This is a genomic window from Nesterenkonia ebinurensis (assembly GCF_008711175.1).
GTDB classification, from domain to species: domain Bacteria; phylum Actinomycetota; class Actinomycetes; order Actinomycetales; family Micrococcaceae; genus Nesterenkonia; species Nesterenkonia ebinurensis.
Genome location: NZ_VWNF01000011.1, coordinates 287506 through 341511, shown reverse-complemented (window position 1 = coordinate 341511; position 54006 = coordinate 287506). Strand labels below are relative to the sequence as shown.

The following is a 54006-nucleotide window of genomic DNA, read 5'->3' as shown; positions in this document are numbered from 1 at the left end:
ACGGAAGCGAATTCGGGAAAGACCCCGCGCCGATGCTCCACGGAGGTCAGGCCTCCGGTGACCCCTCCGTAGGAGAGGAAGGAGACCGGTCGCAGCGCCCATTCACCGTAGAACCAGTCGATTGCAGTTTTCAGCGAGGCTGGGTAGCTGCGGTTGTAGACCGGGGTGACCAGGACAAAGGCATCTGCCTTGGCCAGACGCTTCCCGAGCCTCGCAACCTCGGCCGGCAGCGCGGCCTCGGGATCGTTCCCGGCCAGCTCCATGGGGAGCTGGTACTCGGCCAGATCGATGAGATCGACTTCGAAAGCTCCGTGACGTTCTGCCTCGGCGGCAAACCATCTGGCCGCCGTCGGGCCGAACCGTTCGGGGCGGATGCTGCCGATGATGATGGCCAGGGTGGGTTTCCTAGTGGTGGACATGATCTGTTCCTCCGATCAGTATGATGAATCTGACGCTGCCCAGTGTGGAACCGGATTGCTCCGGGAAGGCTCCGGGAACCCTCCGTCCTGCTGCAGCTGAAACCCACCCTCAGGGTTGAACAAATGGTGAAGTCAAGGGGGTGCTCAGGTGGAGGTGCGCAGCGCTGCGATGTAGCCCTGTTTCCGCTCGGCTGCACTGCCGGGAATCAGCCCATTGAGTTCTAGGCTGACCAGACCGTGGGCGAGTGCCCAGAGTCGCAACGCCTCCGGCTGTGCAGTCTCAGAATCCAGCCCAGTAGCACGTTGGACCGCATTCAGAAGCGCCCCGAAGGTGTTGTTCTCCCCTGGAGCTTCCTCATGCCGAGGTCTGCTGAACATTACTCGGTAGAAGTGCGGCTCGGCCAAGGCATACTCCCGGTAAGCCACGCCGAGGGTCAGCAAATCTCCCCAGGGATCCTCGGTCCGGGGCACTTTCTCCAGGGCTTGGGCGAAGCGCCGGAATCCTTCCTTGGCGACGGCAACCACCAGTGCCTCCTTGTCCCCGAAGAGCGAATAGACCGCCGAGGTCGTGGTGCCAGCCTCAGCGGCCAGTACGCGCAGGGACATGGACTGCTCACCCTGAGAGACGATGGTCGACGCCGCCGCCTCCAGCAGTTTCTGCCGCAAGTTCTCGTCATAGGTCCGTGGTCGGGGCATAAGGGAAGATTACCCTTGAACACTGTTACGTAACAGTGTTATATAACAGTGTCAGATTATTTGTCTTCTCCGGAGGAGCCCATGTTTGAACTCTCTGATTCCGCACAGACCACTGCCGGCGTCGTCGTACTGGCTGCTATCACCGTGACCACTGGTGGATATTTCCTGACCAAGGTTGTCCGAGGGGAGGTGCCTGCCACTGAGTTCCAGCGCTGCTTCTACCGGGCCGGGCACGCCCATGCCGGGGTGCTGATCACTTTGGGACTGGTGTGTCTGCTGCTCACTGAGACCACTGGGCTCACCGGGTTGGCAGGCTGGCTGGCCCGCACCGGAGTGCTGATCTCAGCGATCCTCATGCCTGCTGGCTTCTTCCTCTCGGCCATAGGCAGGGAGCGCACTCAGCCCAATGGGTTCATTATCCTGCTGTGGGCTGGGGTCGTTTTTCTCGTCGCAGGGCTGGGGGTGCTTGGCGTCGGTCTGCTCCGGTAGAGCGCCGAGCCTTGCGATGGACCTGGCAAGATCGGCACTGGTAGTGGCTTCCGTTGGGGAGCCAGCTCCAAATTTCGAAAGCTTCAACAGTTCCCAGATGGTGCTCCAGTAAGAGGCGCAGACTCTCATCGGTGCGATGACGGAAATATCGATCGCCAGTACCAGCCCAGTCCGCTTCCCGAGTGCTGCCCCATACGCCGATCTCTACGAGTCCGCCAGGACGAACTACGCGCTGAAGTTCCTTGAGTGCCTCACTCATGCCGTCCCCGTCGAGTAGACTGAAGACACCGTCCGAAAGGAGAAGTTCCATGCGACAGGTCACCGTGACACTCAGTGATGAGGCGGTGCACGCCCTGGAACAGGTGATCGCTGATGGACAGTTCGGCTCCCTGGACGAGGCGGTCAATCTCAGTGTTCGGGATGTCTTCGCTGACGTTGACCAGTTGGTACCTTCCGAAGAGTTTGTCCGTTTCCTGAACGAAGTGGCAATTCCGGCTGGCGAAGGCCTTGAGTCAGACCAGTCCCGTGGATTGAGTGTGGAGGAAGTGCGGAGCCGATTCGAGCCGAAGCGGCTCGAGCGAGAGCGCGAACGCCAAGTAGCGTGAGCCCGCAGGGATCCGGATCGTCACTGCTCCGGAGGCGTATGACGTACCTGTTCAGTGAGGATCTCGAGGCAGCGTCGGAGCGCGTCGTCGAACTGGGCGCTGCCGTTGAACGGCCGCGCGTGGAGCTGGACGGCACGCAGTGGTTTGAGCTCTTCGGCGACACCGCAGATGTCCAGTGGGGCCTCCGGACCAACCAGCCCAAACAATGACCATCTACATCGATCCGGCGGTGTGGCCGGCGCATGGGACGGTGTTCTCGCACCTGGTCTCAGATGCTTCGCTGGTGGAACTGCACCAGTTTGCCGCTGCGACCGGGATCAGCCGCCGGGCCTTCGACCGGGACCACTACGATGTGCCGGCCCACCGGTACGAGGACCTGGTTGCGCTGGGCGCAGTGCCGGTCAGCGGTCATGATCTGGCGCGCATTCTGGCAGCATCCGGGCTGCGGGTGAAGCTGCGGGAACGCCCGGAGAAACTGCATTCCGGACTGCTGCGAAGATGGGAGAGATTAGGGCACGAGACCGCCCAACAAACCTGGATGCCGATAGGGGAGGACCTGCTGGCGCGCTGGTCCGAGTCCCACCGGCACTATCATGGGCTGCCGCATCTGGCGTCGGTGCTCAGAATCGCCGGTGTCCTGGAGCGTTCCGGGGAGCTGCCTGATGAGCTGAGGTCTTCAGCGCTGCTGGCCGGGTGGTTCCACGACGCCGTCTACCACGGGGTCGCCGGTCAGGATGAGGAGGACTCCGCCCAGCTGGCCGAACTGCAGCTCGATGGGTTGATGCCTGACCAGGAAGTGGCGGAGGTGGCCCGGCTGGTCCGGCTCACCGCCACGCACTCACCTGAGGAAGACGACGTCGCCGGCTATGTGCTCACCGATGCGGACCTGGAAGTGCTGGGCCGTGAGCCGGAAGAGTATCAGCGGTATGTGCAGCAAGTCCGTGCGGACTATGCGCATGTTCCGGAGGAACAGTTCGCCGCAGGCCGCGCCCGGGTGCTGCGCCGCCTGCTGGAGGCGCCCAGGCTGTTCCGTACCGTCACCGGGCGCCGGCTGTGGGAAGCGCAGGCCCGGCTCAACCTTGAGAGCGAGCTGAACGAGTTGGAAGTCGCTCCCTAGCCCCGATCGTCATTCGATCACCAGTGCAGGCCGGTGGTGGAGCGCCAGGGACCCAGAGGTTGCGGCGGCAGGACCTTCTGCTCGTCCTCGGTGGTGATGATCTCGAAGCCGCGCGCCTGGTAGTTGGCCAGCGCAGTCGGCCCGTCCAGAGAACAGGTGTACACCCACACCCGGCGCACCTCGGGCAGCTCCGGGAACCTCTCTGGGACCGTCCACGCCGCCTGAATGCCGCGCTCCAGCAGGGCTCCTCCAAGCCCTTGGCCGATCGCCTCCTCCACCAGGCCGAAGTAGCGGATCTCCGTTTCAACCTTCCCCTCCACCACTCGTGGCTGGATGTGCACGAACCCCTGCGGCACACCGTCGCGGTAGGGAATGTAGAACTCGGTGCCGGGGTATGACAGCTCTTCCTCCCATACCGGCCGCGTCCAGGTGAGCCGGTCGATCCAGTACCACGGCCCGCCGACCAGGCCGTAGAGGAACCGAGCGTACTCCGGGGTGACTGAGGTGGTGCGGTCAATCCGGAAATCCCGCGGCACCGGCCGCGGCGCACCCTCCGGTGGCTGAAGCATCTGCAGGGTCGTAGTGGTCACCGTGGAGCGGTCGGTCATATACCTAGCCTATGCAGAATCCGCTCCTCCCTGGGCCAGTCGCCGCTGGATCTCCTCCTCGACGCCGTCGAGGAGGAGATCCAGGCCGAACTCGAAGGTCTCCTCATTGGTGCCGTCGAAGGTGTCCTCGGAGAGTTGCGCCAGTGTGGGGAACCTGCCTGATTCCATCGCGCGTTCCAGGGTGGGCAGCTGGTAGGTCCAGAACTCCTCATCAGTCATGTCGGACTCTGCTGCTGCCTTTTGCCACAACAGTTCCTGACGCACAGCGCCCATCACATGAGAGTCCAGCACGGTGGCCAGGTTCATCTTCTCGCGATCACTCAGCGGCAGCTCCTTCACCCCGGTCATGAACAGGTCCAGGTCCGCCACGCTGTTAGGTCCCAGCACTGGCCTGCTCCAGTTGGCCTGAAGCGTCCACGGATGGGCCAGGTACAGCTGGCGGCCCTCGTGCGCAGTGATGGCCAGAAACTCGCGCCAGCCCAGCCTTGGAGAGGTCATCCGGGTATGCGAGGGCCCCACCACGGTGTCCAGCATCAGGTTCAGCAGCTCATTCTTGGACGGCACGTACCGGTAGAGCGACATAGTGCCGACGCCGAGTTTCTCAGCTAACCGCCGCATGGACAGGGCCTCCAGTCCGTCTGCGTCCGCCAGATCGATCCCAGCGGCCACAATCTGCTCCAGGCGGAGCTTAGGCTTAGGCCCCTTCTCCGGTTCGGGCAGCCCCTCCCAGAGCAGCTGAAGGCTCTTGGCCAGCGGATTCTGATCGCTCACGGCACCTCCTAGAAACAAGCACTTGTCTAATGCGGACACTGTACGCTACTATTTTGCGTGCACCGTACGGCGTACGTTGTACTCACTTGAGAAAGGCTCTTCCATGACAAACCAATCAGCTGTCCAGGCCCGTGGCCTGGTCAAGCGGTACAAGAACAAGATTGCACTGGATGGCGTGGACCTCGATGTTCCTCGTGGCACTGTGCACGGTCTGCTCGGCCCCAATGGAGCCGGCAAGACCACCGCAGTGCGGATCCTGACCACCTTGACCGACGCCGACGGCGGGACAGCCAGCGTGGCCGGCTTCGACGTGCGCAGCCAGCCGCGGGAAGTGCGCCGCCGCATCGGTCTGACCGGACAGCAGACCGCAGTCGACGACCTGATGACCGCCCGGCAGAACCTCACCATGTTCGGCAGGCTCTTCCGGCTGGGCAAGACCGCCGCCCAGCGGCGGGCCGATGAGCTGCTGGAGATCTTCGGGCTCGCCGAGGCTGCCGGCCGCTCGCCCAAGAAGTTCTCCGGCGGCATGCGCCGCCGACTGGACCTGGCCGCCTCGATGATCCTGGCGCCCCAGGTGCTGTTCCTGGATGAGCCCACCACCGGTCTGGACCCAGCTGGCCGCAGGGAGGTCTGGGAGGCGGTGAGGGATCTGGCCGCCCAGGGAACCACCGTCCTGCTGACCACCCACTACTTGGACGAGGCCGATAAGCTCTGCGACCGAATCAGCGTGATCGACCAGGGCCGAAACTTCATCGAGGACAGCCCGGCCGGACTCAAGAGGAGGATCGGGGATGAGCGCTTGGAGGTTGTGGTCAGCCATCCTGCCGAGCTGCAGCGGCTCGAAGAGCTGGTGGTCCGCGTCCTCGGTGCAGAGCCGACCCTTGATGAGGCTGAGGTGCGGCTGAGCGTTCCGGTGTCCGACGGGGTGCCCGCACTGACCTCCGTGGCCGCCGAGATCAGAGCCCAAGACATCGACGTGGCCGATATCGGCCTGCGCCGGCCCACCCTCGACGAAGCATTCCTGCACCTGACCTCTGCCCCCGCAGAGCCTGCGATTAAGGAGACCCGATGACAACCACGCTAACACCTCAACCTGCCCGGGCGGTGGCTGCGGAGAGTGCCGGCTCACGGCTGCTGTGGGCCGCCCGTGACTGCTGGACCATTGTGCTGCAGGAATTCACCCATCTGCTCCGGCAGCCTTCGACCTTCGCCTGGCAGATCGGCTTCCCCGTGGTCATGGTGCTGATGTTCGTCTATGTCTTCGGCTCCGCCATGGACGTCGCCGGCCAGGGAGCCGGTGAGGGCTATGTGGACTTCGCGATGCCCGGCATGTTCGCCATGACCATGGCGCTGGGCTTCATGGACACCGCCTACGCTGTGACGCACAACAAGGAGAAGGGCTTCATGGACCGCTTCCGGTCCATGCCGATGGCCTCCTCCGCCCCGGTGACCGGACGAGCACTCTCCGATGTGATCCGTGCTGGTCTGGACCTGGTGATCATCGCAGCGGTCGCGCTGCTGATCGGCTGGCGCTCCGGCGGCAGTCTGGGTGCCACGCTGCTGGCCTTCGTCCTGCTGCTCTGGCTTCGGCTGGCGCTGATCTTCGTGGGGATCTTCCTGGGGCTGTGCATCAAGAACACGGAGACCGCAGGCATGCTGTTCGCCGTGGCATTCCCGCTGGGATTCATCTCCTCAGTGTTCACCCCGCCGGAGATGATGCCCGGATGGCTCGGCGCCATCGCAGCCTGGAACCCTGTCTCCTCCACGGCCACCGCGATTCGGGAGCTGTTCCAGACCCAGGGTATCGAGTACCTGGAGCCGGCCTACTGGATTGACGGCCACGCGCTGACGGCGGCTTTCATCTGGCCGGCAGTGATCATGGCGATCTTCATCCCCCTTGCCGTGCGCCAGTTCAAGAACCTGAGCCGCTAGACAGTGCACATGGAAGTGGGGTGGGGCGCCTCGGTTGGAGACGCCCCACCCCACGGTGGTTCAGCTATACGTCAGTCCAGAGCGGCGCAGGGACCGCTGTAGTCGTAGGACTCAGCAGTCGGCCCGACGGTGAGGTCCTGCTCCATCTCGGTGCCGCCGGGGGCATCGGCGGTGACCCGATTGATCACGCTGGCCCGGTAGGCGGTCTCATTCGGGTCACCGGCACGCAGTCCGGCCTCGGGCGGAAGGATGCCCTCATAGTCGACCTCCTCCAGCTCCTCAGCAGCGGCCACCACATTCTCCCGGGTGATCCCGCCCTCCATTTCGGCGGCGTGCTCCAGCACTGCCAGCATCGGGTAGCTCCAGGCCCAGCCCATCACATAGGCGAAGTTAGGGGTCACATCGCCCAGGGCCTCCTGCATAGCTTCATGGCCAGCCGACTCATAGTCCCAGGGTCCCCATGGGGAGGCATGGAAATACCTCTCCTCCAGGACCGGTGCAGCATCAGACTGCAGCAGGCCCGGATTCCAGGTGGGCGAGGAGCCCACGGCCGTGCCCTGCCAGCCTTCGGCAGCAGCTCCGGCCACAATAGTGGCGGTCTCAGTAGGTCCGGCAGTGATGACGATCAGATCCGGATCGTTCTGCACCACCTGGGAGATCGCCTCAGCCTGGTTGTCCTGTCCAGTAGGGGTGGTGATCTGGGTGAACTCCACCGCATTGGCCTCGGCAGCAGTTTCGGCACCGTATGCGGCATCCTCGCCGAAATCAGTGGGATAGCCGATGGCCATCACGGACTCGATGGGGCCGCGCTCTCCGAGAGCCCAGTCCACCCCGTTCATCGCCTCGAAGCAGTAGTTCGCACCGGATTCAACGATCAGCGGCTCGAAGTCCCAGGCAGAGTTCCAGGACGCCGGGGCGGCGATGACATTGTCATCGCGCATATCGTCCAGGATCGCCATCACCTGAGATGATCCCAGAGCCTGGGCCAGTGCCAGAACATCGCTGCGCATCTCCTGGTACCGCTGAGAAGTGGTCTGCGGGTCATACTCACCGTCGGCAATGACCAACTGCACATCGAACCCGCCTATACCGCCTTCCTCGTTGACCCGCTGCCAGAAAGCCTCCTGAGCCTCGGTGACCGGCACTGCCACTGCCGAGAAAGTATCAGTCAAGTCGGTGATGATCCCCAAGGTGATGCATCCGTTCTCCTCATTGACAGCATCGGGGCAGGGATCTGAGCTGACCCCAGGACCGGAGCCGGCGGCGTCGTCCTCTCCGTTGCCGCCTCCGCCGCCGTCATCACGGCAGCCGGTCAGCGCAAAAGCCGCGATGGCAGCCCCGGCCAGCGTTTTCGGCAGAAATCCATGTTTTCTCATGGGATTTTCCTTTCCTCTTTCTAGTACGAGAAGGGCCATCCCTTCCAGTAGTTGCGGATTCTTATCCAGATCCCGTAGAGCCCGCGCGGCTCGGCGATCAGGAAGACGATGATCAGCAGGCCGTAGAGAATGCCTTCGAGCTGGAAGACGTTGAACAGCCCGCCGCCGGTCACCGAACTGGAGACGAACGGCACCACATGAGCGATCTCGATGGCGATCCGGCCCAGGGCAGTGATGAAGATCGCACCCATGATGGCCCCGGAGATGGTAGCGACCCCGCCGATGAGGATCATCGCCAGGAACTGCACGCTCAGCAGCAGGTCGAAGCTGGTGGGCTCAATCACCCGGACCACGGTGTAGTACAGGGCCCCGCAGACCCCGGCATAGAAGGAGGAGAGCGCAAAGGCCAGCACCTTATGGGCGGTGAGGTCCACGCCGATCACAGCTGCGGCGACGTCGCGGTCACGAATGGCCGAGAAGGCCCGGCCCACCCCGGAGCGGGCGATATTGCGCGCCGCCACCCCGAAGATCACCAGGAAGACCAGGGCCACCAGGAACAGCTGCTGGTCCCGAGTCCAGTCCACGCCAGGGATTCCTCCTGAGGCGGAGAAGTTGATGCCGAACAGTTCTAAGTCGGGCGCTCGGCGGCCCACGCCCGGCCCGCCGGTCAGCGTATTGGCCTCGCGGAATATATGCAGTCCTAGGAACACCACGCCCAAGGTGACGATGGCCAGATAGAGCCCGCGCAGCCTCACCGCGATGGGGCCGATGAGCAGCCCTGCCGCGGCGGCCACCAGACCAGCTGCCGGCAGCCAGATGTACATCGGCATGCCGAGGCCCAGCAGCCTGCCCTCGGCATCGCCGCCGAGCACCGCAGCGGTATAGGCGCCCAGGCCCAGGAAGAACGCGTGGCCCAGTGAGACCTGCCCGGCGTAACCAGTGACCAGGTTCAGTCCGATCGCCCCAATGGCGGCGAAGAGCCCCAGGGTGAGCACCTGCAGCAGATCATCGGTGATCAGCAGAGGGGTCAGGAACCCGGCCACGATCAACGCCAGAGTGGACCAACGCTTGGCCGGAGTGTTCAGCAGCGCCATGTCCTGGGCGTAGGAAGTGCGCAGCAGGGCACGGCCGCGCGGTGGACGGGGCTTGCCCGCCGTGGGATAAGCCCGGGCCCCAATATTGGAGGTGTTGGGCGTGGTCATACTCGCTCCACCTCCTTGGTGCCGAAAAGGCCGTAGGGCCGAATCAGAAGCACCACAAACATCAGCGCATAGGGGGCCACCAGAGAGAAGTTGGTGCCCAGGAACGGCAGGTAGGCGGCCTGGTAGACCGCTGTGATCTGCTCAATGATGCCCACTGCCAGCCCGCCGATCACCGCCCCTTGGAGGCTGTCCAGGCCACCGATGATGATGGCCGGCAGAGCTTTGAGCGCGATGATCCAAGTGTCCTGCTCGATGCCGCCGGAGCCGGTGGCGATGAAGGTGCCGGCGATGGCTGCCAACCCACCGGCGATTGCCCAGGCCAGAGCGAACATTGCGCCGACCTTCACTCCCTGGGCAAGAGCAGTCTCCTGATCCAAGGCGGTGGCGCGCATGGCCAGCCCGGCTTTGGCATACCGGATGAACAGGGCAAGGGAGACCACCGTGATCAGGGTGACCACAATAATGGTGACCTGGCGGTGGCTCAGCGCCAAACCCAGAAATTCGTAGCGCTCGGAGCCGCCGGGGTAGCGCAGTGCACGGGAGTCAGCCCCGATGTACCGGTTGGCCAGCACCCGCAGCACCACATCCACACCGATGGTAATGATCGCCAGGGTGAAGACCGGCTTGCCGATCATCGGCCGCAGGGCCAGCCGCTCAATGAGCATGCCCAGTCCGGCACCGAGCAGGATAGCGATGAACAGAGAGGGCCAAAACGGCAGACCGAACACTGCGGAGAAGTGGTAGCTGAAGAGTCCACCGATGACCATCAGCGCCGGCTGGGCGAAGCTGATCACATGTGTGGCCTTGTAGATGATCACGAACCCCAGGGCCAGCAGTGCGTAGATGGCGCCTTGGGCGGTCCCGGAGAGGATGGCTTGGGCGAATGTGGTCACTGATGAGCCCCCTCGGGTACGCGGTCGGTGTACATGGCTTCAATCGCTGAAGCGAACTGCTGCTCCACAGCGGAGCGCTTCACCTTCTGAGTGGCGGTGAGCTCGCCCTCGTCATGGTCGAGCTCTTTGGGCAGCATCCAGAACTTCTTGATGGTCTCCACCTGGGCGAACTTCTCATTGGTCTCATCCACCACGCCCTGGATCAGCTCACGCACCTCCGGCTTCTCGGAGAGGTCACGGTAGGTGGTGAAGGCAAGTCGCCGCTGCTGCGCCCAATCGCCCACAGTGTCCTGCTCGATGCCGATCAGCGCGGTGAGGAACCTGCGCCTATCGCCGATGACCACCGCCTCCTTCACATAGGGGGAGGCCTTCAGGCTGTTCTCGATCTCCGAGGGGGAGATGTTCTTGCCACCGGCAGTGATGATGATGTCCTTGATCCGGTCGGTGATCTTCAGGTGGGTGTCCTCCACCCACTCACCCACATCCCCGGTGTGCAGCCAGCCTTCGGCGTCCAGCGTCTCGGCCGTGGCCTCGGGCCGGTTCCAGTAGCCGGCAAAGTTGCCGCGGTGCCGGGTGAGAATCTCCCCGGTGTTCTCATCGACGGTGATCTCCACACCCGGATGCGGCTCCCCAACCGTGCCCAGCAGCACTCTGCCGGGCATATTCGCCGAGCCCATCGCTGAGTTCTCCGTCATGCCGTAGACCTCGTGCATCTTCACCCCGATGCCCATGAAGAACTTCAGCAGCTCCGGGGCGATCGGGGCCGCACCTGAGGCCGCGTAGCGGGTGTGGCGCAGGCCCAGCCGTTCACGCAGCGCCCGGAAGCAGATCACCCAGCAGATGAAGTACACCAGCCGGGTCAGCACCGTGTGCTGGCCGCGATTGGCCACCAGTGTGTCGCCGATCCAGTCTGCTGCCTTCATGCAGACCCCGAACACCGCGCGCTTCAGCCGACTGGCCCCGCTCATCCGGATGTGGATTCCGGCCACGATCTTCTCCCAGATCCGCGGCACGCCGAACACAATGGTGGGCTGGACCTCGCGCAGTGCAGTCTGCACCGTCTCCACCGACTCGGCGAAGTTCACCTGGGTGCCCACTCCGGCGTTGAGCCAGGTGGTGAAGGCGCGCTCTGCCACATGGCACAGCGGCAGATAGGAGACCATAATGTCTCTGCTGGTGGCTGCCGGGCGGAAGAACGCCTCCTTTCGCGCGAACCGCTCAATGGCGAACTCCACATTGTCCAGGGTGAGCATCGCCCCCTTCGGCGGACCGGTGGTGCCGGAGGTGTAGATGAGTGTGGCCAGGTCATCCGGCTGGGCGGACTCGGCCAGCTCATCCACCGCAGAAGGGTGCGCCGCCTTGTGCTCCGCGCCCAGGACAAGGAAGTCCTGCCAGGAGATCAGCCGCTCATCGGTGTAGTGCCCGGTGATGCCGCGGGGCTCGATGTAGACGATATGGCGCAGCTGAGGCAACTGGTCACTGATCTCCAGAGCTTTGTCCAGCTGCTCCTGGTCCTCAGCGATCAGCACACTGGCACCGGAGTCGCGCAGCAGGTGCAGCACCTCAGGAGGAGGGTTGGTGGGGTAGAGGCCCACCGTGGCCGCCCGCACAGCCACCGTGCCCACATCGGCGAAGAGCCATTCGCGCCGATTCTCGCTGTGCACGGCCACCCGGTCGCCCACCTGCACCCCCAGGGAGAGCAGGGCATGGCCCACCAGTTCAGAAGTCTCCCAGTACTCGTTCCAGGTGGTCTGCTCCCAGAGCCCGAAGTTCTTATCCCGCATGGCGATCTGGGCCGGAGATCTCCGGGCGCGCTCGCGGATGCGCAGCGGCAGGGTGGTTGCCGCACCGAGGCCGGTGGTGGCGGCGTCGTCGTGGTTGCTCCCGGCGTCAGTCACTGTGCCTCCTCAGAAACTTCCTCGGCCACTTCAGCCACCGCTGCTTCGCTCATCGGGCCCAGGTAGGCCCTGATCACCTCAGGGTTGGTCTGCACCTCATCCGGTGCGCCGGTGATCAGAGGAGTGCCGAAGTCCATGGCCATCACCCGGTCGGCCAGGTCCATCACCAGCCCCATATCGTGTTCGACCAGGATCATCGGGATCTTCAGCTCGGAGCGGATGTCCAGGATGAACCGGGCCATATCCTCGGTCTCCTCCGCGTTCATCCCGGCTACCGGCTCGTCCAGCAGCAGCAGCTTCGGCTCCATTGCCAGCGCCCGGCCCAGCTCGATCCGCTTCTGGATCCCATAGGGCAGCATTCCCACCGGCAAGTCCCGGTAGCCCTCGATCTCCAAGAAATCGATGATCTCCTCGACCTTGCGCCGATTCTGCAGCTCAGCGGTCCGCGCCCGCCCCCACCAGTACAGGGCCTCCCACCAGTGATAGTTCAGATGGTGGTGACGGCCCAGCATCAGGTTGTCCACCACGGTGAGATTCTCGAAGAGCTCGATGTTCTGGAAGGTGCGTGCCATGCCTTTTTTGGCGATCCTGTGCGGCTTAGCGCCGAGGATGGACTCTCCGCCGAAGCTCACCGAGCCGTGCTGCGGACGGTAGACCCCGGAGAGCACGTTGAAGATGGAGGTCTTGCCGGCACCATTGGGGCCGATCACCGCGAACAGCTCTGCCTGCTGGATGCTGAAGCTGACTCCGTTGAGTGCCTTGACCTTGCCAAAGCTGAGTCGGACGTCTTTCAGCTCGCAGACTGCAGCGCCGCTCATGAGAGCCACCTCTTCCTGCGCTTGTAGTGCTTGAGGTTCCGGTAGGAGGTGGAGAGCTCCCCACGGCCTAAGTAGAAGTCCCGGATGTCCTCGTTTTCCATCAGGTTCGCCGCGGCGTCGTCCATGACGATCTTTCCTTGCTCCATCACATAGCCCTGGTGAGCGATCGACAGCGCCATCATCGCGTTCTGCTCAACCAGCAGTACCGTGGTGCCGCGCTCCTGGTTGACCTGGACCACCAGGTCCTTGATCTGCTGGACGATCCGTGGTGCCAGCCCCAGGCTGGGCTCATCCAGAAGAATCACATCGGGCTGAGCCACCAGCGCTCGGCCCATGGCCAGCATCTGCTGCTCGCCGCCGGAGAGGTACCCGGCAGTGCGGCGCCGCCGCTCCTTCAGCACGGGGAAGAGGTGATAGATCTCTTCAATCGACTCGTGCAGCCCGCTGCGGCGAGTATGTCCGCCGATGCGCAGGTTCTCCTCTACGGTGAACTCGGCGAAGACCCGCCTGCCCTCCAGCACCTGGCCCAGGCCGGCTGAGACGATTTTGGCTGGCGGCCAGGTGTGCACAGCCCGGCCGTTCAGTTCAATCCGACCCTTGGTGACCTCTCCGTCATGGATGTCCAAGAGCCCGGAAACGGCCCGCAGCAGGGTGGTCTTGCCCGCGCCGTTGGCGCCGAGCAGTGCGGTGATCCGGCCCTTCTCCACGGTGAGGCTGACGCCCCGGAGAACTTGGATGACATCGTTGTAGACAACTTCCACGTTCTTGACGGTCAGCACCGGACCTCCCGGCATCTCCCGTAGTCAACGGCTGATGCGCCCATGGATTCTCCCTCACGCTGAGTCACATTCGGTCAGTGATCTACCACACAGTAACATGCTTTGGGTGACTTGGATCACGTTATTTACGTGATCGTGACCTTGGTTCCAGAAGGCGGAATAAAGAGTCGATCTTCACGTGATTCGCGAAAAAACTACTGCGTAGTAACATGAAGGTATGCATGTGATCTTCCGCACCCTGCTGATACTGCTCAAGGCACGACGACGCCCCCGCACCTCCCCCTGGGAGGCGGCCGAGATCACCTTGCGGGCGCTGCCCACCGATGTGGACATCCTGATGCACATCAACAATGGGCAGTACTTCAGCCTCTTCGACCTAGGCCGCTATGACATGATGGCCCGCTCCGGGCTCTGGGAGGGCGCCAAGAAGCGCGGCTGGCACCCGGTGGTGCAGGCCGAGCAGATCACCTTTCGCAAGTCGGTCAACTTCTGGACCAAGTTCCAGATCTACACCAAGCTGATCGGTGTGGACGAGCGGTGCTTCTACATCGAGCACCGGGTGGTGGTCGATGGTGAGATCTACGTCCGTGGCTATGTGGCCGGGCGGCTCATCGGGGCGAACGGGCCGGTCACTATCCCGGAGATCTTGGAGATGGCCGCCGAGAGCGGCCACCCCGCACCGGAGGACCTCGAGGTCAGCGAGGATCTCAAGGCCTGGCGCCGCGACTTCGCCCTGCCGGCTTCCCGCAAGCCAGCCCCGCATCTGAACTTCTGATCGGCGCCCCTGTCGGCCAGCCGGACTCAGCCCTGCCGCGTCGTCGTCCTCCCACCTTCGCGCTGCCGCACGTTATCCACACCGCCGCAGGTTATAACGTGCGGCAGCGTAGATAACTTACGGCGACACGCGGGGTACTCCAGCGCGCAGGAGCTTCTTGAGCAACCGCTGAGGGTTCTGCAGGTCCTCCCAATACCAGCGCACCACTGCGCCGACGGTACTGCGGATCGCATCCTCTCGAACCTTCTCCTCGCGCAACGCGGCAGACCCGCCGCTCTGATACTTCTGCCAGCCGTCGAACTCGCCGACGATGCCGGCCTTCTCCCACCAGCAGTCGAGCCGATAAGTCGCTGCGTCAACATGGATGGTGTGCTGCAACTCCGGCACTTCGAAGCCAAGCTCAGCGATCCTGACCCGGGACAGCGATTCGCCCACTGACTCAGACCGCGGATCGGCAAAGTCCAAGGCCTTCTGCCAGGCAAAGCGCTGCGCCTTGGTTCGGGTGCACAGTTCCACTGTTGATACCAGGTCACTGCGGGTGACGTCTGTGCGCAGTGCCGCATCAAGGATCACCACGGCATCGGCGAAAGGCAGATGCGGCACGGTATCGGCCACGGCGAGGGTGAGCGGCTCCACGAAAGCTCGCTGGCCAAGCAATTCGACTTCTTGGGGCGGGATCCCCTGGGGGATGTCGGTGGGCGATACGCAGTGTGTGCCGAAGCCGCGGAGGGCAAGGGCGTTCAGATCTGTGCCTGAGAGTTCACCCTGCTGCTGCGCCGCGCGGAGAAATGCCGCTGACGTAAGCTTTCCCGTCATGGAGGGCTGGGGTGCCTTCCGGGCCTGATGGCGGTCCCTTCCCCGTATTTGTACGGCCGACGGCGTATTCAGCAGCGGAATTCGGTGAACGCTTAAGGCGGTTCCCCGACAGAAGACCGGAGCATCACGCTGGGCAGCGGTGGCCGCCGTCGCAAGCTCGAAGCGCTCGGAGGGATAAGCGCTGAACCACTCCTGGGCGGGAAAATAGACGCCCCGCCGCAGCCTGACCAGTCTTCCCCGGTTGACCTCTCTGGCAAGTGTGTTCGCAGAATGTGTTCCATCGGCCTCCGCGCAGCTGAGCAGCAGCGAGCGGGAGGCGCGTTCTGTATCAGTTGCAGTGTCCATATCACGATCGTTTCAGGAGATCGGAAAGCCTGCAGATGTTTTCCACAGGGTTCGCATTCCTGTGGAAAACGAGGCCGTGCAAGGATGGGCTGTGACCGATCACGACGCTTTTGCCGCCTACGATGTCAAGGCGCAGAGTTCCCTGTACAACGCGCTGTACGACCACCCGGCGGTGCTGGGCCTTCTGGACGATATCAGTGGTCTGCGCATATTGGACGCGGCGTGCGGAACCGGACTGTACGCGCGAGAGCTGCTCGACCGCGGGGCCTCAGTGACGGGATTCGACCTCAGTCAGAAGATGCTGGACATTGCCCACCATCGTCTCGGGCACGAGGTGGAGCTTCGCCGCCACGACCTCAACAATCCCCTTGACTGGGCAGAGGAGGGGAGCTATGACCTCGCACTCATGGCGTTGGCTATCCACTATCTACCGAACCCTGTCCCCGCGCTGGGTGAACCGGTCTGCTGAGGGTTGGGCTCACGTCCTGCCGCACGTTGTCTACAACGCCGTAGGTTATAACGTGCGGCAGTGTAGATAACGCGCGGCGCGTGAAGAGAAGAGGCAGCAGCTCCTGACTCACCGCCGGCGCCGGGTAGACAACGTGCGGCGCGGGGAGAAGGTGTCGGCGGCGGAACGGTTGGGAGGGCCGTGCCGGGCTGGGGATCAGCTGAAGTGGAGCAGCTGGGATGCGAAGCGGCGGCCGATCAGCTCATGGGCTTCAGGCCCGGGATGCAGGTCATCCGGCAGCGGGTGGATTGCGGCCTCGCCGGCCCCGTAGAGTCCCAGCCCGTCCAGATAGTGCAGGTTCGGGTCGACGGCCGTGCGCTGCGCGATGACCCGGGCCAGCTCGGCGCGCAGAAACTCCAAGGTCAGCCGTCCCTTGGCAGTATCCTCAGGCTTCCCGATGGCGCGGTAGAACCGGCGGAGTGTGCCGCCGGCTGAGGTCCGAGCAGCCGGGCGAATCCCGGTGCGGAGCCAGTCGCCGACCGGCTGATCGTAGGCCTCCACCGGTCCCGGAGTCTGCTCGTGGATGCCGCACCAGATCGGGGAGATGACCAGGATCGGGGTCTGTGAATGCCGGCCCTCCCGTATGGTGTCCAGGAAACCATGCACCGCAGGGGCGAATGTCCGCAGCGTATGCGAGTCCCCGTTGACCACATTGATCCCCAATTTCAGCGAGATGAGATCCGCCTCCAGATCGCGGATGGTGCGCGCGGCGAAGGGATCCAGCATGGCATTGCCTGCGAATCCCAGATTGGTCAGCTCCACGGACCGGCCCTGCACTGAGGCGGTGCGCGCGGCCACCGCGGGCCAAGCATGGGAGGCGCCGACGGCGTCGTAGCCGTGACTGATCGAGGACCCGTGATGCACCCAGCGCAGTGCATCCTCCGGGACGGACGCTGGAACCACCGCAACGTCGGAGCGGAGCTCAATCAGTTCCGTCGGTTCCTGAAGAGGCAGCCAAATCTCCACGGTCTTGCTCCCGGCAGGCAGTTCGGGGAGAACGACGATGCCCGGCCCTGTTTCCTGTCGACTCACCTGGCCGGTGGCGGGATCTTCTGTGGTGAGGGTTCCGCCATGGCTCTCCAGCTGGGTCAGCAGCTGGCCACCGCACCAGATGTCGTAGACCGGCGGTACCGTGACCGGAGCGCCGAGAACCTGATGCTTCTGCGGCCAGGTCACCAGTTCGAGCCGAACCGCCTCAGAGTGCAGGCGCACCCGCACTCCGGAGGGCTGGCTGAACACTGAGGGGTCCACCGGACCACCCAGCTGGGCGCGGGCGGCGGAGTTCAGCCGGTGCGGAAGCAGCCCTCTGGCGGTACGCTCCAGCTCTACGGCCCCATGGATGAATTCTCCGGAGACCGGTGTAGTGATCGTCGGATCAGAGGTCACGGGCTGAAGTCTAGTGGCGTGCCGGTTACAGTGGCCTCATGGCGCTGAGCATCAGGTCGATCCGCCGCTACCCGGTGAAGTCCATGGGTGGGGAGCCGCTGCAGAGTGCGGATTGTGACGAGCGTGGACTGGTAGGTGACCGCTGGTATGCGGTGACCGATCAGGATGGCAAGCTTGCCTCAGGCAAGAACGGCACCCGGTTCCGCCGTCATGACGCCGTTTTCGGGTACACCGCCTGTACCCTCGACGGCGCAGTGCTGGTTTCAGACACAGGGCACGTTTCCGGGGCCGGAAGCACCTGGACCGTGGGCGAACCGGAGCTTGACGACGAACTCTCGGCAGTCTTCGGCGTTCCGGTGGCGGTGAAGCCCGAGTCTGCGGTGCCACATTTCGACGGGGGAGCGGTGTCGTTGATCGGCAGCGCGACACTGGACTGGATGGCTGATCGGTGGAGCATCAATGCAGACCCGCGACGGCTGCGGGTGAACCTGGTCTTGGAGACTCAGGAGCCGTTCGTGGAGGAGGCCTGGAGCGGCCGAGAGCTCATTGCGGGAGCGGTCCGCCTGGCAGTGGAGCGTCGTATCCCGCGCTGCCGGATGATCGACCTCAACCAGGACGGTGCCGAGGCGGAGGGCACGTTGCTCAAACTGCTCGGTGAGCACAGGGAGCTGTGCGCTGCGGTCTATGCCGGCGTCGTCGTCCCGGGAAGAGCTTCCGTTGGAGATCCAGTTACCCTGGTTCCCCGCTGACACACATCGTCTTGCCGACCTGAGTTCAGGCATAGCATGCGGCCCGCCCTCATCCCAGACTGCGGCCAGGCGTCGACCAAGAAGCCCCGGGCGGACCCACGGTGGCGATCACTGATCCGTACGGCAACATCCTGAGGTTCTGCCAGCAGCGGTGAAGAGCAAAGGAGAAACTGATGGAACCCGTCGGCGTCTCACTCGTCAGGGTAGTGGAAGAGGTCCTCCAGCGGGGTGTCTAGGGTGCGTGAGATCTGGAATGCCATCTCTAGGGACGGAGAGTATTTGCCCTTCTCGATGGCGATCAGCGTCTGACGGGTCACCCCGATGCGGGCGGCGAGTTCGATCTGAGTCAGACCTGCTGAGGTGCGGAACTCTCGGACGGAGTTGGTGACGCGGGTGGGTTTGGTCACTACTGGAAACCTCGTCGATAGGCGATAAGGCGCGCGATCCCGCCGACCACGGTAAAGAGGATGAATCCGGCGAAGAGGGTATTGCCGATCCAGAACCAGTCAGCGCGGACCATGGTGAGGGTCAGGGCGCCGAGGCTTCCGGCAATGAGAAACGCCTGCCCGATGCGGTTGCCGAACCGGTCGATCTCTTGGTCGCGCAGATCGGCTCGGTGCTCGGTGTCCGGGTTGATCATCCCTGCGACGATACCAATGCCGATGCTCAGCACGATGCTGGCGACGATGCTGGCGACGATGGTCCACAGCATCGGTTGCACCCACTGAACCTCGTGTGCTGTCTGGGTGCGCAGCCGCGGAATCAGAACGACGGCATAGACGGCCGCTGCGATGATGCTGGAGATCACCTGGGCCCATGTGTTGCGTTCGGCGTACCCCATCACGTTGCCTCACTTCACAGTCTTACTGTAAAAAATTATTGACATATGGCTGGACTGAGTCTACTTTGGATGTGAAAAATATTTTACACCTCGGGAGGGGTCATGTCCTCAGATGTTCGCATTGCACGGCGGGCCGGTGCCGCATACCTGGCTCTCGCCTTGTTCGGAGTGGTGGGCTTCCTGGTCATTCGTCCTCGGCTGCACAGCGAGGACGATCCTGCGGCAACCTATATCAACCTCGTGGAGCAGGCCTGGCTCGGGAATCTCGGAATCGCCTTCGAGCTGCTGATCGTCATTGCACAGGCCGCCGCCGCCCTCGGCTTCTACGCACTGTCCCGCTCTGAACGGCCTGTTGCGGCCTATGCCGTGGCGGCTTTTGGCATGGCCAATGCGTTGACGATTCTCGGCAGCGCTGCATTCCTGATTTTGGCCTCGCAGGTAGCGGCTGACCCCGGGCTGGCTCCGGACAACGACGCCGCCGCGGCCGTCGCGCTCGCTTTCAGTGCTGCTGATGCGTTCTGGGCCGTCGGTTCAATATTCTTCGGCCTATGGCTGATGCCCATGGGATGGTTCATGGTCTCCACCCGGCGAATGCCGCCGGTGCTCGGCTGGATACTGATGGCGGGCGGCATCGGCTATGTGCTCAACGCCCTGCTTTCCGCTGCCGCTCCAGGGCTTCCCGCCCCGCTGCTCGATATGCTGACTATCCCCGCCACGATCGGCGAGTTCTGGACCATCGGCTACATGCTTACCAAGGGGATCCGAGCTCCTCGTGCCGCCTGAGACGGGTCGTGCCTCCCAGCCGTAGCCAGGTCAGGGGTCGGGCCATGTGCCGGAGTGGTTGATGACTACTGTTGCCCTGTCCCGCGGGCGGCAGTGCGAGAGGTAGATTCTCTGGCCTTCAACATACCTGTGGTTGGAGGCGTCATCCGGGTCGGGGCTGGTGCCGTCGCGCTGCGCCATGCGCCCGACGCTGACGGCGAAGGGCACATCCAGGAAGATGGAGAAGTCCCAGTATTCAACCAGTTCATCCTGGTGCAGGAACATGCCCTCGAGGATGACGACTTCTCCCGACTCGATAGCGATGGGATCGGTTTGCACCGGCGAATCTGTGGTGTGGTCAAAGTGCTGGGCAGTGATGATCCTGCTGCCTCGGTGAACGGGGTCCAGCACTTTCTCCCGGAGAGCGGGGAGCTGGTAGGTGTGGAGGAAGAACCCCTCGGGCGAATTCCTGCCGAGCCGGTATCTGACCGCCCGAGGATTCAGGAAGTCGTCTTCGTGGACAATATGGGCACTCCGGCCCTCAGCAGCATAGGCCTCAGCGAGTCGTTCGGCGAAGGTCGTCTTGCCGCTGCCGTCTACCCCATCTACGGCGACCAGCGCTGTCCGCTCCATCAGTGGGGTAGCGGTCACCAGATCCTTGAATGTGCCCACCCCAGAAGTCTGGCACAGGGGCTGGTTCAGGCTGTGCTCATGAGGCGCAGATACTCGGAGACGAGCTGGTCGGGGGTGCGGGCCTCGCCCCGTTTGCCCAGATGTCCGGTGAGCGTGAGCTCGATGGCGCCATGGGCGACCGCACGCAGCAGATCAGACTGGTGCTCCACTGGCCCGGCTGGCAGCAGCCCCTCCTGCTGGGCCGGCGCGATGAGAGTGTCGAGGACTCTTGTGGCCCGCGCGGCCGCCTGGGCAAGCTCCTCGGACTCGGTATTCCATCTCCGGTAGACCAGGCGGAAGCGTTCCGGATAGGCCAGTGCGCGTTCCACATAGTGCTGCAGCGCTTCATCGAGGGCCGGTGCGGCACCGGAGGCAAGGGTGAGCAGGCCTGAGTAGATGTTCAGTTCCTCAGCAGCCACAGCCGCCAGCAGCGCCTCTTTGTGCTGAAAGTGCTTATACGGAGCGTTGTGCGAGACCCCTGCGCGCCGTCCGACCTCCCGCAGGGTGACGGCTTCCGCGCCCCCGGCGTCGATCAGTTCCGTTGCGGCGGCAACGAGAGTTTCGCGAGTACTCGGCATCCTGTGATCCTATCCAACGGAGCGCTGCTCGATGCAGTTGACAACGTCAACCAAACAGCTTTAGGTTGACAGTGTCAACTATGCATTGCTAATTCTGGAGGATTAAATGTCGCGTCGTCGTACAGTACTCATCATCGGTTTCGCCTTAGCGCTTTCCCTCGGCGCAGGAGCGTGGTGGTTCCTCACGCCCCCACTGAGCCCGCCCAGCTATCCGGGCGAGCGGCCCGCATTGCAGCAGGAAGGGTATGTCTCCACCACGCATTCGGTGTTCATCGACGCCGCACCGGATACGGTCTACACCTGGGCCAATGATCCTTCGCTCAACCTGGAGGACTTGGTCGAGTTCGATGACGGAACTCCTGCCGTGGTCGGCACCCAGCCCCTGATGGGGAGTGAACAGATTGGTGAGCGCGCAGGGTTCCGACGTCGCGTGGAGTTCGAAGACGGTCACTACCTGGCTGAGGAGATGCTGGTAGACAGCCCAGAGCGGTTCCAGTACATGATCTGGGGCTTCACCCGACCCACCCAGCGGGTGGCTGTAGATCACGGAGTGGCTGAGTTTAGGTATCTTCCCGAAGGGGATGGCACCCGGCTCAGCTGGACCTACTCGCTGATGCCTACCACCGGCCTGCTGCGCTCGGCTACGGAGTCATTTGTGAGCGAGACCCTGGATCGGATGATGGAAACGACCCTAGAGGGTATTCGGACTGGGGCTGAGTCCGGGTGACGAGGACTTTCGTTCGCGGCGCCGGGCCTGGCTGCGTTCCTGGGCGAGGGTGTGAAGGTCGGCCGGGCCTCCGAGGTGTGAGAGTTTCTCAGGGTTGCTCATCGAGCGAACCTTGTGGATCCGCCCGTCGAGTATCTCCAGGGTCCAGGTGCAGATGATCCCGCCTGTGCGATCGCGGAGAATCGCTCCCGGCTGGCCGTTGAACTCCTGCGGCTGGAGACTGGCCCCGATGGCGAACAGCGGGGATACCCCGGACACGAGGAATCTAGCTGCCCTCTCCACGTCGTAGACTCCGCCCTGTCCGCCCCCTGCGCCGCCGCTGTCGTTGAGCGCTTCGACCTCAGCGGCCAGCAGCTCCTTGAGCTGGTCGATCTCGCCCTCTTTGATGGCGTTGAAGAAACGCTGGGCCAGTTCAGCCTGCTGCTGCGGGTCGGCGTCGAACCGGGGGAGCTCCTGCTGCATATGCCGCCGGGCCCGTGAGGCCAACTGGCGGCAGGCAGCCTCCGAGCGGTCCACAGCGGTCGCGATCTCCTGATACTCGAGCCCGAAGACCTCGCGAAGCACAAAGACCGCGCGCTCAAGGGGGCTCAGCCGCTCCAGCAGTAGCAGCGCCGCTGCCGAGACGGTATCGGCCAGCTCCAGGACCTGCTCCGGGCTATCGTCTGTGGCCGAGCGAAGCGAATCGGTCGGCAGCGGCTCCGGAAACCAGGGCCCGATGTAGGTCTCTCTGCGGACCCGGGCGGATTGCAGCACATCGATCGAAATCCGCGTGACCACCGTGGAGAGATAGGCCTTGAGCGAGTCGGGTTCTGTCGAGGACGAGGTGTAGCGCAGCCAGGTCTCCTGGACTGCGTCCTCAGCCTCCCCGACGCTTCCCAGCATCCGGTAGGCAATGGAGAACAACAGCGGTCTCAGTGCTTCGAAGTCTTCGGTCTGCGTCATTCCGGCTCCTCGCCTCATTCACTGTTCGTCTCCATGGTGATAGGGACGAGATGGGATTCAAGTCTGCGACATGGGCACCTTGGTGTCACATATTCCTGACCTGCCTCGTCCTATGTGGTGAAGTGACCCGAAAGTGGCGCCCCGGAGAGGAAGGTAGAACGAACGATGAATATTGCATTGTGGATTGTGACAGGATTCTTGGTCTTCGGCTTTGCGGCAGGTGGTCTTGCCCTGCTGCTCCTGTCTAGTGCTCAGTATCGCAAGCTCGGCAAGAATCAGCACTGGGTCGATGACTTCCCTGAGGCGGTACTGAAAGGGATTGGCGTCATCAAAATATGTGCCGCAGCCGGATTGATTCTGCCGGTGATCTTCGACACCGCCATCTGGCTGGTGCCGCTGGCTGCCATGGGGCTCATGATGTTCATGACCGGAGCCGCCGCCGTCCGTGTGGTGAGACGAGAATGGCAGTACTTCGCCGGTGATCTGCTGTTCATCGCCTTAGCCGGCTTCGTGGCCTGGGGGCGCGCATTCGGGCCAGAATCCTTGATAAGCGGGTGAGCTCGTGACGATTCCTGCCGATGGACTTAGGGCGATGGGTCCGTTCGAGATCCGGAGTTGTCGACGACAGTCGTGGCTCGATCCTGTGGCCGACAGCGGGAGAGATAGATCTTCTGGCCCTCGATATACCGGTGGTTGGAGACATCCTCCGGATCAGGGCTGGTGCCGTCGCGCTGAGCCATCCGCCCTACGCTGATGGTGAAGGGAACATCAAGGAAGACGGAGAAGTCCCAATACTCGGTCAGCTCGTCCCGGTGCAGGAACATTCCCTCGACGATGACGACATCGCCCGGTTCGATGCCGGTGGGGTCAGTATGAATGGGCGAGTCTGTGGTGTGGTCAAAGTGCTGGGCGACGATGCTCCGGCCGCCCCGGCGCAACGGGTCCAGTACCTTCTGACGGAGAGCGGGAAGGTCGTAGCTGTCGAGGAAGAATCCCGCGGGAGAATCCCTGCCGAGCCGGTACCGGACTGCCCGCGGATTCAGGAAATCGTCTTCATGGACGAGGTGGGCTCGCTGGCCCTCACCCTCGTATGCCTCAGAAAGTCTGGCGGCGAAGGAGGTCTTCCCACTGCCGTCCACCCCGTCCACAGCCACCAGCGTGGCCCGTTCCCATCGCGGCGTCGCGGCTACTAGATCCTCGAGCATGCTCACCTGAGAAGTCTTGCACACCCCTCAGTCTCAAAGGGAGAGCTGACTGAGGGGCGTGGTGGAGCGCCGAGTGCCGGACGGCAGAGCCAGCTCAGACGCGGTTGACCTCGCGGCGGGACCATCCGAGAAGCCCCAGGAGGATGCCGGCGACGCCGATCCCGGAGAGCCACAGGACAGGCACCCAGTCGATGTCCTGCACCGGGTAATCGGCCAGGTGCCCGAAGAGATTCAGCTCGGTCACGGCTTCGGGCAACTCCAACAGACCGCCGAAGCTGGTGAGCACCCCGCCGAATCCGATGATCACCCAGCCTACGGCAGTGGCGGCACGCGGCAGCCAGCCGAACAGGGCGGTCACGATGCCGATCACCGCGAGCACCGCCGGGGCCTGGAGCGCCCCGGCCAGGAACAGCTGGCCGAAGTACTGGCTGCCATCCTGCTCCAAGGTGGCAGCAGCCCCGACGCCCATACCCAGGCCCACCAGGCAGAGCATCAGCACCAGACCGACCACCAGGACCAGCAGATGCGACCCCAGCCAGCGGATCCGGCCCACCGGAGCGGACATACCGTACTCTGCCCGGCCCCGACTCTCCTCTCCGCGCAGCTGAGATATTCCGCTGACACCGGCGGCGGCGATGAACACGGCCATGAACACCGCCATATACGCCAGGTAGCCGAGCATCATGTCTTCTCCGGCGAATATCTCGGAGACCTCCGCGGGCAGGCTGTCAGCGGCATCTAGGATCGTCTGCGCGTAGCTGCCGAACATCAGCCCGGTCAGCAGCAGGGCAATGCCCCAGCCGCGCAGCCCACCCTTCAGTGTTCTGAACGCCAACCCCACCGGAGTGCCCAAGGAGGGCTTGGCTTCAGCCCGGCCCAGTCGGCTGGGCAGCAAGGAGGCTCCTACATCGCGTTTGGTGGAGAGCCAGTATCCGGCCGCGATGAACAACGCACCACTGCCGATCAGCAGCAGCAGCGGCCACCAGCGGTCGTGCACGAACGGCGCGGTCTGCTGGGACCAGCCCAAAGGCGAGGCCCAGGACAGCCCCGAGCCACCGACCTCGGCTGCGTCCCCGCCCATGCGGACCAGATAGGCCACCGCCAACAGGCCGCCGGCCAAAGCGGAGGCACCCCGCGAGGACTCACTGAGCTGGGCGGTGACCGCTGCGGCCCCGGCGAAGAAGAGACCCACTGCCAGCCCAGAGGCCGCGACCAGAGCTGAGCCGGCGGCGTCGTAGTCAGCGCTCACCCCGGCCAGCAGAATCAGTCCTGCAGCCAGCATATTGGCCCCCAGGGTAAGGATCAGCGTCGCGGTGAGGGTGGCGTGGCGGCCCACCACATTGGCGCGGACCAGCTCGGCCCGGTCGGTCTGCTCTTCGGCCCGTGTGTGCCGGATGACCGTGAAGACACTGAACAGAGCGATCAGAATATAGATGAACAGCGAGTACCCGGAAGCGTAGAAGCGCTCATAGGTAGGGGCGTCCATGCCGAAGCCGGGCCCGACCATCATCCGGCCGACTGGATCGGCGTACATGGAAGCGAGGCTGACCAGATCCTCCTCGGTCTCGGCGACCACACTGACTGCATGGGCGAAGTAGAACCCAGCTAGGGCGATGCCCAAGATCCAGGTAGTGGTGCGCATCCGGTCGCGGCGCAGCATGAACCGCAGCAGTATGCCGGTGCCGGCGAAGGTTGCCTGGCCGGCAGCAGGGCTTGGTGCTTGTCGGGCCTCAGGGGAGATCGTTGAGACAGACATTTCAGGACACCTTCTTCGCAGTACCGTTGCTGACCCCGCGTTGAGAGAGGTCCTCACCGTAGTGGCGCATCAGCAGCTGCTCCAGAGTGGGCGGATGGGCCACGATGGAACGGATGCCAAGATCGGTGAGCAGGTTCATGGCCTCTCCCACGTGGTCACCGTCCACCTCGAACACGGAACGCTCGGCCTCGGTGTGGAAATCATGGACAAAACTGCACCCGGCCAACGGCTGGGCAGAGCGCTCGGTCTCCACCTCGATCGTGGTCCGGGTCATATGCCGCAGCTCCGAGAGGGTGCCGGACTCCACAATATGGCCGGCGCGGATGATCGAGATCCGGTCGGAGAGCGCTTCGACCTGGGCCAGGATGTGGCTTGAGAGCAGCACCGAGCGGCCCTCGGACTTGGCCTGGTGGATGACCTCCTGGAAGACCGCCTCCATCAGCGGATCCAGGCCTGCGGTGGGCTCATCCAGCAGAAGCAGGTCAACATCGGCCGCCAGGGCGGAGATCAGAGCGACCTTCTGCCGATTGCCCTTGGAATAGGTGCGGGTCTTCTTCCGCGGATCCAGGTCGAAGCGTTCGATCAGCTCATCGCGGCGGGCCTTGTTGTAGGATCCGCGCAGCCGCAGGAACATATCGATGACCTCGCCGCCGGTGAGGTTGGGCCACAGCTCCACGTCCCCGGGGACATAGGCCAGCCGCTCATGCAGGGTGACTGCATCGCGCCATGGGTCGCGGCCGAACATCTGGACTGTGCCGGAGTCCGGGCGAAGCAGGCCCAGCAGCACGCGCATCGTGGTGGATTTGCCGGCCCCGTTGGGGCCCAGGAAACCATGCACCTCACCGGATGCGATGTTCAGGTTCAGATTGTCCAGTGCTCGGACCGGGCCGAACTCCTTGATCAGGTTCTCGGCATAGATGACCGGGGCGTTCTCATTCATGGCTGTTTCCAATCGTCTGTATCAAACTTGGGTCAAGAAGCTGGGATAACGGGAGCTCAAAAGGCTGGGTGTTCGAACAGTTTCTTGATGTTTTGTCGGGGATGAAGGAGGGATGGGGTCAGGAGTCTTCCTGTGCCGCGAGTCCCTCGTAGAGGCCGCGGTATGCCTCGGGTTCAAAGACACCATTGGTGTAGATATCGAAGATGGTGGTCAGATACGGGCCCCATTCCGCCGGTGGGTCCGTCATCGGGCTGCTGCCCAGCAGCCGCTTCATCTGACGGTGCAGCATCATCGAGCCGAACCCTTGGAGCAGCAGCATGACCGCTCGGCGCCGCTCATCTGGACTGGGCTTGATCAGTTCTTGGTCGATGGCCTCCGCGGTGTACTGCACAGCATCGTCCACCAGCTGGTCCATCAGTGCATCGACCTCTTCACCCCCGGCTATCAGAGCCTGCACCAGGTACCGAAGAATTGGGCGGTTCTTCGCTGAATGCAGAAGCATCTGCTCTGGAGTGAACTGCTTGCCCATCTCGATGGCACGAGCCTTGGACTCGTACACCCGCTGGGCGGCGTACTTATCGCAGATCTTCCGCAGGCCCGCCTTGGAACCGAAGTGATGGATCACCAGCGGGGCAGAGACATTGGCCCCGGCAGCGACGTCCTTGATCGTCACCCCGTTGAACCCGTGGTCGCTGTAGAGCTCGATCGCGGCGTCGATGATGCGCTGCTTGGCATCACGCTCTGGCGGCGAGGTGTTCCCGGTGCCGCCGTACTGGTAGGCCATCGTCGCCACCTTCCGTCATCCCGAATCGGTGACTGAACAGCTGTTCAGTCCTGTCGAGACAGACGCTAGCTGAACGGTTGTTCAGCTCACAAGGGCGCTGAACAGGTAGGGCGTGTCGTTCAAGGCAGGTACGACGCCGCCCCGGGCGGGTTCTGTGCCATAACCTTGCCGTGGTTGCCTGGACACCACTGACCAGCCGGGCGAGAGGCTGCTATGTGAGTGCATCTGGGACTTACACGGCTGCGAGCATCTTCTCTGGGTTGAGAATGCCCTGCGGATCCACAGCGGACTTGATTGCTCGGTGAAGCTGTTTGGTGCCCTCGTCGAGCTCCTTGGCTAACCAGTCTCGCTTCAGATACCCGACACCGTGCTCGCCGGTGATGGTTCCGCCCAGCTCCAGGCCGATCTCCATGATCTTTGCAAAGGCGCGTTCCGCCTTGGCGGTTTCCTGGGGGTCTGCGGTATCGAAGAAGACGGAGGGGTGTGTGTTGCCGTCACCTGCGTGGGCGATGACGGTGATCATCAGCCCAGACTCGTCCCGCAGTTGAGCGACCCGGTCGTAGAACTCGGCCATGGCTGTCCGGGGGAGGCAGACGTCGTCGAGCAGCTGGCCCCCGCCGTGCTCCTGGGCGTATTTCTCATAGGCAGGCTGGGCCATTCTCCGGGCTGCCACCAGAGCCTCGCTGTCTGCCGGGTCATCGCTGTAGGCCACGTCGATTGCGCCGTTGCGCTCCGCCGCCTCAGTGAACACGCTCATGATGGCTTCGGCCTGCCCGGGCACCGGATCAGCCTGCATCAGCAGCATGCTGCCGGCATTCTCATCCAGGCCGAATCCGCCGAAGGCGTTGAGCATGGCCAGCGTCTTGCCGTCCACGAACTCCAGCATTCGTGGTGTGGCGCCGGCTGCCATGTAGTCAGCCACAGTGGCCAGTCCGCTGCGCTCATCAGCGAAGATCGCAATAGCAGTCAGCGGCTCGCCCAGGGCGGGGATGAGCCGGAGAGTGGCTTCCACCAGCACCCCGAGCGTGCCCTCTGAGCCGATGAACAGACCGCGCAGGTCCAGTCCGGCCACTCCTTTGGCAGTATCTGTGCCCAGGTGAGCGAGGGTGCCGTCAGCCAACACCACAGTCATCGAGCGCACATAGTCCTTGGTGACCCCGTACTTTACGCAGCACAGGCCGCCCGCATTTGTGGCGATATTGCCCCCGATGGAGGAAATGGCCACTGAACCGGGATCCGGAGGGTAGGACAGCCCGAACTGCGCCACGTGGTTCTTCAGATCCTGGTTGATCACCCCGGGCTCTACTCGTACAGTACGTTCGGCCTGGTTGACCTCCAAGATCCGGTCCATGCTGGAGACATTGAGCAGAATGCTGCCCGGCACCGCGTTAGCCCCGCCGGAAATCCCTGTGCGGGCGCCCTGAGGAACAACTGGAATCCGATGAGCATGGGCAAAGCGCAGGGTCTCTTGAACATCGGCCACACTGCGTGCCCGGACCAGTGCGGTGGCTCCCTCAGCGGGACAGAACAGCGCCTCGTCCTTGGAGTGGGCCTCAATGACACCAGGATCGGTGCTCAGTGCACCTTCGCTCAGCTGTGCCGCCAGCTCCTGAAGATCAACGCTTGTGCCTGGTAGGCGCTCCAGCATGCCGGTCTCAGTCATCCACTCCTACTTTCTGTGTCTCTTTGGCTGCACGGACTCTGTCCTGGGCACGGCACCAGGTGGCGAAGATCGCAGCGGAGATCATCATCCACACGGAGAATACTGCGCCGGGCAGAGCCGCCAGCGGGTTCATGTACTGAGCGGCGAGTCCGGCGGCCAGGGCCGAATTCTGCATCCCGACCTCAATGGACACCGTCCGGCGCCGCACCGGGGACTGCTTGGTGGCCGCTGCGGCCCCGTAGCCCAGAGCCATGCCCAGAATATTGTGCAGGATCACCGCCGCCAGCACGATCAGCCCCGCCTCCACAATGCGGTCTGCGCTGCCGGAGACCACAAAGGCCACCACTATGGAGATCGCACTGATGGAGACCCAGGGAAGCACGGGCAGCAGCTTTTCGACCAGTCGAGGCAGCAGCAGCCGGATGACCAGCCCGCCGATCACCGGCAGCAGTACGATCTGCACGATCGACTGGGCCATGCCCAGGGCGTCCAACGGCATGTACTGCCCGGCCAGCCACAGAGTCAGCAGGGGAGTGACCAGCGGTGCCAGAAGTGTGGACACCGAGGTGAGGGTCACCGAGAGGGCAACATCGCCCCGGGCCAGATAGGTCACCACATTTGAGGTGGTGCCGCCAGGGACGCAGCCCAGCAGAATGACACCGACGGCGATCTCCGCCGGCAGCCCCAGAATCCAGACCACCGAGAGGGCGGCCAGCGGCATGATGGCGTACTGCGCCACTACGGTCAGCAGTACCGGCATCGGTTTCTTGACCACCAGCACGAAGTCGGCGGGGCGGACAGTCAGACCCATGCCGAACATGATCACGCCCAGCAGCCAGTTGGTCATGAACGCACCTTCGCTCACCGGCCCGGCCCACACATAGCCGATCACTGCGGCTACCAGGGTCACGATCGGGAAGACGACGACGGCGCGGAAATGGTTACGCGACTCCTGAGGAGTCTGACTGCCCGGCATCTCGGACTGCTGTGTGGTCATGGGCTCCTTACCTTTCATGGGATGCTGCGGCGCAGACACGGGTCGATCACTGAAAAGATCCGCAGATCCTGATGCAACCTGTGAATTGTCTCACATGAAAAGAGGCGTTTCCGGTCTCGTCATCCTCAGGTGCTTGCAGCAGCCTCAGCGGCCGCGCTGTCGCTGACCAGGCGGTCCAGGGCCTCCTGCATATGGGACTCTACCGCCTCCACCAGCTCATCGGCGTCCCCGGCGGCAATTGCCTCAGCAATCCGGCGGTGCTCGGCCACTTGGTCCTCCGGGTCCTGATAGGTGCCCTGCAGTGCGGTCAGGCACATCCGGGTTTCGGCCATCAGCGTCTGGTGCATCCGGTGCAGTCGTGGGCTGCCCGCGGAGTCCACCAGCACTTCGTGGAAGTGCAGGTCCGCATCTGAAAGCTCGGCCAGCTCACCGCGCTCGGCTGCATCCTGCATCGCATCATAGGCAGCGCGCAGCTTGGCCACCGCCTCCGGAGACCGGCCGCGGATGATCATTCGTCCGGCCGCCGCCTCCACGGCGATCCGGGCGGCGTAGAGATCGCGGATCCCGGCGTCGTCGAGCTCTTTGACGAACAATCCACGGTTGGGCTCTGCGCGCACCAGCCCCTCCTGGACCAACCGCTGGGTGGCCTCGCGCAGCGGCCCGCGGCTGACCCCGAACTGAGCGGCCAGCGCAGCCTCGGAGAGCTGCGCCCCCGGGGCGATCCGCCCGTACATGATGGCCTCACGCAACTGCCGGGTGATCAGCCCAGCAGTGGACTCCCGGTTGACGCGTTGGAACGGCTCGGCGGCTGCCATCAGATGCTCCGATCAGTGGATTGTTGACAATCGATGGTATCCGGTTCTGCTTCCGCTGTGTTCAGCTATGCGTAGCAGGCGGCCCAGGCCCGGTACCAGGGGATGCCTCACCCCGGCAATCCGCATGCCTTCCCATACGGTGACCTGGTTGGCGGTGAGCACCGGCTTGCCCAGCGCGGCCTCGAACTCATCCACCCAGCGCAGTGAGTGCATCGCGGTATCCGGCACCAGCATGGCCTCAGCCTCCGGGGCATCCACCGCGCGGATCATCGCGATGATCTCCTCCGCGTCCATCTGCCCCACAGCTTCCGCGGTGAATACTCCATGAGCTGCGAAGTTCACCACCTGGGCCCCCGCTGCGCCCAAGAACTCACGGAAGTGCCCAGCAAGCTCAACAGGGTACGACGCCGCCACCGCCACCTTGGTCACCCCGAGAGCCTCTACTGCCCGGGCAAAGGCCAGAGAAGTGGACGATGCTGGCAGGTTAGTCTCCTCGGCCAGCTTCTGGGCCTGTTGATGAGCCCCGTGCCAGCCGTAGACGAAGCTGCCCGAGGTGCACGCCCACATCACTGAGTCCACTCGGTGCTCAGCCAGCAGTCGCCCGGCACCTTCTGCGAGCCGGTTGTGCGAGCCAGTCTCCAGCAGTGCCTCTGGGGTGTGCTCATCCACCCCGATGGTGGTGATGGTGACCGGCAGACGCACAGGTGGAGCTGCTGCGGAGTTGTGCCTAAGCGAGGCTTCGAAGGCGGGATAGTCGTCCTCGGCTGCATGGCCGGGGTAGAGAATGCCGACAGTGACAGTCATGGCTCAGACTGCTTCTTGCGAGGTGAGATGTGCGGGAGTGGAAGGGGCTCCAAAGGTGCTCCGCAGGGTGGCGCCAGGGCCGGTGTACTGCCGCCCGGCTCTGCGCAGGGCGGAGCAGACAGTGGCCTGGTTGGCCGAGAGCACCGGTTTGCCCAGGTCCTGCTCCAGCTGGTCGAGAATCTCGTAGGTGGGCAGATTGGTACAAGCCACCAGCACTGCCTCGGCCTCCGGATGATCAGCCCGGCGCACCAGTTCACAGGTCTCATCCCAGGGCACCGTCCAGATCCGGCCGCTGCGGCCCAGGTTCGCGGTGTGCACCAGCTCTATGCCAGCCTCGGCGAAGAACCTGCCGAACAATGCACCGATCGCCTCGTCATAAGGAGTGGCAGCAGCAATCCTTGTCACACCCAGCCGCTGAGCGGCCTCCAGCAGCGCACCAGAGGTGGTCACTGCGAAAGGCGGCGGCAGCTCCGGCTGGGCGGGCGTGTCATACCCGCCTGCAGCGTCCACGGCGAAACGAGCTGTGGCTGCAGCCTCAGCCCCAGCCCGTGTCATGGCCTCGATGAGCCGGCGCTCACCGTGAAGTCCGCGCACAAAGCTGCCCGAGGTGCAGCCATAGATATAGCCGACAGGACCAGTGGCAGAGGTGGCCCGCACCGCATCGGTGATCAGCTCCGGCCGGGAGATCTCGCGGGCCTGTTCCACAGTCACCGCCAGCGGTTCGAAAGGTGTTCTGGTGAACAGCAGGTCCAACTGTGCGAAGCCGTACGCATCCTGGGAGAATTGGCGAAGCTCCCGGTCCAAGGCCATGTCATAGGGCACCACGGTGCCCACTGGCAGTGCCAGTGGGCCCGCTTCAGGGGTGCTGGCCGGCGTGAGCCGGCCGAAGGCAGCCGCGGCGTTTGGGACCCGCGCAGAGGCGGCAGTCTCTCTGCGAGCCATGTCGGGCAGCCAGCGGGGTCTCCCCGCCGCCGGGGGTGACTCAGCGTCCAGCTGAATGGTCAGCGGGGCCCGGTCCGGGGGCTGGTGCTCAGCAGGCGTGGGTGTCATATCGGACCCCTTTTGAGACGGCGACGAGATGCCTTGCAGGATTGTTGACAATCTGCAGATGGAGTTCCTAATGTTACACCCATGTCTGAGCCTCTCCCGGTGATTACGGTGCTGCGACCCGCCGATCCGGATACCCCGCTTCATACGCCGCCGGGACTCGAAGCCCTAGAGGGGCGCGCCGAGATCCGATTCACCACCGCCGATCAGCTGCCCCAGGACATTGCTGGGGCAGACGCGCTGTACCTCTGGGACTTCTTCTCAGGAGCCCTGCAGGCCGCCTGGCCGCACGCAGACCGGCTGAAATGGATCTACGTAGCCGCCGCCGGAGTGGACAAGCTGCTCTTTGACGAGCTCAACGAATCCGATGTGGTGGTCACCAATGCCCAGGGCATCTTCGACCGGCCGATCGCCGAATGGGTGCTTGGTGCTGTGCTTGCCGAGGCCAAGGACTTTGCTAGAAACTACCGGCTGGCGCGCACCAAGACCTGGGATCGCCGGGAGACCAAGCGCGTGGACGGCTCCCGAGCCTTGATCATCGGGCCCGGGGCCATCGGACGGGAGATCGCCCGGCTGCTGCGAGCAGTCGGGATTGAGGTGACCGGGGCAGGGCGCACTCCCAGGGCAGAGGACCCGGACTTCGGCGTCGTTGTACCCTCTGCGGAGCTGCCCGAGCACGTCGGTGAGTTCGACATCATTGTCAACGCCGCTCCGCTGACCCCGGCCACTCGGAACCTGATCGGGCCGCAGACCCTGTCAGCGGCCAAACCCGGGGCGCATTTCATCAATATTGGCCGCGGTGCCTCGGTGGACGAACCTGCACTGATCGCTGCGCTGCAGGAGGGGCCGCTGGGTTTTGCCTCCTTGGACGTGTTCGCCCAGGAGCCGCTTCCTGCCGAATCCCCACTCTGGGAGCTGGAGAATGTCATGATCGCCTCCCATATGTCTGGTGATGTGCACGGCTGGCGGGAAGCCTTGGCGGAGCTGTTCCTGGCCAATGCGGAACGCTGGCTGGCCGGAGAAGAGCTGATCAACGTGGTGGATAAGGCTGCTGGCTTCGTGCCGCGGAAGGAGAACCGATGATTCAGAAGCCCACTGACCTGGCTGAGCTGACCGCGGCCGAACTGTTGGACGGCTACGCTGCCGGGGAGTTCACCCCGGTGGAGGCCACCGAGGCTGTCCTGGACCGAATCGAGAAGCACGACGATGCCCTCAATGCCTTTGTGCTGGTAGACCGGGAGTCAGCATTGACTTCTGCTGAAGCCTCAGCCAAGCGTTGGAAGGCAGGGGAGACCTTGGGCCCGGGTGACGGGGTGCCCACCTCCATCAAGGACATCTTCCTCACCAAAGACTGGCCCACCCTGCGCGGCACCAAACTGATCGATGAGGCCGGGCCGTGGGATGCCGACGCGCCCTGTGTGGCCCGCCTGCGCGAAACCGGTGCGGTCCTGCTGGGCAAGACCGCCACCCCAGAGTTCGCCTGGAAGGGCGTGACCGACTGCATGCGCTCCGGGGTCACCTCCAATCCCTGGGACACCACCACCCACGCTGGCGGCTCCTCCGGCGGTGCGGCCGCCGCAGTGGGCGCCGGTATGGGTCCCTGGTCAGTGGGCACCGACGGGGGCGGCTCAGTGCGAATTCCGGCAGCCTTCACCGGTACCGTGGCGATCAAGGCCACCTATGGCACCGTGCCGATGTATCCCTCCTCGCCCTTCGGCACGCTTGCTCACGCCGGGCCGATGACCCGCACGGTCAGGGATACTGCCCTGCTGCTGGACATCATCGCTGGATTCGACTCCAGGGACTGGTCGGCGCTGCCCACCCCGACTGCCTCCTTTGCCGATGGTCTGGAGGATGGGATCGAGGGCCTGCGCATCGCCTACTCACCCACCCTGGGCTTCGGGGAGAACGATCCGGAGGTTGAGCGTCTGGTGGGCGAGGCGGTCAAAGTCCTGGAGGGCGCCGGGGCTGTTGTGGAGCAGGTAGACCCGCAGATTGCCGACCCAGCGGAGCCCTTCCACGTGCTCTGGTTCACCGGCGCTGCTAAAGTGCTGGAGGTCTTCGGCCCGGACGCACTGGGTGAGATCGACCCGGGCCTGCGCGAGGGCATCGAGAAGTATCGCGACGCCACCGCCTTGGACTACCTCACCGCCACTGCAGTGCGGATGGACCTTGGCGTGACCATGGGGGCCTTCCACGAACACTACGACCTGCTGGTGACCCCCACCATGCCGGTCACCAGCTTTGACTGTCAGCGCCAGGCTCCAGAGGGCTGGAAGTCAGAGTTGTGGACTTCCTGGACCCCCTACACCTACCCGTTCAACATGACCCAGCAGCCGGCTGCCTCGGTACCCTGCGGGGTCGCGGAGAACGGGCTGCCGGTGGGTCTCCAGTTTGTCGCCGCCCGCACCCAAGACCGGCTGGTGCTGCGCGCCGCCCACGCCTATGAGCAGGCCGCCGGAACCCAGTTCTCCCGCCCGGTGGTCCCAGCAGCGGCTGCTGCAGGGAAATGAGCATGACCCGTTACCTCACCATCACCCTGGAGAAGCGTGGGGTCACCGCCGTGGCCGAACTGCTCGATGCCGCCGCCCCACGCACCTGCGCTGCCGTCTGGGAGGCCCTGCCCCAGTCCGGTCAGGTCTACCACGGCAAATACGCCCGTAACGAGATCTACCACCTGGTGCCTGCTTTCGCCGAGGTGGAGCCGGGCAAGGAGAACACCACGGTCACCCCGATTCCGGGGGACGTCTGCTACTTCGCCTTTGACTCCGACGATCTGGGCAATCCCGCCTACGGGTACGAGGAGGCCGCTGATGTCCGCGCGGCTGATCCGGACCAGCGCAAGCCGATCGTCGACCTTGCGGTGTTCTACGGGCGCAACAACCTGCTGATCAACGGCGACCAGGGTTGGATCCCAGGCAATGTGTTCGCCACTGTCGTGGAGGGTCTCGAAGAGCTGGCTGAGGCGTGTCAGTCCATCTGGATGGACGGCGCTCGGGGCGAGACTCTGACCTTCCGGCGCGTCTCCCGCGGCTCTGCTCACCCTCGGTGAGCAGCCCTCGATCGTCTGCCCGCAGTGCGGGTGACCCTCAGTCGTCTCAGGAATTGCGCCGCACGCCTTGCATTGCATTCAGCTCAATCGGGTCTCAGCCGACTGACATCAGCCTCCACGGCTCAAGCACACGGCTGCGGCGCGAGAACACCTACACCAGGTTTTCATGTCTGCACGGGGTTATATCTTGGTGTACCTGTGAAAACCCGGTGTATTTGTGCCGGGTTCTGTGTTTTGCGATCCGCCTGAGAGGCGCTGGCCGCCCGCGGCTGTGCCATCGGTAGGCTGGTGCGGTGATCTCCCTGGCCCTCGGCGTCGTGCTTCTGGCGCTGTACTGGTCCTTCCGCCGCCGCGATAGGCGCATGCTGCGTAACGGGGTGCTGCTGGTCTCTGGGGTGCTCTTGACCGTGACCGGACTGATCGATCTGGCCTGGCTGGCTCTGGGTGAGGTTCCTGGTGCAGGGGAGATCACCCGCTACACCACCCCGCTGGCACTGACCGTGGTGGCCGGTTTCTTCCTCTTTCCCATCGGGCTTCTGGCACTGGTGACCTTCCTGCTCATCAACGGGGTGACCATGTTCCGCCGGGAGGGCCGCAGCCTGGGCAACCTGCTCTCCCTGCTGGCCGGGCTGGGACTGCTGGCCGCGCCGGTGGCCTTCGTCTGGCTGTTCATCTCTGGCTCGCTGGCTGGGGTCGCCCTGGCGCTGCTGATCTTCTTTGTCACTGGTTATCTCGCGGCCAGCTTCCTGGTGATCCTGGTCTACGCCTGGGTCTATGGGCGCTCCACCGCCAAGGTCAGGCCGGCGGCGATCATGATCTGCGGTGCTCAGATAATCGACGGTAAGGTACCCCCACTGCTGCGCTCGCGATTGGACCGGGCGATCAGGCTCTACCACAGCACTGCGAACGCGGGTCTGCCCGCCCCGCTGATGATCCCCTCCGGCGGCCAGGGGCCTGATGAGCCGCGCCCGGAGGGAGCGGCGATGGCCGAGTATCTGCGTGAGCAGGGCATTCCCGAGGAGCATATCGCCGTGGAGGATCAGGCGGTCAACACCGAGCAAAACCTGCTGCTCTCCGCCCGGGTCCAGCACCAGGCTGGCAGGTCGGGCCCGATGGCCGCGGTCACCAACAACTACCATGCGCTGCGCACCGCACTGCTGGCCCGGCGGCTGAAGCTCGACGCCGAGGCCGTGGGCGCCAAGACCGCCTTCTACTACGTGCCCAGCGCGTTCCTGCGCGAGTTCGCAGCGGTGATGCTGGGCCACCGCGTTCTGCATGCGGTGCTGTTCGCGCCCTTCCTGCTGATCGTGGTCGCCATGTTCACCCTGTGGCTGCTCTTCAGCGGCTGATCAGGAGGTCAGGCGGGAGGCGAGTTCCTTCACCCGGGCGTGGATATCGTCGCGGACCAGCTCCATGCGCTCGCGGCCTTCGATGCCGCGCAAGGAGGGCTCGTCGGTCTCCCAGCGCTCCACAGTGATGCCTTCCACGTCGGGAACCTGCGCCTCGCTCCCCAGTACGACGACGTGACCAGCCCTCACCATTGCCTCCTCGGTCAGCTGAGTGGGGGAGTTGCTGGTGATGTCCACGCCAACCTCAGCAAGAACCTCGGCCGAGAGTATGTTGATGCTCTGTCCTGCCTTGGTGCCTGCGGAGGTGACGCGGACGGCGTCGTGCTTGCCGGCTTCGGTGAGCTCCATCTTGAACAGTCCGGCGGCCATCTGGGACTTGCCACCGTTCTGCACGCAGATGAACAGCACGCCCGGGGTGGACGAAGTCGACATCAGCAGCATGCTCCTTGGTCGGTGTCGGTTCTTTGGCCGGCCTGGAGTATGGCGCCTAGACCAGAATCAGCACACAGCTCGGTGCAGAGAGCCTTTAACGCACCGGGCACAATCGAGTAGTAGGCCCAGGTGCCGCGCTTCTGACGGGTGAGGAATCCTGCGTCGGTGAGGATCCTCAGATGGTGGGAGACCGTCGGCTGGCCCAGGCCGAGTGGTTCGGTCATATCGCAGACGCAGGCCTCAGCGTTCTCTCCGGCGGCGATGAGTGAGAGTAGTGCAATCCGGTTCGGGTCGCCCAGGGCTTTGAAGCGGGTCGCTAAGTCTGCTGCGTGCTCTGGGTCGACGCTGGGGGAGGTCGGTGCTGTGCAGCATTGGGTTGCTTCAGTCTCATTGCCGCAGCAGACAGCCGGCGAATCCGTGGTCAGAGTACTCATGGGCACCTCCGCAGTTCGATATATTGACGATTGTCGATGTATGAGAGCATACTCGTATATCGACAGACGTCAATATTCTTCTGAAGGGTCCTATGTCTTCAACAGTCACTGCGCCAGACCCGTCTCCGGTGGTTGCCCGTCTCTCTATGCTGGACAAGTTTCTGCCGGTGTGGATTCTCTCGGCCATGGGGCTGGGTCTGCTGATCGCGCTGCTCGTCCCCGGTGTGGGTCAGCTGCTGCATGCCGTAGAGGTGGCCGGCATCTCTGTGCCTATCGCACTGGGGCTGCTGCTGATGATGTACCCGGTGCTGGCCAAGGTCCGCTACTCCGAGACCCATCTGGTGCTGCGAGACAGGAAGCTGCTGGTCACCTCCCTGGCCATCAACTGGCTGCTGGCACCGGCGTTCATGTTCGCCCTGGCCTGGATCTTCCTGCCGGATCTGCCGGAGTACCGCACCGGACTGATCATTGTGGGGCTGGCTCGCTGCATCGCCATGGTGCTGATCTGGAACGACCTGGCCTGCGGAGATCGGGAAGCCGCCGCCGTACTGGTGGCGATCAACTCGCTCTTCCAGGTCTTCATGTTCGGCGTGCTGGGCTGGTTCTACCTGCAGGCGCTGCCGAGCTGGCTGGGCTTGGAGACCACTTCGGCAGAGTTCTCCGTCTGGGCGATCACCATCTCGGTGCTGGTTTTCCTGGGCATCCCACTGGCAGCGGGCGTTCTCACCCGCGTGATCGGTGAGCGGGCCCGCGGCCGGCAGTGGTACGAGCAGCGGCTGCTGCCCAAGCTCGGCCCCTGGGCGCTGTACGGGCTGCTGTTCACCATTGTGATGCTCTTCGCGCTGCAGGGCGAGCAGGTGATGAGCCAGCCGCTGGACGTCGCCCGGATCGCGCTTCCACTGCTGATCTACTTTGTAGTGACCTTCTGCGCCTCCATGGTGATCGGTCGGGTGCTCGGCATGGACTACGAGCGCAGCACCACACTGTCCTTCACCGCGGCGGGCAACAACTTTGAGCTGGCCATCGCCGTGGCCATCGCCACCTTCGGCGCCACCAGCGGCCAGGCCCTGGCCGGTGTGGTCGGTCCGCTCATCGAGGTTCCCGTCCTGGTGGGCCTGGTCTACGTCGCGCTCTGGGCCCGTCGATTCTTCCAACCCTCTCTAGCCCCGATTACCCGATTGAAGGAGAAGCCATGACCGCCCAGCAGCAGCATCTGCCCACTGTCACTTTCGTCTGCGTGCACAACGCCGGACGCTCCCAGATGGCCGCAGGGTTCCTCCGGGAACTCGGCGGCGACCATGTCCAGGTCTACTCCGGTGGCACCCAGCCTGCTGAGGCAATCAACCCGGTGGCCGTGGAGGCAATGGCTGAGGTCGGCATCGACATCTCTGGGCGGGGAACCAATGAGCTCTCGGCGGATATGCTCCAGGAGTCCCAGGTGGTGGTGACCATGGGATGTGGGGACGACTGCCCCTATTACCCCGGAAAGCGCTACGAGGACTGGAAGCTGGAGGACCCCGCCGGCAAGGATCTCACCGCAGTCCGGCAGATCCGCGATGAGATCAGAGCCCGGGTGGAGGAGCTGGTCAGCTCGCTTGGCGTGCAGAGCACCGGTCCCGCGGACCCCCGTACGCTCCCTGCTGAACTCTGAACCGCCACGTCTGGGACAAGGAGCTGTGCAGCCATGAACAAGGACCTACCCATCGTTGTGGTCGGAGCGGGCCCTGTGGGGCTGGCCGCCGCTGCCCATCTGCTGGAACAGGGACTGGAGCCGCTGGTGCTCGAAGCCGGAGAACAGGCCGGTGCTGCGGTCAGCCAGTGGGGGCACATCGGACTGTTCTCCCCCTGGCAGTACACCATCGACGCCGCCTGTCGCCGGCTCCTGGAGCCCACCGGCTGGCAGGCCCCGCGCCCTACCGCCCTGCCCACCGGAGCTGAGCTGGTGGAGGACTATCTGAAGCCTCTGGCTGATACGCCCGAGCTCCGGGGGCGGATCCGGCTGCAGACCCGGGTGCTTGGAATCAGCCGGGGCCACCGGGATAAGACCCATCTGGATGCCCGGGTCGGTGAGTCCTTCCTGGTCCGGGCTGTCCACCAGGGGCAGAGTCGCGACCTGCAGGCCCGCGCCGTCATCGACGCCTCCGGCACCTGGAGCTCCCCCAACCCGCTGGGTGCTGCAGGACTGCCGGCGATCGGTGAGAACGACGACTCCGTGGCGCCTCATCTGCTGGGCCCGCTTCCCGATGTGTTCGGCACCGACCGGGCCCGGGCCGCCGGCCGGCGGGTGCTGGTGCTCGGCTCCGGGCATAGCGCGACCAACACGTTGCTGAACCTGACAGCGTTGAAGCGCGAGGAGCCGGGCACCAAGATCCTCTGGGGCATCCGCGGGCACAGCCCGCAGCGCAGCTACGGGGGAGGCGACCAGGACGGGCTGCCCGAGCGCGGAGCTCTGGGCCAGCGGCTGCGGCGGCTGGTCGAAGCCGGGAAGATCGAACTCATCCGCTCCGCCGAAGTCCAGGCTCTGCACGGCAGCCAGGACACGCTCCGGGTCAGCTTCGCCGACGGGCCCTCACTGACCGTGGATGCCCTTGCCGCAGCCACCGGCTTTCGCCCCGACCTGGAGATGCTGCGCGAGCTGCGCCTGGAGCTTGACCCGGCTGTGGAGGCCCCGGTCCGCCTCGCACCGCTCATTGACCCGGAGCACCACTCCTGCGGAACAGTGCCCGCACATGGAGCCGAGACGTTGGCGCATCCGGAGGAAGGATTCTTCATCGCCGGGATGAAGTCCTATGGCCGGGCTCCTACCTTCCTGCTGGCCACCGGCTACGAGCAGGTGCGGTCCATAGCCGCCCATCTGGCTGGAGGTGACTCTTCGCCGCGGAATCTCAACCTCCCGGAGACTGGAGTCTGCTCTGGGGCTGATCCGGAGTTGGCTGCGCCGGCTGAAGAGCCGGTTGCGGCGTCTTCGTGCTGCTCCGGGGTTGCCGATCGGTCAGCGCATGAGCCGGTGAATCTCGGTGTGCCGACTGGGTTTGTCCACGGCCGCACTGCAGAATGAGAGGTATGCGCCCTGCCCTCCCCGTCATTCTGACTGGGCTGTGCATCACCCAGATCACGGCGTGGGGCATCCTCTACTACGCGTTCCCGGTGCTCTCGGCGCGGATCGCTGAGGATACCGGCTGGTCGGTGGCCTCCACCACGGTGGGGTACTCTGCGGGGCTGGTGGTCTCCGCGCTGCTCGGCATCCCCGCAGGCAAGCTGCTGGATCGCCGCGGCCCGCGGCTGGTGATGACTGTCGGCTCAGGTGTAGGCGCCCTCGCGGTGGGATTGATCGCCTGGGCTCCCACCTATGGGGTCTTCCTGGCCGGCTGGCTGCTGGCCGGAGTGGGGATGACCGGCACCCTGTATCCGCCGGCCTTCGCCGCAGTGACCCGGTGGTACGGGCCGCGGCGGGTCTTCGCCCTGACCGTGATCACGCTGATCGGCGGGCTGGCCAGCACCATCTTTGCCCCGGTGACCGAAGCGCTGGCTGAGGCCTTCACCTGGCGGCAGGTCTATCTCATCCTCGGGGTGACCTTCGGCCTGATCACGGTGCCCATTCACGCGGTGGTGCTGCGCCGGCCCTGGCCCCGGCATGATCAGCGTGCTGCTGCTGAATCAGCAGAAAACGACGCCGCCACGGCAGAGGATCAGTACGCCCGCCGGGTCATGCGCTCAAGTCCCTACATGCTGATGACCGCCGGTTTAACTCTGGGATCCTTTGCGATGTTCGCCGCCATGATCAACCTGGTGCCCATGCTCACCGCTCGCGGTGTGGACTCCGCGCTGGCCGCCTGGGTGCTGGGGCTGGGCGGACTCGGCCAGGTGCTGGGCCGGCTGTTCTACTGGGCCATGGAGCGTGGGATGAGCGTACGTGCTCGCACCATGGTGATCTACAGCCTGGTGGCGGTGACCACAGCTGCCCTGGCCCTGGACTGGACCAATGCGGTCTGGCTGATCGCCATCTCGATGGGCGCCGGAATCGGCCGCGGGATATCCACCCTGCTCAAGGCCACCGCGGTCACCGATCGCTGGGGCACCCGCGCCTACGGCAGGCTCTCCGGGATGTTCAACGCTCCGGTGATGTTCGCCATCGCGATCGCCCCGGCCGTCGGGGCCTGGTTGGCCGAGCTGATGGGCAGCTGGGAAGCGATGTACCTGGTGCTGGCCGCTACCGGCGCAGTGGGTGTAGTCGCCCTCTTCTTCAGCGTCCCGCACGCCGGCACCGATCGCAGTTGACTAACTCGGTTGAGCTCGGTAGTTCCAGCCCCGCGCAGAGCTGCGCTGGGTTGCGGAGAATCTGGTGACCGGGCGGTCCCGGCAAGGCTGGGTGCGGCGAACTCGCAGCATGTGAGGTGGGGCAGGGCTTGACCTTGACGATACGTCAAGGTGTTCAATGAGGGTATGCGCATAGGCGAGTTGGCGGAGATCGTGGGAGTCTCCACCCGCACTGTTCGGCACTACCATCACGAGGGGCTGATGCCTGAGCCGGCAAGGGATTCCAGCGGGTACCGGCGATATACGGTCTCTGATCTGGCTCAACTGATCCGGGTACGGCGACTGCGGGATATCGGATGCAGCGTCGACGACATTCGTCGGGTCACCACCGGTGAGCCCACCCTGAGCCTGCGTGATGTGCTTCAGCAGCTTGACGAAGACCTGGCCGGTCAGCAGCGAGTGCTCGATACTATGCGGGAACGTATCCAGCAGCTGCTTGCCGGCCCAGACCTGGAGGACGCCGTGGCCTCTGGTGGGCCGGCTTCGCGGGATGTCTTTTCCCAGTTGAAGGAGTTGGGGGCGGAGGGTCCTGCCTACCACACAGACAGAGCCATGATGGCCGCTGTGCCTGAAACCGATGCTCAGAACTGGGCTGAAGCGTGGTCTCAGATCATGGATGATCCGGAGGCGGCCGAGGCACTGGCGTTCTGCTATGCCGAGTTCGACGCGCTCATCTCCGCTGATCCAGAGGACCCTAAGATCCCGGCACTGGCTGATCGCATCTGGGAAGTGCTTCCGAAGGACTATCTCTCCACGTTGGCCCCGGAAGGAGAGAACCACTCAGAGGCACCGATTGCAGCGGCGCTGGCCGAGAGCATGTCCCCGGCCCAGAACCAGGTGATGGATCTGCTGACACAGAGACTGTCCGCTATGAACAAGCGCCAGTGAAAGAGCCGGACTCATGAAACGGCTGCGCAAGAGTCTCGTACTGATAGTCCTCGTCGTCATCAGTGTGGAAGTCATCCTGATCTTCACCGGGGCGCTCGACTTAGTCTCTGCGGTGAAGATCGTCCTGTTGATAGGGCTGCCGCTCTTTGGCTTCGTAGCTTTCGAGCTCTACGTGGTAGCCAGGGCCGTTCGTGCGGCAAAATCCTCGGGTCAGGATCTACCGATTGCGTTGGAGGCTGCTTTATCAGAATTCTTCCCCCGGGCCGTTGCGAGGTATCTCCGTCAGGACTTCATGCTCCTGCGTGCTATCGGGATGCTCATCACACGACGCCGCGACGTCGCTGCCGGGGAACAGCTCCTGAGGTACTCCAGCCCGTTGGTGTACATGCTCTCAGCAATCGCGGTGGTCGACGGAGCTGTGGCGATCGCCCTCCACATGCTGTTGCCACCGGGATGGATCCGCACTCTGATACTCGTTCTCGGCGTCCTGGGGCTGATATGGCTGGTAGGGTTCATCGCCTCCCTGATCGTCTACCCGCACACGATCAGCGACTCCAGGCTGCGGCTCAGATTCAGCGTCTTCCACGACATCGCCATCCCCGTAGAGAACATCAGATCAGCTCAGAAGTTCCGTGACGACCCAGGCTCCACCAACTCCGCAGCGTGTGTCGATGGCAAACTCATTATGGTCGTCGCTGCCCGGGTCAACATCAAGCTCGAAATGGACGAAATCCCCGAACTGGCTGCCTTGAACCACAAACTGGCAGGCCAGTCCGTCAGTGAGATCCTCTTCTACACCGACGACGAAAAGACAGTCCGAGAGGTCTTCCCCCACATCACATCGTCTCCTGGACTAATCCGATGGGGGACCGGCGCCTAGTGTCTGTGTTGAGGGGAAATTAGCGTATCCGGGGCTGTTGCAGCGGCCTCACATATCCATCGGCCATTCCGGGTCTCAGGACTTCACAAGACGAGCGATCGCCGCAGAGGCCTCGTTGATCTTCTCGTCGGCGGTGGCGCCGCCGGTTGACGCTGAGTGGGCGACGCAGTGCTTGAGGTGATCGTCCAGAAGTCCCAGGGCGACGTTCTCCAGGGCGGAGGTCAGCGCGCTGATTTGGGTGAGGATGTCGATGCAGTAGGTGTCTTCTTCGACCATGCGGTGGATGCCTCGGGCTTGGCCTTCGATGCGTTTCAGCCGTGCGAGGTAGCGGTCTTTGTCGCTGATGTAACCGTGGGCGGTGGGTGCCTCGGTGGACATGATGGGGCTCCTAGTTGGTGAGGTTTCGGGTTGAGACTTCGGGACGGAGGTCCAGACGGCGAAGCAGTTGGGCGTTGAGTGCCACCACCACGGTGGAGGCTGACATCAGGATCGCGCCGATGCTCATGGGCAGGACGAATCCGATGGGTGCGAGGATGCCTGCGGCCAGTGGGACGGCGGCGAGGTTGTATCCGGCGGCCCACCAGAGGTTCTGCTTCATCTTCCGGTAGCTGGAGCGGGAGAGGTCGATGACCGAGAGCACTGAGCGCGGGTCGGAGCTGGCCAGGATCACCCCGGCGGAGCCGATGGCCACATCGGTGCCGGCGCCGATGGCGATGCCGACATCGGCCTGAGCCAGGGCCGGGGCGTCGTTGACGCCGTCGCCGACCATTGCCACCTTCTGTCCTTCCTGTTGGAGTTCTTGGACTTTGGCGGCTTTGTCCTCGGGGCGGACCCCGGCGAAGACTCGGTCGATGCCCAGCTCGGCAGCGACGGTGTCGGCGACTGCTTGGGCGTCCCCGGTGATCATGACCACCTGGGTGCCCACGGCGTGGAGGGCTTCTACCGTTGCCTTGGATTCGGGACGGATGTCATCGGCCAGGCGCAGTGCGCCGATCACCTCACCGTCGGCTAAAACGTGCAGGATGATCGCGCCCTCGTTCCGCCATTGCTTGGCGATGGGAAGCTCGTCTTGGCGCTGCTCGGTGAGCATGTAGGGGCCACCGACCTGGATCACGGTGCCGTTGACTGCGGCGCGGACTCCCACAGCTGGCGAGGAGGAGAAATCCCCGGCGGCAGGGACCTCCAGGCTGCGGTGGGTTGCTGAGCCGAGGATGGCGCGGGCCAGCGGGTGCTCGCTGTCGGCCTCCGCGGCTGCGGCCAGGACCAGGACCTCATCTTCGGTGTACCCGTGGATGGGTTCAATGCCTGTGACGGTGGGTTCTCCTTTGGTGAGGGTGCCGGTCTTGTCGAACAGCACCGCGTCCACGGTGCGCATCGATTCCAGGGCGAGCCGGTCTTTGATGAGCACTCCACCGCGGGCGGCACGTTCGGTGGCGATGGAGACCACCAGCGGGATCGCCAATCCCAGGGCGTGCGGGCAGGCGATCACCAGCACCGTGATGGTGCGCACCACTGCTGCATCAGGCATGCCCAGCAGTATCCAGGTCGCGGCAGTGATCACCGCGGAGACCAGGGCGAACCAGAACAACCAGCCAGCGGCAGTATCGGCGATCCGCTGCGCCCTGGATGAAGACGCCTGTGCGTCGGCGACTAGACGCTGGATACCGGCTAAGGCGGTGTCGTCTCCGGTAGCGGTGATCCGTACCCGGATGCCGGAGTCAGTGGCAACAGTTCCGGCAACAACATGGTCGCCTTCCTCGCGGCGGACAGGTTTGGATTCACCGGTGACCATCGACTCGTCCATACTGGCTGAGCCGTCAATGACTTCACCGTCGGCGGGCACGGAGGCTCCCGGTCGGACGATCACCACATCATCGAGGGCCAGCTCATTCGGTGCGACTTTCTCCGCGCCATGATCGGTGACCTTCTCTGCCTCGTCCGGCAGCAGTGCAGCCAAGGAGTCCAGGGCTGAGCTGGTGCGAGCCAGGGAGCGCATCTCGATCCAGTGGCCCAGCAGCATGATCACCACCAGCAGGGCAAGCTCCCACCAGAAGTTCAGCTCATGATCCAGCAGATGCAGGCTCGCACCCCAGGAGGCGATGAACGCCACGGTGATGGCCAGCCCGATCAGCAGCATCATCCCCGGCTTGCGGGAACGAATCTCTGAGACCGCTCCGGTGAGGAAGGGCCAACCGCCCCAGGTGTAGATCACTGTGCCCAGGATCGGGGAGACCCACCAGACCCAGTCCGCCTCGGGCAGGTGGTAGCCGATCAGGTGGGCGAACATCTCGTTGAACCACACCACCGGCACCGCCAGCACCAGCATGATCCAGAACAGCCGGCGGAACTGCCCGGCGTGATCCCCATGACCGCTGTGGCCGTGCCCGCCGTGCGCGGAATGTCCATGCCCGGCATGGTCGTGGTCTGCATGTCCTTTCTGGTGCATCGCATGACCGTGGTGGCTGTGCCCGTCGTCGTGGGTTTCTTCGCTCGGGGGCATCACTCCTGTGTTGTGGTGGTGGTGCCCTGAGTCGGCATCGTCGCCGTGGTGGTGTTCTGTCATGGTGGGTTCCTACACATCCTCCAGCAGGCTTTCCATCTGTTCGATCTCGGGCTGCTGGGGCCCGGATATCTTCTGCCAAGGCGGCAACACCAGGATTCACATCGTCCTTTTCAAGATGATGTCCGACATCTCGACGGCCTGCTGGTGCCCCTGCTCCTTTCTATACCTCTATACCCTAAGGGGGTATATCTACTTATACCCGGTAGGGGTATCTGATGTAAAGAGTAGCTGCCCTGGTTGAAAACATGCGCTCAGGTCGTGCTGGGATGGGGCAGGAGGGCCGCGATGCTCGTCGACACCTCCACTGAAACTCTGAAGAGGCAGATCCGTGTTGCGGCAGCGGCGGGATTCCGGCTATGATTGATCTTTGTCTGCTTGGCCGTGCTGTGCCCGCCTGCGGGTTCAGCACCGGAAAACGGCTTAGAGGCGCAATCAATTTTTGCACCGTCCACGCTACCCGCGTGTGCGCAGGCAGCTTCGGTTGGATCTCACCCAGCCTGGTCGTCCTCGTACCGGTGCGGTAAATAGGGTCGGCGTCAGCACACCCGAAAACCGGGCAGCCGCCCGACCTGAAAACAGCATCAAAGTACCTAACATCCATAAGAGGAGTGATCATGGCAGCACGTTGCCAGGTGACGGGAGTGGGGCCGCAGTTCGGCAACCAGATCTCCCATTCGCACCGCCGCACCAAGCGCCGGTTTGACCCGAACATCCAGAAGAAGACCTATTGGGTTCCTTCCCTGGGCCGCAAAGTGACCCTGAACCTGTCGGTGAAGGGCATTAAGACCATTGACGCGCGCGGAATCGACGCAGTCGTGGCCGATATGCTCAAGCGGGGTGAGAAGCTCTAATGGCACAGGCAAAGGACGTACGCCCCATCATCAAGCTGAAGTCGACTGCCGGCACGGGCTTCACCTATGTCACCCGCAAGAACCGCCGCAACAACCCCGACCGCATTGTGCTCAAGAAGTACGACCCGGTTGTCCGTAAGCACGTCGACTTCCGAGAGGAGCGCTGATCATGGCCAAGAAGTCCAAGATCGCAAAGAACGAGCAGCGCAAGGTTATCGTTGATCGCTATGCCGAGAAGCGCGCCCAGCTGAAGAAGACCCTGGTTGATCCCAACGCCTCTGACGAGGACCGTGAGGCAGCGCGGGTGGGTTTGCAGAAGCTTCCCCGTGACGCCTCCCCGGTGCGTGTGCGTAACCGCGACTCGATTGACGGTCGCCCGCGCGGCACCTTCCAGAAGTTCGGCATCTCCCGCATCCGTTTCCGCGATATGGCCCACCGCGGCGAGCTGCCAGGAATCACCAAGTCCTCTTGGTGATTCCTGGTAAGAGAGCATCCAGCGTATGGTCCTGCCGCAGCTGATGCTGTGGCAGGGGATGGGTGCCAACGTTACCAAGTCCTCTTGGTAGGCGAGTAATAGGCTGATTGAGTGGGGTCTCCCGTTTGGGAGGCCCCACTTTTTCGTCCGCTATCAGGCGAAAACCCTGGAAACACGCCCCAAAACCGCGGTTCTATGCCGGTTTGAGCCTGCACGCGTGGTAAGTTGCCAGACTGGAAGCCCAAGAAAGGCCGCGATCCGCGGAATGACGCGGAAGTTCGGCCCCATGGGACAGCAAATGAATCAGTCCAGGAGGACATACACATGGCACTGAACCGCAGCGAACTCGTCGCAGCCGTCGCAGAGAAGTCCGGCAACTCACAGGCCGCCGTCAACGGCGTGCTCGACGCCGTCTTCGAGGTCTTCACCGAGCAGGTCTCCAAGGGTGAGAAGGTCTCCATCCCCGGCTGGCTGTCCGTGGAGCGCACCGAGCGTGCCGCCCGCACCGGCCGCAACCCGCAGACCGGCGAGACCATCCAGATTCCGGCAGGCTACTCCGTGAAGCTCTCCGCCGGCTCCAAGCTGAAGGCTGCTGCCTCCGGCAAGTGAGCGCTCAGCGCAGGTTCCTCGCAGTTCCTTATAACTGCGGAGGGCCGAGCGCGAACCTGAGCAGATCTCACTGACTGACACATTACGACGCCGCCTGCTCACCTCCACCTGGAGGGAGATGCAGGCGGCGTCGTTGTTTTTCTATCAGTTGTAGAAGACTTCCAGCGTCTTCTCGTCCTTCAGCGGCCCCAACCGCACCTGAGCATGCTCAGCGCGCTGCATTCGACTCAATCGGGCGTAGAATTTCCCTATGTCCTGGTCCGTACTGCAGCTGTTGCACGCTGAACCCGCCCTTGAGGTCGACGCACCCGGCTGGGCACCGATCCTCTTCGCCGCCGGAGCGTTCGTGGTGGTGGCCCTGGTGCTGGTCATCATGTGGAAGAAGCTCAAACAGTCTGAGCAGTGGCGCCGCGACGAAGACACCCCGGATGACCCCGACCAGAACTGAGCGGCTCTGGGCGGCCCCGCTGCCGCTGACCGCCGCAGCCCTCTGCACCGGGCTGCTGGCCCTGATCGTCGCCGGCGTGCTGACCGGCGTGGGAGAGGCCGGAGCCATCTCCGACTCCGGCGTGCTGACCCGCTGGGGCCTGCCAGCTGCGCGGTACATCCATCACCTGGCCATGGCCGTTGTCGTGGCCGCCGCCATTCTCGCTGCTGTCGCGATTCCTTCCCGCACCGGTCCGCGCGATCGCAAGGACCGCAGCACGGGGGAGGAGCACCCGCTCTACAGTCGGGCGCTGCAGATCGCCATGACCGCCGCCGTGGTGTGGACCGTGGCAGCGATCGCGGTGCTGGTGCTGACCTTCTCCGACCTGGCCGGACTGAGGCTCTCTGCGGACCAGGCCTTCTCGCAGGGCTTCTTCGACTACGCGCTGAACATCGCCACCGGTCAGGCCTGGCTGGCCATCGTGCTGATCGCCGGAACCTGCGCCACCCTGCTGGCCGCAGTCCGCCATCCGGCCGGGGTAGGCCTCATCGGCGCGCTCGGGCTGTGCGCGATCGTGCCGATGGCCATGATGGGGCACTCCGCCTCTGGGGACGACCACACCGCAGCGGTGAACTCCCTGGGCCTGCACCTGCTCGGCGTGGTGATTTGGGTCGGCGGGCTGGCCGTGCTGGCCGTGCTGGCCCCGGAGATCGCCCGCACGGCGAAGAGCCTCTCCGTCAAGGATCAGGGTGGGCCCGAGATTCTGGGCACCCTGCTGAGCCGGTACTCCGTGCTGGCCGGACTGGCCCTGGTGACCGTGGCGGCCTCCGGAGTGATCAATGCAGACCTGAGAGTCAGCGGCCCCGGCGACCTCTTCGGCACCGAGTACGGGCTGATGCTGGTGGCCAAGGCGACGGCCACCCTGCTGCTGGCTGGCATCGGCTTCGCCCACCGCAGCTGGATCATCCCACGGCTTGCCGGCAGCGGTGCTGGTTCCGGCGTCGTGTCCAAAGAACCAGAGCAGAGCAGCTTCAAAACTTCAAAACTGCTCTGGCAGCTCATTCTGGTGGAGATCGCCGTGATGTCTGCGGTGATCGGGATCAGCGTGGTGCTCGGGCGGACCTCCCCGCCGGTGCCGGAGGAGCTGCCCTCAGATGCTACTCCCGCCCGGCTGATCACCGGCTACGACCTTCCACCGGAGCCCGGCCTGGCGAACTTCTTCAGCCTGTGGCGCTTCGACTGGCTCTGGATGGCGATCATCCTGCTGCTGGCCATCTGGTACGTCCGCGCCGTCGTGAAGGTCCGGACCCGTGGCATCAGCTGGCCGGTGATGCGCGCAGCCTCCTGGCTCTTCGGCCTGGCCGTGCTGTTCTGGGTCACCTCCGGCGGCCCGGCGGTCTACGGCATGGTGACCTTCTCCGGGCACATGATCCAGCATATGACCCTGACCATGGTGGCGCCGATCTTCTTAGTGATGGGCTCACCGGTGACCCTGGCCATGCGGGCCCTGCCCACCCGTGGCGACGGCACCCGCGGGCTCAGGGAGTGGATCCTCTGGCTGGTGCACTCCACCTGGTCCAGGATTGTCACCCATCCGATTGTGGCCGCGGTGAACTTTGCCGGCTCGATCCTGCTGTTCTACTACACCCCGGTCTTCGGCTTGGCCCTGGAGTACCACTTGGGGCATGTGTTCATGACTATGCACTTCCTGCTCACCGGGTACATCTTCGCCCTGGTGATCATCGGCCGGGATCCGCTGCCCTCCCGGCCGCCGCATTTTGTGCGAGTGATCATCCTGCTGGCCACTATGGTCTTCCACGCGTTCTTCGCGGTGGCCCTGATGTCCTCTTCAGCGCTGATCCAGGCAGACTGGTTCGGCAATATGGGCCACGGCTGGTTCCCGGCCATCGACGACCAGCACAACGGCGGGGAGCTGATGTGGGGCCTGGGTGAGATCCCGGCAGTGCTGCTGGGCGTGATCGTCTGCATCCAATGGGCCAAGGACGATAAGCGCGAGATGAAACGGCTGGACCGTGAGGCCGATCGGACCGGCGATGCAGAGCTGGAGGCCTACAACCAGATGCTGGAAGATATGGCCGCCCACCACCGGCCGTCGAGCAGGTAACACGGAGTCATACGCGGAACAGAACAGTGCTGCTCCTGGTTGACTCAGCAGAGCACGACGACGCCCCACCACCCAGGAGCCATCAGAATGACTGAGACGATCCGCCGCACCTCCAGGGTTCGCGCCTCCGAGCTGCTCGGCCGCAGCTGGTTGAACACCGGCGGGGCGCAGCTGAGCCTCGAGGATCTGCGCGGCAAGATCGTCATCCTGGACTTCTGGACCTTCTGCTGCATCAACTGCCTGCACGTGCTTGACGAGCTGCGTCCGCTGGAGAAGAACTACCAGGACGTGCTGGTCACCGTGGGTGTGCACTCGCCCAAGTTCGAGCACGAGGCTGATCCCGAGGCCATCGCCGCCGCTGTGGAACGCTATGAGATTGAGCACCCGGTGCTGGATGATCCCGAGCTGATCACCTGGCAGGCCTACTCCGCGCGAGCCTGGCCCACGCTGGTGGTCATCGACCCTGAAGGGTACATCGCCGCGAACCTTTCCGGTGAGGGCCATGTGGCCGGGTTGACCTCCCTGGTGGAGGAACTGGTCGCAGAGCATGAGGCCAAGGGCACCCTGCACCGCGGCGACGGGCCCTATGTGGCTCCTGAGCCGGTCTCCCGAACTCTCCGCTTTCCCGGCAAAGCAGTGCCTGTGACTCGCCCATTGGCAGACAACGACGACGCCGTGGCGGGAGAGACAGCGCAGAGCTTCCTGGTTGCCGATACCGGGCACCACCGGGTTGTCCAGATGGCTGCCGATTTGGAGACCGTGATCCGCACCTGGGGCTCTGGGGTGAAGGGCCATGCCGACGGTCCGGCTGAGACCGCACAGTTCAACGAACCGCAGGGGTTGACGCTCTTACCCGCCGAGTTGGCTGCCCAGGTGGGCTATGACGTCGTCGTCGCCGATACGGTCAACCACCGGCTGCGCGGCATCAATGCGACCACCGGAGAGGTCACCACCCTGGCCGGCAATGGGGTGCAGCGGCTGCTGGACGCTGAGCGCACCCGCGCCGAGCAGGCCATCGGCTTGTTGGGTGCTGATCCGCTGAGCGTCTCTCTGTCCTCACCCTGGGATGTGCTCTGGTCAGACACCGTGGATCGGGTGATCGTGGCGATGGCCGGAACCCACCAGATCTTCAGCTTCGACCCGGCCACCGGAGAGCTGGCCGTCTACTCTGGGACCGGTCTCGAGGGTCTGACTGATGGTGCCCCAGAGCACGCCTGGTACGCCCAGACCTCAGGACTTGCCGAGGATGCCGCGGGGGACATCTGGATCGCCGACTCCGAGACTTCTGCGCTGCGCGTGCTGCGCACCTCAGCCAGTGCCGAGGCCCCAGCGGTGGAGACCGTCATCGGTGAGGGGCTCTTCGACTTCGGGTTCCGTGACGGCGATCCCGCCCAGGCCAGGCTGCAGCACCCGCTGGGCCTGACGGCTCTGCCGGACGGCTCGGTGTTGGTGGCCGACACCTACAACGGAGCGATCCGCCGTTACAAGACTGAGCACACCGCCGCCGACGGCACGTTGGTCCCCGCCGAGGTCTCCACTGTGGCCCGCGGTCTGAAGGAGCCATCGGATGTGCTGCTCGATGCCGATGGTGAGTCGCTGCTGGTGGTGGAGACCAATACCCATCAGCTGGTGCGCATCGCCGTGCCTGAGGAGTACCTCACGGTGGACGAGGGGGCGGCTCAGACCCAGCGCCCGCGGATTCCGGTGGCCCCCGGGGAGTTCGGTCTGAGTGTGAGCTTCGCCGCGCCCACCGGTCAGAAGCTCGACGACCGCTGGGGCGACCCGACCCAGCTGCAGGTCTCCTCAACCCCGCCGGAGCTGATCCTCTCAGGTGCCGGGACCACCGAGGGTCTCGATCGCACGCTGGGTCTGAACTCGGAAATCTCCGAAGGCGTGTTGCATATTACTGCCCGGGCCGCTGCTTGTGATGGCGCACCGGGGGAGGAGATCCCCATGCACGCGGCCTGTCACCTCTACCAGCAGGACTGGGGCATCCCTGTCACCCTTGACCCCACCGGCGAGGCCGCACTCAACCTGGACCTCCGCGGGGTCAAGTAACAGCTGCCCCAGCCCAATGACGATGGTCTTCAATAGGGTAGATCTTCCTCTCATGGTGATGAAGCAGCATGTTTCTTGGGGGACTTCCACATCCCGATGGCCATGGCCAGCCCCATCAGCAGCAAACACAGCGCTAGGCATCCAAGACCAATCCAGAAGTTTCCGTACTGGGCGACCATGATCGGGAATAGCGCCGTAATGATGCCGCCACCTACAAACGGGGATGAGAAGGGAGCACGCATCGCGTATCCACGATAAGCGCTGGTCTTCATATGTGGGTCTGCCGCTCTGAGCAGCAGCAGTCCGATCGCCACCACTCCAGTCATGGAACCGAACTGCGGGATCATGTTCTCAACCCAGTGCTTGCGGAAAATCCGCGGTCCTACCCAGAAGAAGATGAATACGCAGAGGCCTGCCATGACCAGGGTGATGACGGTGAACGGCACCCAGTTCGCAATAAGAACAGGGATAGAGATGGCGGCCACAGCCGAGACCACAAGGAAATCCAGTGCTATACCGGCGATGGAGTTCAGAGTGGGCTTGTCCACGAGGCGATAAAGAGGAGTAGGTCGGATGACGAGATGAACGATCAGGCCCCCCAACATTGCCAACGGGAAGATCGGCACACCAGTCACGATCATGTCGACAAAGTGCTTCAGAATGAAGCCAATAAGTACAGCGATCGCGATAAGACAGAAGTGGAATGCCAAGTTGTTGAGCGATGAACTCTTCAGGAAGCTGCGAGTGTCTTGGCTGACATCTGAGTCGCGCAAGATATCTGATTCGCTGAAGCTAGCCGAAGGGTCGTAATTGATGAGTTGACCCCGTCGA

Annotated in this window: 60 protein-coding genes (2 of these 60 cut by a window edge); 29 read left to right on the top strand and 31 right to left on the bottom strand. The window is 63.9% G+C overall.

Annotated elements, in window-relative coordinates; genetic code table 11:
• Both F0311_RS05420 and F0311_RS05415 read right to left on the bottom strand, forming a co-directional pair.
• Window positions 1-419 carry the 5' portion of an NADPH-dependent FMN reductase gene (locus F0311_RS05420; protein ID WP_150460914.1) on the bottom strand. 238 nt of this gene lie to the left of the window's left edge, so the window shows 419 of its 657 coding nt (coding positions 1-419); it begins with the start codon at window positions 417-419; its stop codon lies off the left edge, out of view.
• Window positions 420-563: 144 nt separating this feature from the next.
• Complete coding sequence (locus tag F0311_RS05415) at window positions 564-1115, bottom strand: TetR/AcrR family transcriptional regulator (RefSeq protein ID WP_150460913.1); 552 nt, start codon at window positions 1113-1115, stop codon at window positions 564-566.
• An 81-nt stretch (window positions 1116-1196) separates the two neighbouring features.
• On the opposite strand from F0311_RS05415, the gene F0311_RS05410 reads away from it, so the two are divergent.
• The 4 genes from F0311_RS05410 to F0311_RS05400 all read left to right on the top strand — a co-directional run bounded on the left by F0311_RS05410 (window position 1197) and on the right by F0311_RS05400 (window position 3326).
• Complete coding sequence (locus F0311_RS05410) at window positions 1197-1604, top strand: hypothetical protein (RefSeq protein WP_150460912.1); 408 nt, start codon at window positions 1197-1199, stop codon at window positions 1602-1604.
• A 308-nt stretch (window positions 1605-1912) separates the two neighbouring features.
• Window positions 1913-2209 (top strand): hypothetical protein, encoded by a 297-nt coding sequence (locus F0311_RS05405; RefSeq protein WP_150460911.1) that lies wholly within the window; start codon window positions 1913-1915, stop codon window positions 2207-2209.
• 38 nt (window positions 2210-2247) lie between these two features.
• Entirely contained in the window at window positions 2248-2418 is a 171-nt protein-coding gene (locus F0311_RS17940) for a VOC family protein (protein WP_191089754.1), read from the top strand.
• Window positions 2415-3326, top strand: a complete 912-nt coding sequence (locus tag F0311_RS05400) for a DUF4031 domain-containing protein (protein ID WP_150460910.1) — start codon at window positions 2415-2417, stop codon at window positions 3324-3326. Before F0311_RS17940 ends, F0311_RS05400 begins: the two co-directional genes overlap by 4 nt.
• A gap of 17 nt (window positions 3327-3343) precedes the next feature.
• On the opposite strand, the gene F0311_RS05395 is transcribed toward F0311_RS05400, so the two are convergent.
• Window positions 3344-3934, bottom strand: a complete 591-nt coding sequence (locus F0311_RS05395; protein WP_150460909.1) for a GNAT family N-acetyltransferase — start codon at window positions 3932-3934, stop codon at window positions 3344-3346.
• Between the two features lie 9 nt (window positions 3935-3943).
• Window positions 3944-4705, bottom strand: coding sequence for a TetR/AcrR family transcriptional regulator (locus F0311_RS05390; protein WP_191089753.1), 762 nt, complete (start codon window positions 4703-4705; stop codon window positions 3944-3946).
• 103 nt (window positions 4706-4808) lie between these two features.
• Between F0311_RS05390 and F0311_RS05385 the strand changes: the two genes are divergently transcribed.
• Entirely contained in the window at window positions 4809-5777 is a 969-nt protein-coding gene (locus F0311_RS05385) for an ATP-binding cassette domain-containing protein (RefSeq protein WP_150460907.1), read from the top strand.
• On the top strand, window positions 5774-6637 hold the full coding sequence (locus F0311_RS05380) for an ABC transporter permease (protein ID WP_150460906.1): 864 nt from the start codon (window positions 5774-5776) through the stop codon (window positions 6635-6637). The genes F0311_RS05385 and F0311_RS05380 overlap by 4 nt, the downstream gene beginning before the upstream one ends.
• A 71-nt stretch (window positions 6638-6708) precedes the next feature.
• Here F0311_RS05380 and F0311_RS05375 read toward each other — a convergent pair whose 3' ends face one another.
• From F0311_RS05375 to F0311_RS05350, 6 genes are read right to left on the bottom strand one after another with little or no spacing between them, the layout of a single operon-like run.
• Window positions 6709-8013: an ABC transporter substrate-binding protein gene (locus tag F0311_RS05375; RefSeq protein WP_223881156.1), complete on the bottom strand. Its 1305-nt coding sequence runs from the start codon at window positions 8011-8013 to the stop codon at window positions 6709-6711.
• Between the two features lie 20 nt (window positions 8014-8033).
• Window positions 8034-9215: a branched-chain amino acid ABC transporter permease gene (locus tag F0311_RS05370; RefSeq protein ID WP_150460904.1), complete on the bottom strand. Its 1182-nt coding sequence runs from the start codon at window positions 9213-9215 to the stop codon at window positions 8034-8036.
• The gene (locus F0311_RS05365) at window positions 9212-10108 is read right to left on the bottom strand and encodes a branched-chain amino acid ABC transporter permease (RefSeq protein WP_150460903.1); all 897 of its coding nucleotides are present in this window, start codon (window positions 10106-10108) and stop codon (window positions 9212-9214) included. Before F0311_RS05365 ends, F0311_RS05370 begins: the two co-directional genes overlap by 4 nt.
• A complete protein-coding gene (locus F0311_RS05360; RefSeq protein ID WP_223881155.1) occupies window positions 10105-12006 on the bottom strand; it encodes an AMP-dependent synthetase/ligase in 1902 nt (633 codons plus the stop codon). Before F0311_RS05360 ends, F0311_RS05365 begins: the two co-directional genes overlap by 4 nt.
• Window positions 12003-12824: an ABC transporter ATP-binding protein gene (locus tag F0311_RS05355; protein WP_150460902.1), complete on the bottom strand. Its 822-nt coding sequence runs from the start codon at window positions 12822-12824 to the stop codon at window positions 12003-12005. The genes F0311_RS05360 and F0311_RS05355 overlap by 4 nt, the downstream gene beginning before the upstream one ends.
• Entirely contained in the window at window positions 12821-13618 is a 798-nt protein-coding gene (locus F0311_RS05350) for an ABC transporter ATP-binding protein (RefSeq protein ID WP_150460901.1), read from the bottom strand. Before F0311_RS05350 ends, F0311_RS05355 begins: the two co-directional genes overlap by 4 nt.
• A 202-nt stretch (window positions 13619-13820) precedes the next feature.
• On the opposite strand from F0311_RS05350, the gene F0311_RS05345 reads away from it, so the two are divergent.
• Window positions 13821-14378: a thioesterase family protein gene (locus tag F0311_RS05345; protein WP_150460900.1), complete on the top strand. Its 558-nt coding sequence runs from the start codon at window positions 13821-13823 to the stop codon at window positions 14376-14378.
• Between the two features lie 117 nt (window positions 14379-14495).
• On the opposite strand, the gene F0311_RS17935 is transcribed toward F0311_RS05345, so the two are convergent.
• Window positions 14496-15539 carry a hypothetical protein gene (locus F0311_RS17935; RefSeq protein WP_191089752.1) on the bottom strand — a complete coding sequence of 348 codons (1044 nt, stop codon included), beginning with the start codon at window positions 15537-15539 and terminating at the stop codon, window positions 14496-14498.
• A 91-nt stretch (window positions 15540-15630) separates the two neighbouring features.
• Between F0311_RS17935 and F0311_RS17930 the strand changes: the two genes are divergently transcribed.
• Window positions 15631-16008, top strand: a complete 378-nt coding sequence (locus F0311_RS17930) for a class I SAM-dependent methyltransferase (protein WP_191089751.1) — start codon at window positions 15631-15633, stop codon at window positions 16006-16008.
• Between the two features lie 195 nt (window positions 16009-16203).
• Here the strand turns inward: F0311_RS17930 and F0311_RS05335 are convergent, their stop codons facing one another.
• A complete protein-coding gene (locus F0311_RS05335) occupies window positions 16204-17433 on the bottom strand; it encodes a GDSL-type esterase/lipase family protein (RefSeq protein ID WP_223881154.1) in 1230 nt (409 codons plus the stop codon).
• A gap of 38 nt (window positions 17434-17471) precedes the next feature.
• On the opposite strand from F0311_RS05335, the gene F0311_RS05330 reads away from it, so the two are divergent.
• Entirely contained in the window at window positions 17472-18182 is a 711-nt protein-coding gene (locus F0311_RS05330; RefSeq protein WP_150460898.1) for an MOSC domain-containing protein, read from the top strand.
• Window positions 18183-18373: 191 nt separating this feature from the next.
• On the opposite strand, the gene F0311_RS05320 is transcribed toward F0311_RS05330, so the two are convergent.
• Together F0311_RS05320 and F0311_RS05315 are read right to left on the bottom strand one after the other, a co-directional pair.
• Window positions 18374-18589: a helix-turn-helix transcriptional regulator gene (locus F0311_RS05320; protein ID WP_150460897.1), complete on the bottom strand. Its 216-nt coding sequence runs from the start codon at window positions 18587-18589 to the stop codon at window positions 18374-18376.
• Window positions 18589-19023 carry a hypothetical protein gene (locus F0311_RS05315; RefSeq protein WP_150460896.1) on the bottom strand — a complete coding sequence of 145 codons (435 nt, stop codon included), beginning with the start codon at window positions 19021-19023 and terminating at the stop codon, window positions 18589-18591. Before F0311_RS05315 ends, F0311_RS05320 begins: the two co-directional genes overlap by 1 nt.
• 102 nt (window positions 19024-19125) lie before the next feature.
• Between F0311_RS05315 and F0311_RS05310 the strand changes: the two genes are divergently transcribed.
• Entirely contained in the window at window positions 19126-19806 is a 681-nt protein-coding gene (locus F0311_RS05310) for a DUF4386 domain-containing protein (protein ID WP_150460895.1), read from the top strand.
• A 30-nt stretch (window positions 19807-19836) separates the two neighbouring features.
• Here F0311_RS05310 and F0311_RS05305 read toward each other — a convergent pair whose 3' ends face one another.
• Window positions 19837-20457 (bottom strand): AAA family ATPase, encoded by a 621-nt coding sequence (locus F0311_RS05305; protein WP_223881153.1) that lies wholly within the window; start codon window positions 20455-20457, stop codon window positions 19837-19839.
• Between the two features lie 26 nt (window positions 20458-20483).
• Window positions 20484-21035, bottom strand: a complete 552-nt coding sequence (locus F0311_RS17925; protein WP_191089750.1) for a TetR/AcrR family transcriptional regulator — start codon at window positions 21033-21035, stop codon at window positions 20484-20486.
• Between the two features lie 106 nt (window positions 21036-21141).
• On the opposite strand from F0311_RS17925, the gene F0311_RS05295 reads away from it, so the two are divergent.
• A complete protein-coding gene (locus F0311_RS05295; protein ID WP_150460894.1) occupies window positions 21142-21762 on the top strand; it encodes an SRPBCC family protein in 621 nt (206 codons plus the stop codon).
• On the opposite strand, the gene F0311_RS05290 is transcribed toward F0311_RS05295, so the two are convergent.
• Window positions 21727-22704 carry an RNA polymerase sigma-70 factor gene (locus F0311_RS05290; protein ID WP_150460893.1) on the bottom strand — a complete coding sequence of 326 codons (978 nt, stop codon included), beginning with the start codon at window positions 22702-22704 and terminating at the stop codon, window positions 21727-21729. The genes F0311_RS05295 and F0311_RS05290 overlap by 36 nt on opposite strands.
• A 165-nt stretch (window positions 22705-22869) precedes the next feature.
• Between F0311_RS05290 and F0311_RS05285 the strand changes: the two genes are divergently transcribed.
• Window positions 22870-23262 (top strand): DoxX family protein, encoded by a 393-nt coding sequence (locus tag F0311_RS05285; RefSeq protein WP_150460892.1) that lies wholly within the window; start codon window positions 22870-22872, stop codon window positions 23260-23262.
• 26 nt (window positions 23263-23288) lie between these two features.
• On the opposite strand, the gene F0311_RS05280 is transcribed toward F0311_RS05285, so the two are convergent.
• From F0311_RS05280 to F0311_RS05240, 9 genes are all read right to left on the bottom strand, one after another.
• Complete coding sequence (locus F0311_RS05280; RefSeq protein WP_150461196.1) at window positions 23289-23909, bottom strand: nucleoside/nucleotide kinase family protein; 621 nt, start codon at window positions 23907-23909, stop codon at window positions 23289-23291.
• 94 nt (window positions 23910-24003) lie between these two features.
• Entirely contained in the window at window positions 24004-25665 is a 1662-nt protein-coding gene (locus F0311_RS05275) for an ABC transporter permease (protein ID WP_150460891.1), read from the bottom strand.
• Between the two features lies 1 nt (window position 25666).
• Window positions 25667-26605: an ABC transporter ATP-binding protein gene (locus tag F0311_RS05270; RefSeq protein WP_150460890.1), complete on the bottom strand. Its 939-nt coding sequence runs from the start codon at window positions 26603-26605 to the stop codon at window positions 25667-25669.
• 118 nt (window positions 26606-26723) lie between these two features.
• Complete coding sequence (locus F0311_RS05265; RefSeq protein ID WP_150460889.1) at window positions 26724-27389, bottom strand: TetR family transcriptional regulator; 666 nt, start codon at window positions 27387-27389, stop codon at window positions 26724-26726.
• A 232-nt stretch (window positions 27390-27621) separates the two neighbouring features.
• Entirely contained in the window at window positions 27622-29052 is a 1431-nt protein-coding gene (locus tag F0311_RS05260) for an FAD-binding oxidoreductase (RefSeq protein WP_223881152.1), read from the bottom strand.
• The gene (locus F0311_RS05255; RefSeq protein ID WP_150460888.1) at window positions 29045-30049 is read right to left on the bottom strand and encodes a bile acid:sodium symporter family protein; all 1005 of its coding nucleotides are present in this window, start codon (window positions 30047-30049) and stop codon (window positions 29045-29047) included. Before F0311_RS05255 ends, F0311_RS05260 begins: the two co-directional genes overlap by 8 nt.
• Before the next feature lie 125 nt (window positions 30050-30174).
• Window positions 30175-30864: a GntR family transcriptional regulator gene (locus tag F0311_RS05250; protein WP_150460887.1), complete on the bottom strand. Its 690-nt coding sequence runs from the start codon at window positions 30862-30864 to the stop codon at window positions 30175-30177.
• A 12-nt stretch (window positions 30865-30876) separates the two neighbouring features.
• A complete protein-coding gene (locus tag F0311_RS05245; RefSeq protein ID WP_150460886.1) occupies window positions 30877-31668 on the bottom strand; it encodes a maleate cis-trans isomerase family protein in 792 nt (263 codons plus the stop codon).
• Window positions 31669-31671: 3 nt separating this feature from the next.
• On the bottom strand, window positions 31672-32718 hold the full coding sequence (locus F0311_RS05240) for a maleate cis-trans isomerase family protein (protein ID WP_223881151.1): 1047 nt from the start codon (window positions 32716-32718) through the stop codon (window positions 31672-31674).
• A gap of 81 nt (window positions 32719-32799) precedes the next feature.
• On the opposite strand from F0311_RS05240, the gene F0311_RS05235 reads away from it, so the two are divergent.
• The 4 genes from F0311_RS05235 (at window position 32800) to F0311_RS05220 (ending at window position 37116) form a co-directional block, all read left to right on the top strand.
• Window positions 32800-33798 (top strand): D-2-hydroxyacid dehydrogenase, encoded by a 999-nt coding sequence (locus F0311_RS05235; protein ID WP_150460885.1) that lies wholly within the window; start codon window positions 32800-32802, stop codon window positions 33796-33798.
• Window positions 33795-35228: an amidase gene (locus F0311_RS05230; RefSeq protein WP_150460884.1), complete on the top strand. Its 1434-nt coding sequence runs from the start codon at window positions 33795-33797 to the stop codon at window positions 35226-35228. The genes F0311_RS05235 and F0311_RS05230 overlap by 4 nt, the downstream gene beginning before the upstream one ends.
• A gap of 2 nt (window positions 35229-35230) precedes the next feature.
• Entirely contained in the window at window positions 35231-35767 is a 537-nt protein-coding gene (locus F0311_RS05225) for a DUF3830 family protein (protein WP_150460883.1), read from the top strand.
• A gap of 293 nt (window positions 35768-36060) precedes the next feature.
• The gene (locus tag F0311_RS05220) at window positions 36061-37116 is read left to right on the top strand and encodes a YdcF family protein (protein ID WP_223881150.1); all 1056 of its coding nucleotides are present in this window, start codon (window positions 36061-36063) and stop codon (window positions 37114-37116) included.
• On the opposite strand, the gene F0311_RS05215 is transcribed toward F0311_RS05220, so the two are convergent.
• On the bottom strand, window positions 37117-37548 hold the full coding sequence (locus tag F0311_RS05215) for an arsenate-mycothiol transferase ArsC (protein WP_223881149.1): 432 nt from the start codon (window positions 37546-37548) through the stop codon (window positions 37117-37119).
• Window positions 37548-37982 (bottom strand): ArsR/SmtB family transcription factor, encoded by a 435-nt coding sequence (locus tag F0311_RS05210; RefSeq protein ID WP_150460881.1) that lies wholly within the window; start codon window positions 37980-37982, stop codon window positions 37548-37550. The genes F0311_RS05215 and F0311_RS05210 overlap by 1 nt, the downstream gene beginning before the upstream one ends.
• A gap of 92 nt (window positions 37983-38074) precedes the next feature.
• Between F0311_RS05210 and arsB the strand changes: the two genes are divergently transcribed.
• The 6 genes from arsB to F0311_RS05180 all read left to right on the top strand — a co-directional run bounded on the left by arsB (window position 38075) and on the right by F0311_RS05180 (window position 44067).
• Window positions 38075-39178 carry an ACR3 family arsenite efflux transporter gene (gene arsB / locus F0311_RS05205; protein WP_150460880.1) on the top strand — a complete coding sequence of 368 codons (1104 nt, stop codon included), beginning with the start codon at window positions 38075-38077 and terminating at the stop codon, window positions 39176-39178.
• Complete coding sequence (locus tag F0311_RS05200) at window positions 39175-39633, top strand: arsenate reductase ArsC (RefSeq protein WP_150460879.1); 459 nt, start codon at window positions 39175-39177, stop codon at window positions 39631-39633. The genes arsB and F0311_RS05200 overlap by 4 nt, the downstream gene beginning before the upstream one ends.
• 33 nt (window positions 39634-39666) lie before the next feature.
• Window positions 39667-41040, top strand: coding sequence for an FAD-dependent oxidoreductase (locus F0311_RS05195; RefSeq protein ID WP_150460878.1), 1374 nt, complete (start codon window positions 39667-39669; stop codon window positions 41038-41040).
• A gap of 5 nt (window positions 41041-41045) precedes the next feature.
• Entirely contained in the window at window positions 41046-42260 is a 1215-nt protein-coding gene (locus F0311_RS05190) for an MFS transporter (RefSeq protein ID WP_150460877.1), read from the top strand.
• 165 nt (window positions 42261-42425) lie between these two features.
• Window positions 42426-43187 carry a MerR family transcriptional regulator gene (locus tag F0311_RS05185; protein WP_150460876.1) on the top strand — a complete coding sequence of 254 codons (762 nt, stop codon included), beginning with the start codon at window positions 42426-42428 and terminating at the stop codon, window positions 43185-43187.
• 13 nt (window positions 43188-43200) lie between these two features.
• On the top strand, window positions 43201-44067 hold the full coding sequence (locus tag F0311_RS05180) for a hypothetical protein (RefSeq protein WP_150460875.1): 867 nt from the start codon (window positions 43201-43203) through the stop codon (window positions 44065-44067).
• 75 nt (window positions 44068-44142) lie between these two features.
• Here the strand turns inward: F0311_RS05180 and F0311_RS05175 are convergent, their stop codons facing one another.
• Window positions 44143-44445 (bottom strand): metal-sensitive transcriptional regulator, encoded by a 303-nt coding sequence (locus F0311_RS05175; RefSeq protein WP_150460874.1) that lies wholly within the window; start codon window positions 44443-44445, stop codon window positions 44143-44145.
• Between the two features lie 10 nt (window positions 44446-44455).
• Window positions 44456-46630: a heavy metal translocating P-type ATPase gene (locus tag F0311_RS05170; RefSeq protein WP_396897421.1), complete on the bottom strand. Its 2175-nt coding sequence runs from the start codon at window positions 46628-46630 to the stop codon at window positions 44456-44458.
• 614 nt (window positions 46631-47244) lie between these two features.
• Here F0311_RS05170 and rpmB point away from each other — a divergent pair.
• From rpmB to F0311_RS05135, 7 genes are all read left to right on the top strand, one after another.
• Entirely contained in the window at window positions 47245-47481 is a 237-nt protein-coding gene (rpmB, locus tag F0311_RS05165; protein ID WP_150460873.1) for a 50S ribosomal protein L28, read from the top strand.
• On the top strand, window positions 47481-47648 hold the full coding sequence (gene rpmG, locus F0311_RS05160) for a 50S ribosomal protein L33 (RefSeq protein ID WP_150460872.1): 168 nt from the start codon (window positions 47481-47483) through the stop codon (window positions 47646-47648). Before rpmB ends, rpmG begins: the two co-directional genes overlap by 1 nt.
• 2 nt (window positions 47649-47650) lie before the next feature.
• A complete protein-coding gene (rpsN, locus tag F0311_RS05155; protein WP_150460871.1) occupies window positions 47651-47956 on the top strand; it encodes a 30S ribosomal protein S14 in 306 nt (101 codons plus the stop codon).
• Window positions 47957-48280: 324 nt separating this feature from the next.
• Complete coding sequence (locus F0311_RS05150) at window positions 48281-48565, top strand: HU family DNA-binding protein (protein WP_044493282.1); 285 nt, start codon at window positions 48281-48283, stop codon at window positions 48563-48565.
• Between the two features lie 250 nt (window positions 48566-48815).
• Window positions 48816-49013 carry a hypothetical protein gene (locus F0311_RS05145; protein WP_150460870.1) on the top strand — a complete coding sequence of 66 codons (198 nt, stop codon included), beginning with the start codon at window positions 48816-48818 and terminating at the stop codon, window positions 49011-49013.
• A complete protein-coding gene (locus F0311_RS05140; RefSeq protein ID WP_150460869.1) occupies window positions 48994-51117 on the top strand; it encodes a cytochrome c oxidase assembly protein in 2124 nt (707 codons plus the stop codon). The genes F0311_RS05145 and F0311_RS05140 overlap by 20 nt, the downstream gene beginning before the upstream one ends.
• An 87-nt stretch (window positions 51118-51204) precedes the next feature.
• The gene (locus F0311_RS05135) at window positions 51205-53175 is read left to right on the top strand and encodes an NHL domain-containing thioredoxin family protein (protein WP_150460868.1); all 1971 of its coding nucleotides are present in this window, start codon (window positions 51205-51207) and stop codon (window positions 53173-53175) included.
• 50 nt (window positions 53176-53225) lie between these two features.
• Here F0311_RS05135 and F0311_RS05130 read toward each other — a convergent pair whose 3' ends face one another.
• Window positions 53226-54006, bottom strand: the 3' portion of a protein-coding gene (locus F0311_RS05130; protein ID WP_150460867.1) for a sodium/glutamate symporter. 590 nt of this gene lie beyond the right edge of the window; the window shows 781 of its 1371 coding nt (coding positions 591-1371); its start codon lies beyond the right edge, outside the window; its stop codon occupies window positions 53226-53228.

Excerpts from the sequence above, each read along its gene's own strand:
- F0311_RS05415 (WP_150460913.1), bottom strand. The coding sequence starts at position 1,115 with ATGCCCCGACCACGGACCTATGACGAGAACTTGCGGCAGAAACTGCTG.
- F0311_RS05410 (WP_150460912.1), top strand. The coding sequence starts at position 1,197 with ATGTTTGAACTCTCTGATTCCGCACAGACCACTGCCGGCGTCGTCGTA.
- F0311_RS05405 (WP_150460911.1), top strand. The coding sequence starts at position 1,913 with ATGCGACAGGTCACCGTGACACTCAGTGATGAGGCGGTGCACGCCCTG.
- F0311_RS17940 (WP_191089754.1), top strand. The coding sequence starts at position 2,248 with ATGACGTACCTGTTCAGTGAGGATCTCGAGGCAGCGTCGGAGCGCGTC.
- F0311_RS05400 (WP_150460910.1), top strand. The coding sequence starts at position 2,415 with ATGACCATCTACATCGATCCGGCGGTGTGGCCGGCGCATGGGACGGTG.
- F0311_RS05395 (WP_150460909.1), bottom strand. The coding sequence starts at position 3,934 with ATGACCGACCGCTCCACGGTGACCACTACGACCCTGCAGATGCTTCAG.
- F0311_RS05385 (WP_150460907.1), top strand. The coding sequence starts at position 4,809 with ATGACAAACCAATCAGCTGTCCAGGCCCGTGGCCTGGTCAAGCGGTAC.
- F0311_RS05380 (WP_150460906.1), top strand. The coding sequence starts at position 5,774 with ATGACAACCACGCTAACACCTCAACCTGCCCGGGCGGTGGCTGCGGAG.
- F0311_RS05375 (WP_223881156.1), bottom strand. The coding sequence starts at position 8,013 with ATGAGAAAACATGGATTTCTGCCGAAAACGCTGGCCGGGGCTGCCATC.
- F0311_RS05370 (WP_150460904.1), bottom strand. The coding sequence starts at position 9,215 with ATGACCACGCCCAACACCTCCAATATTGGGGCCCGGGCTTATCCCACG.
- F0311_RS05355 (WP_150460902.1), bottom strand. The coding sequence starts at position 12,824 with ATGAGCGGCGCTGCAGTCTGCGAGCTGAAAGACGTCCGACTCAGCTTT.
- F0311_RS05350 (WP_150460901.1), bottom strand. The coding sequence starts at position 13,618 with ATGCCGGGAGGTCCGGTGCTGACCGTCAAGAACGTGGAAGTTGTCTAC.
- F0311_RS05345 (WP_150460900.1), top strand. The coding sequence starts at position 13,821 with ATGCATGTGATCTTCCGCACCCTGCTGATACTGCTCAAGGCACGACGA.
- F0311_RS17935 (WP_191089752.1), bottom strand. The coding sequence starts at position 15,539 with ATGGACACTGCAACTGATACAGAACGCGCCTCCCGCTCGCTGCTGCTC.
- F0311_RS05330 (WP_150460898.1), top strand. The coding sequence starts at position 17,472 with ATGGCGCTGAGCATCAGGTCGATCCGCCGCTACCCGGTGAAGTCCATG.
- F0311_RS05315 (WP_150460896.1), bottom strand. The coding sequence starts at position 19,023 with ATGGGGTACGCCGAACGCAACACATGGGCCCAGGTGATCTCCAGCATC.
- F0311_RS05310 (WP_150460895.1), top strand. The coding sequence starts at position 19,126 with ATGTCCTCAGATGTTCGCATTGCACGGCGGGCCGGTGCCGCATACCTG.
- F0311_RS17925 (WP_191089750.1), bottom strand. The coding sequence starts at position 21,035 with ATGCCGAGTACTCGCGAAACTCTCGTTGCCGCCGCAACGGAACTGATC.
- F0311_RS05295 (WP_150460894.1), top strand. The coding sequence starts at position 21,142 with ATGTCGCGTCGTCGTACAGTACTCATCATCGGTTTCGCCTTAGCGCTT.
- F0311_RS05290 (WP_150460893.1), bottom strand. The coding sequence starts at position 22,704 with ATGACGCAGACCGAAGACTTCGAAGCACTGAGACCGCTGTTGTTCTCC.
- F0311_RS05285 (WP_150460892.1), top strand. The coding sequence starts at position 22,870 with ATGAATATTGCATTGTGGATTGTGACAGGATTCTTGGTCTTCGGCTTT.
- F0311_RS05280 (WP_150461196.1), bottom strand. The coding sequence starts at position 23,909 with ATGCTCGAGGATCTAGTAGCCGCGACGCCGCGATGGGAACGGGCCACG.
- F0311_RS05275 (WP_150460891.1), bottom strand. The coding sequence starts at position 25,665 with ATGTCTGTCTCAACGATCTCCCCTGAGGCCCGACAAGCACCAAGCCCT.
- F0311_RS05270 (WP_150460890.1), bottom strand. The coding sequence starts at position 26,605 with ATGAATGAGAACGCCCCGGTCATCTATGCCGAGAACCTGATCAAGGAG.
- F0311_RS05265 (WP_150460889.1), bottom strand. The coding sequence starts at position 27,389 with ATGGCCTACCAGTACGGCGGCACCGGGAACACCTCGCCGCCAGAGCGT.
- F0311_RS05260 (WP_223881152.1), bottom strand. The coding sequence starts at position 29,052 with ATGACTGAGACCGGCATGCTGGAGCGCCTACCAGGCACAAGCGTTGAT.
- F0311_RS05255 (WP_150460888.1), bottom strand. The coding sequence starts at position 30,049 with ATGACCACACAGCAGTCCGAGATGCCGGGCAGTCAGACTCCTCAGGAG.
- F0311_RS05250 (WP_150460887.1), bottom strand. The coding sequence starts at position 30,864 with ATGGCAGCCGCCGAGCCGTTCCAACGCGTCAACCGGGAGTCCACTGCT.
- F0311_RS05245 (WP_150460886.1), bottom strand. The coding sequence starts at position 31,668 with ATGACTGTCACTGTCGGCATTCTCTACCCCGGCCATGCAGCCGAGGAC.
- F0311_RS05240 (WP_223881151.1), bottom strand. The coding sequence starts at position 32,718 with ATGACACCCACGCCTGCTGAGCACCAGCCCCCGGACCGGGCCCCGCTG.
- F0311_RS05235 (WP_150460885.1), top strand. The coding sequence starts at position 32,800 with ATGTCTGAGCCTCTCCCGGTGATTACGGTGCTGCGACCCGCCGATCCG.
- F0311_RS05230 (WP_150460884.1), top strand. The coding sequence starts at position 33,795 with ATGATTCAGAAGCCCACTGACCTGGCTGAGCTGACCGCGGCCGAACTG.
- F0311_RS05225 (WP_150460883.1), top strand. The coding sequence starts at position 35,231 with ATGACCCGTTACCTCACCATCACCCTGGAGAAGCGTGGGGTCACCGCC.
- F0311_RS05215 (WP_223881149.1), bottom strand. The coding sequence starts at position 37,548 with ATGTCGACTTCGTCCACCCCGGGCGTGCTGTTCATCTGCGTGCAGAAC.
- F0311_RS05210 (WP_150460881.1), bottom strand. The coding sequence starts at position 37,982 with ATGAGTACTCTGACCACGGATTCGCCGGCTGTCTGCTGCGGCAATGAG.
- arsB (WP_150460880.1), top strand. The coding sequence starts at position 38,075 with ATGTCTTCAACAGTCACTGCGCCAGACCCGTCTCCGGTGGTTGCCCGT.
- F0311_RS05200 (WP_150460879.1), top strand. The coding sequence starts at position 39,175 with ATGACCGCCCAGCAGCAGCATCTGCCCACTGTCACTTTCGTCTGCGTG.
- F0311_RS05195 (WP_150460878.1), top strand. The coding sequence starts at position 39,667 with ATGAACAAGGACCTACCCATCGTTGTGGTCGGAGCGGGCCCTGTGGGG.
- F0311_RS05190 (WP_150460877.1), top strand. The coding sequence starts at position 41,046 with ATGCGCCCTGCCCTCCCCGTCATTCTGACTGGGCTGTGCATCACCCAG.
- F0311_RS05185 (WP_150460876.1), top strand. The coding sequence starts at position 42,426 with ATGCGCATAGGCGAGTTGGCGGAGATCGTGGGAGTCTCCACCCGCACT.
- F0311_RS05180 (WP_150460875.1), top strand. The coding sequence starts at position 43,201 with ATGAAACGGCTGCGCAAGAGTCTCGTACTGATAGTCCTCGTCGTCATC.
- F0311_RS05175 (WP_150460874.1), bottom strand. The coding sequence starts at position 44,445 with ATGTCCACCGAGGCACCCACCGCCCACGGTTACATCAGCGACAAAGAC.
- F0311_RS05170 (WP_396897421.1), bottom strand. The coding sequence starts at position 46,630 with ATGACAGAACACCACCACGGCGACGATGCCGACTCAGGGCACCACCAC.
- rpmB (WP_150460873.1), top strand. The coding sequence starts at position 47,245 with ATGGCAGCACGTTGCCAGGTGACGGGAGTGGGGCCGCAGTTCGGCAAC.
- rpmG (WP_150460872.1), top strand. The coding sequence starts at position 47,481 with ATGGCACAGGCAAAGGACGTACGCCCCATCATCAAGCTGAAGTCGACT.
- rpsN (WP_150460871.1), top strand. The coding sequence starts at position 47,651 with ATGGCCAAGAAGTCCAAGATCGCAAAGAACGAGCAGCGCAAGGTTATC.
- F0311_RS05150 (WP_044493282.1), top strand. The coding sequence starts at position 48,281 with ATGGCACTGAACCGCAGCGAACTCGTCGCAGCCGTCGCAGAGAAGTCC.
- F0311_RS05145 (WP_150460870.1), top strand. The coding sequence starts at position 48,816 with ATGTCCTGGTCCGTACTGCAGCTGTTGCACGCTGAACCCGCCCTTGAG.
- F0311_RS05140 (WP_150460869.1), top strand. The coding sequence starts at position 48,994 with ATGACCCCGACCAGAACTGAGCGGCTCTGGGCGGCCCCGCTGCCGCTG.
- F0311_RS05135 (WP_150460868.1), top strand. The coding sequence starts at position 51,205 with ATGACTGAGACGATCCGCCGCACCTCCAGGGTTCGCGCCTCCGAGCTG.